This is a genomic window from Streptacidiphilus sp. PAMC 29251, assembly GCF_054208735.2.
Map to the genome: position 1 here is coordinate 4,085,352 of NZ_CM135725.2, position 55,804 is coordinate 4,141,155.

At 72.0% G+C, this 55,804-nt stretch carries 52 protein-coding genes and 4 pseudogenes (2 of these 56 only partly in view); 30 read left to right on the forward strand and 26 right to left on the reverse strand.

Features of this window, described 5'->3' with window-relative positions; genetic code table 11:
- Together ACXKR8_RS19100 and ACXKR8_RS19105 are read left to right on the forward strand one after the other, a co-directional pair.
- On the forward strand, positions 1-878 hold the 3' portion of the coding sequence (locus ACXKR8_RS19100) for an LCP family protein (RefSeq protein WP_458274106.1). It extends 664 nt beyond the left edge of the window; only the last 878 of its 1,542 coding nucleotides appear in the window; the start codon falls outside the window, past its left edge; it ends in the stop codon at positions 876-878.
- A gap of 345 nt (positions 879-1,223) precedes the next feature.
- Positions 1,224-2,747: an LCP family protein gene (locus ACXKR8_RS19105; RefSeq protein WP_458274107.1), complete on the forward strand. Its 1,524-nt coding sequence runs from the start codon at positions 1,224-1,226 to the stop codon at positions 2,745-2,747.
- 22 nt (positions 2,748-2,769) lie between these two features.
- On the opposite strand, the gene ACXKR8_RS19110 is transcribed toward ACXKR8_RS19105, so the two are convergent.
- Positions 2,770-3,831: a glycosyltransferase family 2 protein gene (locus ACXKR8_RS19110; RefSeq protein ID WP_458274108.1), complete on the reverse strand. Its 1,062-nt coding sequence runs from the start codon at positions 3,829-3,831 to the stop codon at positions 2,770-2,772.
- A 154-nt stretch (positions 3,832-3,985) separates the two neighbouring features.
- On the opposite strand from ACXKR8_RS19110, the gene ACXKR8_RS19115 reads away from it, so the two are divergent.
- From ACXKR8_RS19115 to ACXKR8_RS19125, 3 genes are all read left to right on the forward strand, one after another.
- Entirely contained in the window at positions 3,986-5,473 is a 1,488-nt protein-coding gene (locus ACXKR8_RS19115) for an LCP family protein (protein ID WP_458274109.1), read from the forward strand.
- Positions 5,474-5,571: 98 nt separating this feature from the next.
- A complete protein-coding gene (locus tag ACXKR8_RS19120) occupies positions 5,572-7,080 on the forward strand; it encodes an LCP family protein (protein WP_458274110.1) in 1,509 nt (502 codons plus the stop codon).
- Between the two features lie 27 nt (positions 7,081-7,107).
- Entirely contained in the window at positions 7,108-8,199 is a 1,092-nt protein-coding gene (locus ACXKR8_RS19125) for an LCP family protein (protein ID WP_458274111.1), read from the forward strand.
- 17 nt (positions 8,200-8,216) lie between these two features.
- Here the strand turns inward: ACXKR8_RS19125 and ACXKR8_RS19130 are convergent, their stop codons facing one another.
- Together ACXKR8_RS19130 and ACXKR8_RS19135 are read right to left on the reverse strand one after the other, a co-directional pair.
- Positions 8,217-8,954 carry a GntR family transcriptional regulator gene (locus ACXKR8_RS19130; protein ID WP_458274112.1) on the reverse strand — a complete coding sequence of 246 codons (738 nt, stop codon included), beginning with the start codon at positions 8,952-8,954 and terminating at the stop codon, positions 8,217-8,219.
- Positions 8,955-9,021: 67 nt separating this feature from the next.
- Complete coding sequence (locus ACXKR8_RS19135) at positions 9,022-9,216, reverse strand: hypothetical protein (protein WP_458274113.1); 195 nt, start codon at positions 9,214-9,216, stop codon at positions 9,022-9,024.
- Position 9,217: 1 nt separating this feature from the next.
- On the opposite strand from ACXKR8_RS19135, the gene ACXKR8_RS19140 reads away from it, so the two are divergent.
- The 9 genes from ACXKR8_RS19140 to ACXKR8_RS19180 all read left to right on the forward strand — a co-directional run bounded on the left by ACXKR8_RS19140 (position 9,218) and on the right by ACXKR8_RS19180 (position 16,909).
- Positions 9,218-10,387, forward strand: coding sequence for an ABC transporter substrate-binding protein (locus tag ACXKR8_RS19140; protein WP_458274114.1), 1,170 nt, complete (start codon positions 9,218-9,220; stop codon positions 10,385-10,387).
- Positions 10,388-10,443: 56 nt separating this feature from the next.
- Positions 10,444-11,298 carry an ABC transporter permease gene (locus ACXKR8_RS19145; RefSeq protein WP_458275021.1) on the forward strand — a complete coding sequence of 285 codons (855 nt, stop codon included), beginning with the start codon at positions 10,444-10,446 and terminating at the stop codon, positions 11,296-11,298.
- Positions 11,286-12,134: an ABC transporter permease gene (locus tag ACXKR8_RS19150; protein WP_458274115.1), complete on the forward strand. Its 849-nt coding sequence runs from the start codon at positions 11,286-11,288 to the stop codon at positions 12,132-12,134. The genes ACXKR8_RS19145 and ACXKR8_RS19150 overlap by 13 nt, the downstream gene beginning before the upstream one ends.
- Positions 12,135-12,144: 10 nt before the next feature.
- Positions 12,145-13,293: an ABC transporter ATP-binding protein gene (locus ACXKR8_RS19155; RefSeq protein WP_458274116.1), complete on the forward strand. Its 1,149-nt coding sequence runs from the start codon at positions 12,145-12,147 to the stop codon at positions 13,291-13,293.
- Positions 13,290-13,994 (forward strand): HAD family hydrolase, encoded by a 705-nt coding sequence (locus tag ACXKR8_RS19160; RefSeq protein WP_458274117.1) that lies wholly within the window; start codon positions 13,290-13,292, stop codon positions 13,992-13,994. Before ACXKR8_RS19155 ends, ACXKR8_RS19160 begins: the two co-directional genes overlap by 4 nt.
- 68 nt (positions 13,995-14,062) lie before the next feature.
- Entirely contained in the window at positions 14,063-14,386 is a 324-nt protein-coding gene (locus tag ACXKR8_RS19165; protein ID WP_458274118.1) for a DMT family transporter, read from the forward strand.
- Between the two features lie 65 nt (positions 14,387-14,451).
- A complete protein-coding gene (locus ACXKR8_RS19170; protein WP_458274119.1) occupies positions 14,452-14,802 on the forward strand; it encodes a group I truncated hemoglobin in 351 nt (116 codons plus the stop codon).
- A 162-nt stretch (positions 14,803-14,964) separates the two neighbouring features.
- A complete protein-coding gene (locus tag ACXKR8_RS19175; RefSeq protein ID WP_458274120.1) occupies positions 14,965-16,425 on the forward strand; it encodes an aromatic amino acid ammonia-lyase in 1,461 nt (486 codons plus the stop codon).
- A gap of 214 nt (positions 16,426-16,639) precedes the next feature.
- Positions 16,640-16,909, forward strand: coding sequence for a hypothetical protein (locus tag ACXKR8_RS19180; protein ID WP_458274121.1), 270 nt, complete (start codon positions 16,640-16,642; stop codon positions 16,907-16,909).
- A gap of 180 nt (positions 16,910-17,089) precedes the next feature.
- Here the strand turns inward: ACXKR8_RS19180 and ACXKR8_RS19185 are convergent, their stop codons facing one another.
- Positions 17,090-18,253: an acyl-CoA dehydrogenase family protein gene (locus ACXKR8_RS19185; RefSeq protein ID WP_458274122.1), complete on the reverse strand. Its 1,164-nt coding sequence runs from the start codon at positions 18,251-18,253 to the stop codon at positions 17,090-17,092.
- A 168-nt stretch (positions 18,254-18,421) separates the two neighbouring features.
- Between ACXKR8_RS19185 and ACXKR8_RS19190 the strand changes: the two genes are divergently transcribed.
- The 4 genes from ACXKR8_RS19190 (at position 18,422) to ACXKR8_RS19205 (ending at position 21,684) form a co-directional block, all read left to right on the forward strand.
- Positions 18,422-19,753 (forward strand): UDP-glucose dehydrogenase family protein, encoded by a 1,332-nt coding sequence (locus tag ACXKR8_RS19190; RefSeq protein WP_458274123.1) that lies wholly within the window; start codon positions 18,422-18,424, stop codon positions 19,751-19,753.
- Between the two features lie 81 nt (positions 19,754-19,834).
- A complete protein-coding gene (locus tag ACXKR8_RS19195) occupies positions 19,835-20,251 on the forward strand; it encodes a CoA-binding protein (RefSeq protein ID WP_458274124.1) in 417 nt (138 codons plus the stop codon).
- Positions 20,252-20,281: 30 nt separating this feature from the next.
- Positions 20,282-21,016: an ATP-binding cassette domain-containing protein gene (locus tag ACXKR8_RS19200; RefSeq protein ID WP_458274125.1), complete on the forward strand. Its 735-nt coding sequence runs from the start codon at positions 20,282-20,284 to the stop codon at positions 21,014-21,016.
- On the forward strand, positions 21,013-21,684 hold the full coding sequence (locus ACXKR8_RS19205) for a hypothetical protein (RefSeq protein ID WP_458274126.1): 672 nt from the start codon (positions 21,013-21,015) through the stop codon (positions 21,682-21,684). Before ACXKR8_RS19200 ends, ACXKR8_RS19205 begins: the two co-directional genes overlap by 4 nt.
- A gap of 16 nt (positions 21,685-21,700) precedes the next feature.
- Here the strand turns inward: ACXKR8_RS19205 and ACXKR8_RS19210 are convergent, their stop codons facing one another.
- Genes ACXKR8_RS19210 through ACXKR8_RS19225 form a run of 4 tightly spaced genes read right to left on the reverse strand, consistent with a single transcriptional unit; the run spans position 21,701 to position 26,343 of the window.
- Positions 21,701-23,350 (reverse strand): amidohydrolase, encoded by a 1,650-nt coding sequence (locus tag ACXKR8_RS19210; protein ID WP_458275022.1) that lies wholly within the window; start codon positions 23,348-23,350, stop codon positions 21,701-21,703.
- 48 nt (positions 23,351-23,398) lie between these two features.
- Positions 23,399-24,631 (reverse strand): dipeptidase, encoded by a 1,233-nt coding sequence (locus ACXKR8_RS19215; protein WP_458274127.1) that lies wholly within the window; start codon positions 24,629-24,631, stop codon positions 23,399-23,401.
- Positions 24,628-25,155: a 5-(carboxyamino)imidazole ribonucleotide mutase gene (gene purE, locus ACXKR8_RS19220; protein WP_458274128.1), complete on the reverse strand. Its 528-nt coding sequence runs from the start codon at positions 25,153-25,155 to the stop codon at positions 24,628-24,630. Before purE ends, ACXKR8_RS19215 begins: the two co-directional genes overlap by 4 nt.
- 48 nt (positions 25,156-25,203) lie before the next feature.
- Positions 25,204-26,343, reverse strand: a complete 1,140-nt coding sequence (locus tag ACXKR8_RS19225) for a 5-(carboxyamino)imidazole ribonucleotide synthase (protein WP_458274129.1) — start codon at positions 26,341-26,343, stop codon at positions 25,204-25,206.
- Between the two features lie 238 nt (positions 26,344-26,581).
- On the opposite strand from ACXKR8_RS19225, the gene ACXKR8_RS19230 reads away from it, so the two are divergent.
- Positions 26,582-27,067: a GtrA family protein gene (locus tag ACXKR8_RS19230; RefSeq protein WP_458274130.1), complete on the forward strand. Its 486-nt coding sequence runs from the start codon at positions 26,582-26,584 to the stop codon at positions 27,065-27,067.
- On the opposite strand, the gene ACXKR8_RS19235 is transcribed toward ACXKR8_RS19230, so the two are convergent.
- On the reverse strand, positions 27,041-28,288 hold the full coding sequence (locus ACXKR8_RS19235; protein WP_458274131.1) for an ATP-binding protein: 1,248 nt from the start codon (positions 28,286-28,288) through the stop codon (positions 27,041-27,043). The genes ACXKR8_RS19230 and ACXKR8_RS19235 overlap by 27 nt on opposite strands.
- Before the next feature lie 8 nt (positions 28,289-28,296).
- Positions 28,297-28,971: a response regulator transcription factor gene (locus tag ACXKR8_RS19240; RefSeq protein ID WP_370085175.1), complete on the reverse strand. Its 675-nt coding sequence runs from the start codon at positions 28,969-28,971 to the stop codon at positions 28,297-28,299.
- 125 nt (positions 28,972-29,096) lie between these two features.
- On the opposite strand from ACXKR8_RS19240, the gene ACXKR8_RS19245 reads away from it, so the two are divergent.
- Entirely contained in the window at positions 29,097-30,596 is a 1,500-nt protein-coding gene (locus ACXKR8_RS19245; protein ID WP_458274132.1) for a peptide MFS transporter, read from the forward strand.
- A gap of 29 nt (positions 30,597-30,625) precedes the next feature.
- Here the strand turns inward: ACXKR8_RS19245 and ACXKR8_RS19250 are convergent, their stop codons facing one another.
- The 9 genes from ACXKR8_RS19250 to hutU all read right to left on the reverse strand — a co-directional run bounded on the left by ACXKR8_RS19250 (position 30,626) and on the right by hutU (position 40,643).
- Entirely contained in the window at positions 30,626-31,453 is an 828-nt protein-coding gene (locus tag ACXKR8_RS19250) for a hypothetical protein (protein WP_458274133.1), read from the reverse strand.
- Between the two features lie 3 nt (positions 31,454-31,456).
- The gene (locus ACXKR8_RS19255; RefSeq protein ID WP_458274134.1) at positions 31,457-32,458 is read right to left on the reverse strand and encodes a hypothetical protein; all 1,002 of its coding nucleotides are present in this window, start codon (positions 32,456-32,458) and stop codon (positions 31,457-31,459) included.
- On the reverse strand, positions 32,455-32,592 hold the full coding sequence (locus tag ACXKR8_RS19260) for a hypothetical protein (protein ID WP_462100596.1): 138 nt from the start codon (positions 32,590-32,592) through the stop codon (positions 32,455-32,457). The genes ACXKR8_RS19255 and ACXKR8_RS19260 overlap by 4 nt, the downstream gene beginning before the upstream one ends.
- Positions 32,556-33,485 (reverse strand): WxL protein peptidoglycan domain-containing protein, encoded by a 930-nt coding sequence (locus tag ACXKR8_RS19265; RefSeq protein WP_462100597.1) that lies wholly within the window; start codon positions 33,483-33,485, stop codon positions 32,556-32,558. The genes ACXKR8_RS19260 and ACXKR8_RS19265 overlap by 37 nt, the downstream gene beginning before the upstream one ends.
- A gap of 126 nt (positions 33,486-33,611) precedes the next feature.
- On the reverse strand, positions 33,612-34,961 hold the full coding sequence (locus ACXKR8_RS19270) for a WxL domain-containing protein (protein ID WP_458274136.1): 1,350 nt from the start codon (positions 34,959-34,961) through the stop codon (positions 33,612-33,614).
- A gap of 249 nt (positions 34,962-35,210) precedes the next feature.
- Entirely contained in the window at positions 35,211-36,389 is a 1,179-nt protein-coding gene (gene hutI / locus ACXKR8_RS19275) for an imidazolonepropionase (protein WP_458274137.1), read from the reverse strand.
- Positions 36,386-37,735, reverse strand: coding sequence for a formimidoylglutamate deiminase (locus tag ACXKR8_RS19280; protein ID WP_458274138.1), 1,350 nt, complete (start codon positions 37,733-37,735; stop codon positions 36,386-36,388). Before ACXKR8_RS19280 ends, hutI begins: the two co-directional genes overlap by 4 nt.
- Positions 37,726-38,967 carry an allantoate amidohydrolase gene (locus ACXKR8_RS19285; protein WP_458274139.1) on the reverse strand — a complete coding sequence of 414 codons (1,242 nt, stop codon included), beginning with the start codon at positions 38,965-38,967 and terminating at the stop codon, positions 37,726-37,728. The genes ACXKR8_RS19280 and ACXKR8_RS19285 overlap by 10 nt, the downstream gene beginning before the upstream one ends.
- Before the next feature lie 5 nt (positions 38,968-38,972).
- On the reverse strand, positions 38,973-40,643 hold the full coding sequence (hutU, locus tag ACXKR8_RS19290) for a urocanate hydratase (RefSeq protein ID WP_458274140.1): 1,671 nt from the start codon (positions 40,641-40,643) through the stop codon (positions 38,973-38,975).
- 159 nt (positions 40,644-40,802) lie between these two features.
- Between hutU and ACXKR8_RS19295 the strand changes: the two genes are divergently transcribed.
- On the forward strand, positions 40,803-41,216 hold the full coding sequence (locus ACXKR8_RS19295; RefSeq protein ID WP_458274141.1) for a DUF6325 family protein: 414 nt from the start codon (positions 40,803-40,805) through the stop codon (positions 41,214-41,216).
- A 25-nt stretch (positions 41,217-41,241) separates the two neighbouring features.
- Entirely contained in the window at positions 41,242-41,574 is a 333-nt protein-coding gene (locus tag ACXKR8_RS19300; protein ID WP_462100598.1) for an SHOCT domain-containing protein, read from the forward strand.
- Between the two features lie 78 nt (positions 41,575-41,652).
- On the opposite strand, the gene ACXKR8_RS19305 is transcribed toward ACXKR8_RS19300, so the two are convergent.
- Together ACXKR8_RS19305 and ACXKR8_RS19310 are read right to left on the reverse strand one after the other, a co-directional pair.
- Entirely contained in the window at positions 41,653-42,228 is a 576-nt protein-coding gene (locus tag ACXKR8_RS19305; protein ID WP_458274143.1) for a hypothetical protein, read from the reverse strand.
- A gap of 89 nt (positions 42,229-42,317) precedes the next feature.
- Complete coding sequence (locus ACXKR8_RS19310) at positions 42,318-43,214, reverse strand: MurR/RpiR family transcriptional regulator (RefSeq protein WP_458274144.1); 897 nt, start codon at positions 43,212-43,214, stop codon at positions 42,318-42,320.
- Between the two features lie 210 nt (positions 43,215-43,424).
- Here ACXKR8_RS19310 and ACXKR8_RS19315 point away from each other — a divergent pair, with 210 nt between their 5' ends.
- On the forward strand, positions 43,425-43,820 hold the full coding sequence (locus ACXKR8_RS19315; RefSeq protein WP_458274145.1) for a hypothetical protein: 396 nt from the start codon (positions 43,425-43,427) through the stop codon (positions 43,818-43,820).
- A 55-nt stretch (positions 43,821-43,875) separates the two neighbouring features.
- On the opposite strand, the gene hutH is transcribed toward ACXKR8_RS19315, so the two are convergent.
- Positions 43,876-45,462: a histidine ammonia-lyase gene (gene hutH, locus ACXKR8_RS19320; protein ID WP_458275023.1), complete on the reverse strand. Its 1,587-nt coding sequence runs from the start codon at positions 45,460-45,462 to the stop codon at positions 43,876-43,878.
- Positions 45,463-45,532: 70 nt separating this feature from the next.
- Between hutH and fdhD the strand changes: the two genes are divergently transcribed.
- The gene (gene fdhD / locus ACXKR8_RS19325; RefSeq protein WP_458274146.1) at positions 45,533-46,360 is read left to right on the forward strand and encodes a formate dehydrogenase accessory sulfurtransferase FdhD; all 828 of its coding nucleotides are present in this window, start codon (positions 45,533-45,535) and stop codon (positions 46,358-46,360) included.
- 18 nt (positions 46,361-46,378) lie between these two features.
- Here fdhD and ACXKR8_RS19330 read toward each other — a convergent pair whose 3' ends face one another.
- From ACXKR8_RS19330 to ACXKR8_RS19340, 3 genes and pseudogenes are all read right to left on the reverse strand, one after another.
- Positions 46,379-48,115, reverse strand: coding sequence for a GGDEF domain-containing protein (locus ACXKR8_RS19330; RefSeq protein ID WP_458275024.1), 1,737 nt, complete (start codon positions 48,113-48,115; stop codon positions 46,379-46,381).
- Positions 48,116-48,234: 119 nt separating this feature from the next.
- Positions 48,235-49,423 (reverse strand): annotated as a pseudogene (locus ACXKR8_RS19335) (adenylate/guanylate cyclase domain-containing protein).
- Positions 49,424-49,537: 114 nt separating this feature from the next.
- Complete coding sequence (locus tag ACXKR8_RS19340) at positions 49,538-50,383, reverse strand: biotin--[acetyl-CoA-carboxylase] ligase (RefSeq protein ID WP_458274147.1); 846 nt, start codon at positions 50,381-50,383, stop codon at positions 49,538-49,540.
- 136 nt (positions 50,384-50,519) lie between these two features.
- Between ACXKR8_RS19340 and ACXKR8_RS19345 the strand changes: the two are divergent.
- The 5 genes and pseudogenes from ACXKR8_RS19345 (at position 50,520) to ACXKR8_RS19365 (ending at position 53,951) form a co-directional block, all read left to right on the forward strand.
- Positions 50,520-52,113 (forward strand): annotated as a pseudogene (locus ACXKR8_RS19345) (acyl-CoA carboxylase subunit beta).
- A gap of 8 nt (positions 52,114-52,121) precedes the next feature.
- Entirely contained in the window at positions 52,122-52,328 is a 207-nt protein-coding gene (locus tag ACXKR8_RS19350; protein ID WP_458274149.1) for an acyl-CoA carboxylase epsilon subunit, read from the forward strand.
- 79 nt (positions 52,329-52,407) lie between these two features.
- Entirely contained in the window at positions 52,408-52,533 is a 126-nt protein-coding gene (mmpB, locus tag ACXKR8_RS19355; protein WP_458274150.1) for a morphogenic membrane protein MmpB, read from the forward strand.
- Positions 52,534-52,552: 19 nt separating this feature from the next.
- Positions 52,553-53,145, forward strand: a pseudogene (locus ACXKR8_RS19360) (nucleoside triphosphate pyrophosphatase).
- 65 nt (positions 53,146-53,210) lie between these two features.
- Positions 53,211-53,951: a hypothetical protein gene (locus ACXKR8_RS19365; RefSeq protein ID WP_462100599.1), complete on the forward strand. Its 741-nt coding sequence runs from the start codon at positions 53,211-53,213 to the stop codon at positions 53,949-53,951.
- On the opposite strand, the gene ACXKR8_RS19370 is transcribed toward ACXKR8_RS19365, so the two are convergent.
- Positions 53,896-54,315: a hypothetical protein gene (locus tag ACXKR8_RS19370; RefSeq protein ID WP_458274153.1), complete on the reverse strand. Its 420-nt coding sequence runs from the start codon at positions 54,313-54,315 to the stop codon at positions 53,896-53,898. The genes ACXKR8_RS19365 and ACXKR8_RS19370 overlap by 56 nt on opposite strands.
- 186 nt (positions 54,316-54,501) lie before the next feature.
- Here ACXKR8_RS19370 and ACXKR8_RS19375 point away from each other — a divergent pair.
- Positions 54,502-55,804 (forward strand): annotated as a pseudogene (locus ACXKR8_RS19375) (acetyl/propionyl/methylcrotonyl-CoA carboxylase subunit alpha) (it continues 442 nt past the right edge of the window).

Below are 55,804 nucleotides of genomic sequence, written 5' to 3' on the forward strand. Positions count from 1 at the left end.
CCCATCTGCGGCTGAGCAAGGGCCACCATGTGATCAAGGGCGTCCAGGCGCTGGAGTGGCTGCGCACCAGGCACGGCTTCGGCGACGGCAGCGACCTCTACCGCACCCAGACCCAGCACATGTACCTGACCGCGATGCTGCGCCGGCTCCGCTCGGCCGGGACGCTGGCCGACCCCGGCAAGATCCTCTCCCTGGCGGACGCCGCGACCAGGGCGCTGACCGTGGACGACGGCCTGGACAGCGTGGGCAAGCTGGCCGGCCTCGCGGACCAGCTGAAGGACCTCCAGCCGGACCGGCTGACCACGGTGACCATGCCGTACGCGGCGGATCCGCAGAACCCCAAGGCCTGGGTGATCCCGCTGCCGGGGGACGCCCAGCAGTTGTTCTCGATGGTCCGCGGCGACATCTCGCTGGACGCGCACGGCCGACCGCTCACCGCCGCCGCGGCCGTGCCGAGCGCGCGGCCCGCGCCGGTCGCCACCGTGGCGCCGGCCAAGGTGAAGCTGACCGTCCAGAACGGCAGCGGCATCCCAGGACGGGCCGCGTCGCTCACCTACGCGCTGCGCACGCTGGGCTTCACCCGTACCGGGAACGGCCTGAACGCGCCGGCCCACCAGAGCGACACCACGCTCTCCTACCCCGCGTCGGCGCGGGCCGCCGCCCAGGCGGTGGCCGCCGTGCTGCACCTGCCGAAGGCGGCGCTGCGGCCGTCCAGGAGTGTGACTCTTCCGACCCTCGTGGTGGGAACCGACTGGCCGAGCGGGAGCGTCTACCCCACCGTGGTCACCCCGGCGGCGGGGGCAGTTCCTACGTCCGCGAAGCAACAGAACGGCAATGAGAGCGCCTGCGCCAAGGTGAATCCGGTCTACGGCTGGTAGCCACGGAAAGCACAATCCCGTGCGCGCACCGTGACGAAAAGCGCCGGAACTGTCCTTTTTTTAACAGTTCGCGCGCCATCGGTATGCCGATTCCCAAGCCATTCACCACAAGAACGCCAGATGAACCCCGAATCTCGGAAAGATATAGTCCGCTCATGCTGCCGCCGGGGAGACGGCAGCCACTGAGCTGATCTTGGGGTGTTTGTCCATATGACGTATGAGACCGGGAGCCCTGCCCCGACCCGGGGGCGCGCCGCCGCACGCAAAGCGGGCAAATCCAGTCGGCGCAAAAAGGGCTCGCACGGCAAACGAATACTCAAGTACACGTCCATCACGATGGGCGTGGTGCTCGTGGCCGTCGCTGGCGGCGGTTATCTCTACATCAAGAACCTCGACGACAATATCCGCGGCGGTGACCTGCACTCGGGCATCGACCCCAAGGCGAACGTGGCGAAGCCCACGCCCAATGCGCAGGGCCAGACCCCGCTCAACATCCTGATCATCGGCTCGGACGGCCGCGACTCCGCCGCCGACTGCGCCCTGGGCGGCGCCTGCAGCACCGCCGGCGGCCTGGCCCGCGCGGACGTGGAGATGCTGGTCCACCTCTCGGCCGACCGCAGCAACGCCTCCATCACCAGCATCCCCCGGGACACCGTGGTCGACCTGGCCGACTGCAAGGGCTCGCCCAAGGGTCGGCACACGCTCATCAACGCCAGCCTCAACTACGGCGGGCCCGGCTGCGTCGTGGACACCTGGCAGAAGCTCACCGGCATCAGCATCGACCACTACATCATGGTGGACTTCAAGGGCGTCGTGGACATGGCCGACGCCATCGGCGGCGTCCAGGTCTGCGCCAAGCAGAACGTGGTCGACTACAAGGTCTACACCGACGCGCAGGGCGTGCGGCACGAGGAGGGCTCCGGCCTGGTCTTCCCGGCGGGCACCCGCAAGATCACCGGCGTGCAGGCGCTGGAGTGGCTGCGCACCCGCCACGCCTGGGAGGACGGCACCGACATCGGCCGCACCCACGCCCAGCACCTCTACCTCAACTCGATGATCCGTCAGATGAAGAGCCTGGGCACGCTCACCAACATCCCCGAGATGAACAAGCTCGCCACCACCGCGACCAAGGCCCTGCAGGTCGACCTCCCGCTGAAGCACTCCGGCATCACCGGGATGCTGAGCCTGGCCAGCCAGTTCAACGCGGTCAAGCCCGAGCGGGTCACCACGGTCACCATCCCCTGGCACTACGGCCCCACCGTGAACGGCGCCCAGCCGATCCTGCTGACCCAGCCCGCCGCCGACAAGATCTTCGCGCAGATCCGCAACGACGTCCCCTTCGACAAGAACACCACCGCGACCACGGCGACGCCGACGCCCAGCCCGGTGGCGACGGTCAGCGCCACCCCGGAGCAGAAGGCCGCCGTCGCCATCTCGGTGCAGAACGCCACGGTGGACGGCCGCGGGCAGCAGATCACGGACTTCCTCAAGTCCCAGGGCTTCACCAAGGCGCAGCGGGACACCAGCTACGTCGCGGCCGGCCCCACCAAGCTGACGTACCCCACCGCCGACAAGGCGCAGGCCGAGGCCGTCCAGGCCGCACTCGGGCTCAGGGCGTCCGCGCTGAGCCCCTCGGCCTCGGCCAGCCACCTGGTCCTGGTGGTCGGCACCGACTGGACCAAGGGCACCGACTTCGACAGCACCGCGCCCAAGCCGAAGGCCGGGCTGCCGACCGGGACCGACTTCCAGAACGGGGCGGACACCACCACGTGCATGCAGGTCTACACGGCCGCGCACTACGCCAACGGCAAGCCCATCTACACCTGGACCGGCAGCACCCCGCCCAAGGTTCCCCAGGCCAAGGAGTGACCGGCCCCGACCCTTTCCAGGCTCAGCGCGGGGAGCGGGCCCGGTCGCCGACGGAGCCGACGGCCGGGGCCGTGCTGGCGATCACCCGGCGGGCCAGCGACCTGGGGCTGGTGAGGAATCCCCAGCCCCAGGCCATGTGCATGGTGGCCAGGGCCACCGGGAGCTGCAGCCGGGCCCGGAGCGGGAGGCCCCGGCCCTCGCGCAGCGAGCCGAGCAGGATCAGCGCCGCGTAGCCGCCGGGGGCGACGAACAGCACCGGGTGCACCAGCACGCCGCCGACCAGGCCCAGGCCGACTCCCAGCAGGGCGGCCGGCGGGGCCAGGTAGCGGAGGTTCACCGAGCCGCGGTGGTAGCGGGTGACCACCCGGCGCCAGCGCCCGTAGTCGTGGTACTGCCGGGCCAGGGTGCGGACGCTGGGGCGCGGACGGTAGGTCACCCGCAGCTCGGGGGTGAACCAGACCAGCCCGCCGTCCTGGCGGATCCGGTAGTTCAGCTCCCAGTCCTGGGCCCGGATGAACTCCTCGTTGTAGCCGCCCTGCTGCTCCAGCACCTCGCGCCGGAACACGCCCAGGTAGACGGTGTCCGCGGCGGCCGCGGTGCCGCCGGTGTGGAAGGCGGCGTTGCCGACCCCGATCTTGGCGGTCATCGCGGCGGCGACGGCCCGCTCCCAGTCGGTCTCGCCCTCGGCGTGCATGATGCCGCCGACGTTGGCGGCGTCCTTCTGGTCCAGCAGCCGGACCGCGGTGGCGATGTAACCGGGCGTCAGCAGGCCGTGGCCGTCGACCCGGACCACCACCGGGTGCCGCGAGCCGCGGATCGCCGCGTTCAGCCCGGCCGGGGTGCGGCCGGTCGGATTGGGCACGGTACGCACCTCGCGGGCGGTCCCGGCGGTCTCCGCCACCAGCGCGGCGGCGATCAGATCGGTGTCGTCCGCGGACGGGCCGAGGGCGATCACCACCTCGATGTCGCCCGGGTACTCCTGTTCGAGGATCCGCAGCACTGCTTCACGCAGGTGCCTGGACTCGTTCAGCACCGGCATGATCACCGAGACGGCGGGGGCGGCGGAGGCGGAGGTCGCGTTCATATGCCCGCAACCGTACCGCCGGGGCCTGTGCCGCGCTGAATCGAGGCCCTGAAGCCAAGACCAGGGAGGCCGAGAGGGGCCCGAAGGAGGGACAAACGCGACACCCCGCAGCGGCTCCGCCGACGCCGAGCCGCCCGGACCTACCATCCACAGGATGCCTGCCGACCGCCGTGACCGGCCCACCGCCCCGACCAGCCGCCACCGCCGACGCCGGGGCCTCTGGCTCGCCGGAACGCTCTCGGTCGCGGTGCTGGCCACCAGCGGGGTGGGCCGCGCCGTGGTCAGCGGGGTCGGCGACTCGATCGGCCGGGTGGACGTGTTCGGCGGGCTGAACCACCGCCCGGCCGACGACGCCGCGCTGAACTTCCTGCTGGTCGGCACCGACGAGCGGGAGGGCGTGCCGCCGCAGGTCCTGCAGTCGCTGCACGCCGGCGGCGAGTCCTGCCACTGCACCGACACCATCATGCTGGTGCACCTCTCCGCCCAGGGGGACCGGGCCAGCGTGGTCAGCATCCCCAGGGACAGCTATGTCGACATCCCGGCCCATCTGAACCCGGCCACCGGCAAGCAGGTCCCGGCCGGGAAGGGAAAGATCAACGCGGCCTACGGGATGGGCGGGCCGCCGCTGACGGTGGCGACCGTCGAACAGGCGACCGGCCTGCACATCGACCACTACCTGCAGCTGAACTTCCTCAGCTTCGTCAGCACCGTGGACGCCCTGGGCGGCGTCCCGGTCTGCAGCACCAAGCCGCTGCGCGACCCCAAGTCCGGGCTCGACCTGCCGGCCGGGACCACCAGGCTGGACGGCGCGGAGGCGCTGAAGTACGTCCGGGCCCGCTATGTCGACCCCACCGCCGACCTGGGCCGGATGCAGCGGCAGCAGAAGTTCGTGGCGCAGATCATCCAGCAGGCGACCAGCAGCGGAACCCTGCTCAACCCGGTCCGGCTGCAGAGCGTCGCCTCGGCCGTGCTGAAGTCGGTGAAGGCGGACGAGGGGCTCAGCGGCAAGGACCTGCTGGCGCTGGCCTCCCGGCTGAAGGACCTGCGGCCCTCCTCGGCCTCCTTCGCCACGGTGCCGCTGTCCGACCTCAACCATGTGGTGCCCGGCTGGGGCTCCACCGTGCTCTGGGACCAGCCCCGGGCGGCCGCACTGTTCAACGCGCTGCGCCAGGACCAGCCGCTGACCGCCCCGGCCGGCGCCGGAGCGTCCGCCGGCGCCCCGGCGGCCGGCCCGGTGAGCGTGCCGCCGGGGCATGTCCGGGTGCAGGTGCTGAACGGGGCCGGGGTGGCCGGCCTGGGCACCAGGGCCGACGCCCAGCTGCGCGCGGCCGGCTTCGGCACCACCGGCGCCGCCCAGAACGCGCCCGGCGCGGACACCGCGGCCCGCACCGTCATCCGCTACGACCCGCGCTGGGACGAGTCGGTCCGGACCCTGGCGGCGGCGCTGCCGGGGGCGCAACTGGTCCCGGTCACCGGCCTGGGCGGCACCATGCAGGTGGTGCTCGGCAAGGACTTCACCGCGGTGAAGCCGCTGGTCGTGGCATCGGCGGCACCCTCGACCCCGGCCCACCCGACCGCCTCGGCGGCCCCGTCGCCCGCACCGATCGCCGCCTCGCGGGGTGACTCGGTGATCTGCCACTGACACGGAGCGTTCACCGGCGTGCATCAAAACTGCTACAGGTGTCCAGAATGACCGCTTGAGGCCCCTGCCGGCCGCTGCGGCAGGGCATCCTCAGTCACATGACGACGCGCGATGGTTGGGACGAGGGGTCGGCCGGCAACGGCCGGGACATCAGCGGCTGGGAGACTCGTACGACCAGGCCGGGCGAGCCGGACGGCCGGGGACAGGGCTCGGGATCGGGCTACGGCTCGGGCTCCGGGCAGGGCGGGGCGTACGGCGGGCTGCCGCAGATGCCGTCCACCCCCGGCTACCGCAGCTCCGCGTACAACCAGGCCAATCAGGCGAGCCAGGGCCAGGGCAACCAGGCCGAGCCGCCGCTGCCGCCCGGGCTGAACCCGCGCGGCCCCGGCTCGACCCGGCGCCCGGCCCCGCAGCAGGGCTCCCAGCAGGGCCGGCCGCTGCCGCAGCAGGCGGCCGGGCAGTCGTACGGGCGGCCTGACGGGCTGAACCCGACCGTCAAGGAGAACCCCGGCGCCCCCGGCGGCCTGCCGCCCGAGCTGGACCCGCGCGGCCCCGGCCCCCGCGGACCGCGCCGCGGCGGAAACGGGACGGGTGGCACCGGCGGAACCGGCGGCGGGTCCCGCTGGTCCCGGCGGCGCAAGATCAGGTTCACCCTGTTCGCGCTGGTGCTGACGCTGCTGGTGGTCAGCGTCGGCAGCTATGTCTGGGCCGACTCCAAGCTGAACCACGTCAATGTGCTGACCGACTACGCCGGCCGGCCGCCGGCCGGCAAGGGCACCAACTGGCTGATCATCGGCTCGGACAGCCGCCAGGGCCTCTCCAAGGCGCAGCAGCAGGCGCTGCACACCGGCTACGCCGCGGGCTCGCGCACCGACTCGATGATGATCCTGCACATCGGCAGCAACGGGAACACGCTGATGAGCATCCCGCGCGACTCCTATGTCACCATCCCGGCCTGGACCGACAGCAAGGGCGTCCAGCACAAGGAGTCCAAGAACAAGATCAACGCCGCCTATGCCTTCGGCGACGGCCCGCTGCTGGTGAAGACCCTCGAGTTCAACACCGGTCTGCGCATCGACCACTACGCCGAGATCGGCTTCTCCGGCTTCGTGAACGTGGTGGACGACCTCGGCGGGATCCACCTCTGCCTGGACAAGGCGATCGTGGACAAGGCCTCCGGCGCCAACCTCAAGGCCGGCTGCCAGGACCTGAACGGCACCCAGTCGCTCGCCTTCGTCCGCGAGCGGCACCAGGAGGCCAGCCAGGACATCGCCCGGATGAAGCACCAGCAGCAGTTCCTGGCGGCGCTGTCGCACAAGGCCACCTCGGCGGGGACGCTGCTCGACCCGTTCGTGCTCTACCCCACCCTGGACAGCGGGCTGTCGCTGCTCACCGTGGACAACAACGTCGGGCTGACCGACCTCGGCTCGATGTTCTTCGCCATGAAGGGCGTCCAGGGCGGCAAGGGCAAGACCATCACCGTGCCGATCGCCGACGCCAACTACTCGACCCCGGCCGGCGACGCGGTGAAGTGGAACATGAGCGAGGCCACCCAGGTCTTCAACGCCTTCAAGAACGACACGGCGGTGCCCAGCTTCACCAGCTGACAGGACGTCAGCTGGCAGGCTGGGGGCATGACCCCCGAGGAGCCGCTGCCGCCCGAGCTGTCCCCGCGCCTGCCGCCGGGACGGGCCGGGCGGCAGGGGCGGCAGGCCGGGGCGCCGGGGGCGCCGAGGCCTCGGAAGCGGCGCTGGTGGAAGCTCCTGCTGCTGCTGACCGCCCTGCTGCTGGTGCTGCTGGCCGCGGTGGTCGCCGGGACCTGGTTCTGGGCGGACGGCCGACTGGTCAAGGTCGCCGCGATCACCGACTACAGCGGCCGGCCGGCCGACGGGCCCGGCACCAACTGGCTGATCGTCGGCTCGGACAGCCGGTCCGGGCTGACCGCCCAGCAGGAGCGGGACCTCCATGTCGGCTCCGACAGCGGGCTGAACACCGACACCATCATGGTGCTGCACCAGGGCTCGAACGGCCCGGTGCTGATGAGCATCCCGCGCGACTCCTACGTCTCCATCCCCGGCCACGGCAAGGACAAGATCAACGCGGCCTTCGCCCTCGGCGGCGCGCCGCTGCTGGTGCGGACGGTGGAGCAGGACACCGGCATCCACCTGGACCACTACACCGAGGTCGGCTTCACCGGGGTGGTGAACATCGTCGACGCGCTCGGCGGGGTGCCGATCTGCCTGGCCGAGCCGGTGCAGGACGCCAAGTCGGGCGCGGACCTCAAGGCCGGCTGCCAGACCCTGAACGGCACCGAGTCACTGCAGCTGCTGCGCACCCGCTACTCGCTGCCGGACTCCGACCTGAGCCGGATCCAGAACCAGCAGCAGTTCCTGCAGTCGATGGCGAAGCAGGTGGTGCAGCCCGGCACCTGGCTGAACCCGTTCACGCTCTACCCCTTCCTCAACGCCTGCTTCCAGTCGCTGACCGTGGACCGGGACACCGGCCTGTGGACGCTGGGGCAGTTCGGCCGGCAGATGCACGGGGTCAGCGGATCGAAGGGAAAGACGGTGACGGTGCCGCTGGCGACGCAGGACTACACCACCCCGAGCGGGGCTTCGGCGGTGCTGTGGTCGGAGAGCGGCTCGGCCGCCCTGTTCGCGGAGATCCAGAACGACCGCCCGGTGACCGCCGCGGTCAACCCGTCCGGCACCACCGGCAGCGGCTGACACTTTTTGACGCTCCGTCACTCCACATGCCGCGCCAGCGGGTTGGAGCCGATGGAGTTGGCCACCGCGAAGCTGACCGAGCCCGAGCGGTAGCGGTCGTCGGACCACTCGATCGGCCGTCCGGCGTGGGTGGTGGTGGTGCGCCGGATCCGCAGCAGCGGGCCGCCGCGGCGGATGCCGAGCAGCTCGGCGTCCTGGGTGCCCGCCGCCACGGCGTCGATGGTGTGCTCGCCGTAGGCGAAGATGATCCCGATGTCGTCGTAGAGGGCCTGGACCACGGACTCGCACTCCGGCGACAGCCGCTCGACCGCCTCGGCCACCCACGGCGGATAGACATTGCGCTCCACCAGCACCTGTTCCCCGTCCAGGCCGCGCACCCGGAGCACCTGCAGCACCTGGGCGCCTGGCTCGATCAGCAGCCGCTCGGCGTCCTCGGCGGTGGCCGGGCGGCGGAACTGCTCGACCACCAGGCCGCTGGCGGTGCGGCCCATGGCGCCGGCCCACTGGGCGAAGCTGCGCAGCTCGGCGAAGCTCTGGCTGCGCCGGTTGCCGAGGACCACCCGGCGGGCGCCCTGCCGGGAGCCGATCCGGCCCTCGGAGGTGAGCGCGGCCACGGCCTGACGGACCGTCCCCCGGGAGACCTCGTACCGGGCGGCGAGATCGCTCTCGGTGGGAAGCGTGCCGCCGACCGGGTACTCGCCGCGGTCTATCGCCCGGCGCAGCGCGTCGGCGATCTCCTCATGGCGTGCGGACACAGCGTGAACCTCCATGTCGGGCGGGATGGGCTGTGCACAGCACAACCCGGGGTGCTGCCACAGCAGCTCACATCACGATCAGCTGCGTGATCGTACCGTTACCTGGTGCGGGTGTGAAATCCCAGCCCAGCAAGCAGAATACCGACAGGTAAAAGAGCGCGACCGGACGTGCGCCGTTCACCCTCCCTTCACCATGCTCGGGCGTACTGTCACCAGCTTGTCCAAACAAGTCCCCTCCCAAAGACGCCTCGTCAGGAGACACCGTGACTCCCTCCCTTGCCCGGTCCGCCGCCGTCACCGGTTGTTTGGTGGCCGCCGCACTCACGCTGAGCGCCTGTGGTTCCTCCAGCTCCACCAAGCCCGCTGCCGGGGCGTCGGGGGCGGGCAGTGCCAAGAGCGCCGCCACCGCGACCTCCGCCGCCGACTTCGGCGGCATGGACGCGCTGGTCGCGGCGGCGAAGAAGGAGGGCACGCTGAACGCGATCACCCTCCCCCGCGACTGGGCCAACTACGGCGCGATCATCGACGGCTTCACCAAGAAGTACGGCATCAAGGTCAACGACGAGAACCCCGAGGGCTCCAGCCAGGACGAGATCAACGCGGTCACCACCCGCAAGGGCCAGAGCCGCGCCCCCGACGTGCTGGACCTCGGCGGCGCCTTCGCGCTCAGCGGCGCCCAGCAGGGCCTGTTCGCCCCGTACAAGGTCGCCGCCTTCTCCTCGATCCCGGCCGGCCAGGCCGCCACCGACGGCGCCTGGGCCTTCGACTACGGCGGCTACATCTCCATCGGCTGCAACGAGAGCAAGGTCAAGGACTGCCCGAAGACCTTCGCCGACCTGCTCAAGCCGGAGTACAAGGGCATGGTGGCGCTCAACGGCGACCCGACCCAGGCCGGCGCGGCCTTCGCCGGCGTCTACGCGGCGGCCCTCGCCAACGGCGGCAGCTTCGACAACATCCAGCCCGGCCTGGACTTCTTCACCAAGCTCAAGAAGGCCGGCAACTTCAACCCGGTGCAGGCCAAGCAGAGCACGGTCGAGTCGGGCGAGACCCCGATCACCATCGACTGGGACTACCTCAACGCCGGCTACGCCGCCGAGTTCAAGTCCAAGGGCATCAACTGGCAGGTCAACGTCCCGACCGACGGCGTCTACGCCAACTACTACAACCAGGCCATCAACAAGGGGGCGCCGCACCCGGCCGCCGCCCGGCTGTGGGAGGAGTACCTCTACAGCGCCGAGGGCCAGAACCTCTTCCTCGGCGGCTTCGCCCGCCCGGTCGAGATGGACGCGCTGAAGACCGCGGGCACCCTGGACACCGCCGCCGCCGCCAAGCTGCCGGCCGTCACCGGGACCCCGACCTTCCCGACCCAGGACCAGATCACCAAGGCCAAGGCGCTGCTGGCCTCCGGCTGGACCAAGGCCATCGCCGGGTGAGTACCGCCGACCTGGTTGCCCCCAGCGCGACCGAGGACGACCGTCCCCGCCGCCGCCTGCGCAGTTCGCTGCGCCGGGCGGCGGCCGGGCGCCTCGCCGTCGCCCCGCTGCTCCTCTTCGTCGCCGTGGGATTCGGCGTGCCGGCCGTCGCGATGGCCTACGGCGCGTTCACCACCAACACCCCCGGCACCCCCAGCACCTACACCTCGGGCAATCTCACTGCCTCGCTCCAGGGCGGCTATCTGACCGCCCTGCTCGGCAGCGTCAAGCTGTCCGCGGTGTCCGCGCTGATCGCCACCGTGGTCGGCCTGCTGCTCGCCCAGGCCGTCGCCACCTCCCGGTTCCAGGCGCTGCGGCACGCCGTGCTCAGCGCCTCCGGGGTGCTCGCCAACTTCGGCGGCGTGCCGCTGGCGTTCGCGTTCATCGCCACCCTGGGCAACGCCGGGGTGCTGACCACCCGGCTGCATCTGAAGGGAGCGGGCTGGAGCCTCTACACCTTCTGGGGCCTCAACCTGGTCTATCTGTACTTCCTGATCCCGCTGATGGTGCTCAGCGTGCTCCCCTCGCTGGACGGGCTGCGCCGGCAGTGGCGCGAGGCGGCCCAGAACAACGGCGCGACGCTGTGGAAGTACTGGCGCTACGTCGGGCTGCCGGTGCTGGCGCCCTCGCTGCTGGGCGGTTTCGTGCTGCTCTTCGGCACCGCCTTCGCCGCGTACGCCACCGCGGCGGCGATGGTCGGCGCGTCCGTCCCGCTGATCACCCTGCAGATCGCCAACGCCCTCAACGGCAATGTCTCCGCCGACGCCGGCAACGTCGCGCTGGCGATGAGCCTGGACATGGTGGTCATCGCGGCCCTGGTGATGGCCCTGTACCTGCCCCTGCAACGCCGGAGCGCCCGATGGCTGGTCTGAGCACGAACCTGAGGAACCGCCCGCGCTTCGGCCGGGCGGCCGTGCTGCTGTTCTGCGGCGTCTACTTCGTCGTGCCGATCCTGGCCTCGTTCCTCTTCACCGTGGACGACCCGGTGCACGGGTTCACCCTGCACGCGTACCGGGAGATCTTCAGCGTCACCGGCCTCTGGCCGGCCCTGCAGCTCTCGCTGGAGCTGGCCGCGGCCACCATCGTCGTGGTCTACCTGCTGCTGATCCCGGCCGTGGTGGCGGTCCGGCTGGGCAGCCCGCGGCTGCGCACCGTGGTCGAACTGACCTGCACCCTGCCGCTGGTGGTCCCGGCCATCGCCTTCACGGCCGGCATCACCAGCGTGCTCAGCTGGGGCAGCAACCACCTGACCCAGGGCAGCACCATGTTCCAGCTGCTGGTCGACATCCAGAACCCGGACTTCCCGGTGATCCTGCTGCTCGCCTATGTGGTGATGGCGCTCCCGCTGGCCTACCGCACCCTGGACGCCGGGATGCGGGCGCTGGACGTCCGCACCCTGCTCGAAGCGGCCCAGAACAACGGCGCGAGCCGGGCCCGCGCCATCGTCACGGTGATCCTGCCCAACCTCCGCGGCGCGCTGCTGAACACCGCGTTCCTCACTTTGGCGCTGGTGCTGGGCGAGTTCACGGTCTCCTCGATCCTCGGCTTCGTGCCGTTCTCGGTCTGGATCGTCAACGGCAACGCGTCCGGCCAGGGCGATGTCACCGTGGCCGTCTCCATCGTCAGCCTGCTGCTCACCTGGCTGCTGCTGCTCCTCCTGTCCGCGGGCGGCAGCCGCCGCGGCGCCTCGACCCCCACTACCCCCTAGGGAGCCCCCGATGACCGAAACGGCCCCCGGCGCCGCCACCACGTCCGCTGCCTCTGCCGCTGCTGCCGGCTCTGCCGGTCCCGCCACGGCCGCGTCGGTGCTGGCGGCCGACAGCAGTGCCACCGTCGAGTTCCGCGGGCTGCGCCGCAGCTACGGCGCGACCACCGCGCTGGACGGCCTGGACCTCACCGTGCAGCCCGGCGAACTGCTCGCCCTGCTCGGCCCGTCCGGCTGCGGCAAGACCACGGCGCTGCGCATGGTCGCCGGCTTCGAGCGCCCCGACTCGGGCGCGGTGCTGGTCGACGGCGCCGACATCACCGGCATCCCGGCGCACCGCCGCGACGCCGGCATGGTGTTCCAGTCCTACAGCCTGTTCCCGCACCTCAACGCCCGGGACAACGTCGCCTTCGGGCTGCGGATGCGGAAGACCCCGACGGCGGAGCGGCGCCGGCGCGCGGACGAACTGCTGGAGCTGGTCGGCCTGCCCCAGTACGGCGACCGCTACCCGCACCAGCTGTCCGGCGGCCAGCAGCAGCGGATCGCGCTGGCCCGGGCGCTGGCCCTGCGCCCGCGGGTGCTGCTGCTGGACGAGCCGCTGTCGGCGCTGGACGCCAAGGTGCGGCTGAACCTCCGGGAGGAGATCGGCCGACTGCAGAAGGAGCTGGGCATCACCACCCTCTTCGTGACCCACGACCAGGAGGAGGCGCTGTCGATGGCCGACCGCGTCGCGGTGATGCACGCGGGGCGGCTGGAGCAGTGCGCCACCCCGGCCGAGTTGTACGCCCGCCCGTCCACCGCCTTCGTCGCCGAGTTCGTCGGCACCATGAACCGGATCCCCGGACGGATCGGCGACGACACCGGAACGGTCGAGGTACTGGGCCGCAGACTGCCCGTGGACGGGGCCAGGACCGGCCCGAACCAGGACGTCGAGGTGCTGGTCAGGCCGGAGAACGTGCAGCTCACCGCACAGGGCGGGGGTGGCGCGGTGGTGGTCGGCAGCACCTTCCTCGGCTCGGTCACCCGGCTCGCCGTGCAGCTGACGGACGGTCGGGAGATCAAGGTCGACCTGTCCACCCACGACGCCGCCGCGCTCCCCGCGGGCACCGGTGTGACCGTGGACCTGTCCGAGCGCCCGGTACTGGTGGCCAGCCGCCCGTGACCCTTCCGAACCAGCTCACCCGACTCCAGGCCGTCCTCTTCGACATGGACGGCACCCTGGTCGACACCGAGGGCCTGTGGCAGCAGGCGGTCGCGGCCGAGGCCGCGCTGCTCGGCCTGCCGCTCGGCCCGGACGACCAGCCGTACATCCTCGGCCGCGCGGTCCAGGACACCGCCGTCCACCTGCACGGGCGGCTGCTCGCGGCGCCGGTGGAGGGTGCGACCCCGGCGCTGTCCCGGCTCGCCGACGCGCTGGAGCGGCGCTTCGCCGGCCTGGTGCAGGCCCGGGTGGAACCGCTGCCCGGCGCGCTGGCGCTGCTGGACGAGCTCACCGCCGGGGGCGTCACCATCGCCCTGGTCTCCGCCTCGCCCCGGCACGTCGTGGACATCGTGCTGGCCACCCTCGGCAGCCGGCGCTTCGCGGTGTCCTTCGCCGCCGGGGAGACCCCGCGGACCAAGCCCGCGCCCGATCCCTACCTCGCCGCGGCCGAGGCCCTGGGTGTGGACCCGGCCTGCTGCGTCGCCGTGGAGGACACCCCGACCGGGGTCGCCTCCGCCGAGGCGGCCGGCTGCGCCGTGCTCGCCGTCCCCTCCGCCGCCCCGGTCGCGGCGGCGCACGGACGGACGGTGGTCGGCAGCCTGCTGGACGTGGACCTCGCGCTCCTGCGTAGCCTGGTCCAGCCCGGGGAAGTCCGGGCCTGACCTCTGGTTTGTCCTTGGGCCTGACCCCTGGCCCGACCGCACCACCCGACCCGAAGGCACGTCCGCACATGCCCTACCTGTTCCTCGCCGTCGCCATCGCCAGCGAGATCTGCGCCACCGTCTCGCTCAAGTACTCCGAGGGCTTCACCCGGCTGCTGCCCAGCCTGGTGGTGGTCGCCGGGTACGGGCTCTCCTTCGTCTTCCTGGCGCAGGCGCTGAAGCACATCCCGGTGAGCACGGCGTACGCGATCTGGTCCGGCGTGGGCACGGCGGTGATCGCCGCGATCGGCTTCAGCTTCCTCGGCGAGAGCGTCAACGCCTGGAAGCTGGCCGGGATCGCGATGATCATCGGCGGGGTGGTCGCCCTCAACCTCGGCGGCGCCTCCCACTGAACATTCACAAGCGGTCAACTGTCATCTCTATTCGCACACTTGAGTGATAGCCATACTCACTTGCCATGACGATCTATGACGCCATCGGCGGGGCACCCGCGGTCACCGCAGCCGTGGACGACTTCTATCAGCGGGTCCTCGCCGACCCCGAGCTCGCCGGGTTCTTCACCGAGACCAGCATCCCCCAGCTCAAGGCCCACCAGCGGGCCTTCATCAGCACCGCGCTCGGCGGCCCGGACGGCTACAGCGGCCGTTCGATGGCCGAGGCCCACGCCGGGCGGGGCATCAGCGAGAAGAACTTCGACCAGGTGGTCGGCCATCTGGCCGCGACCCTGGCCTCGCTCGGCGTCCCGGAGGAGACCATCGGCGAGATCGCCGCGGCGCTTGTCCCGCTTCGTCCGGAGATCGTTGCCTGACCCACTGCCGACCTGTCCACGGAGGGGTGCCGCCGGCCCGGAGCCGGCGGCACCCCTCCTTTCACCACGCGCTTTCACAGTGGGTTACCTTCATGCTGCCGGAGGGCAGTGATTGGCCCCCGGGACGAAGCACTCCTCGCCCCCGGAAGGCGGTCCGCACCCGTGACTCCGCGCACCCTGACCCTGGACGGCGCCTCGCTCACCCCCGGGGACGTCGCCGCCCTCGCCCGCCGCAGCGCCAGCCCCGAGGTCGATCCGGCCGCCCGGGACCGGATGCTGAAGGCCCGGGTCGTCGCCGAGGAGGTGGTCACCCGCCAGCGCGTGTACGGCCTCACCACCGGCGTCGGAGCCAACCGCACCACCGAGGTCACCGACCGGGCCGCCGACGACCACGGCATCCGGCTGCTGCGCAGCCACAGCGGCGGGATCGGCCCGCTGGTCCCGGTCGAGCAGACCAGGGCGATGCTCGCGGTACGGCTGAACCAGCTGCTCAGGGCCGGTTCCGCGATCAGCGCCACGGTCGCCGACCGGATCGCCGAGGCGCTCCGCAGCGGGCACGTCCCCACCGTCCACGGCTACGGCTCGATCGGCACCGGCGACCTGTCCGCGCTGGCCGAACTGGGCCTCGCCCTGGCCGGGGAACAGCCCTGGCGCGAGGGCACCGGCGAGGGCCCCGCCCCGGAACCGCTGCCGCTGGACCGCTGGGACGCACTGCCGCTGATGTCGAGCAGCGCGCTGACGATAGGTCAGGCGGCGCTAGCGCAGCATGAGTTGAGCACACTGATGGACACCGTCCCACTGATCGCGGCGCTGTCGCTGACCGTGGTCCAGGGCTCCACCGAGCCCTACGGTTCGGTGGTGCACGCGCTGCGCCCGCACTCCGGGGCGACCCGGGTCGCGGCCCGGATGCGGGAGCTGCTCGACCCGGTGCCCTGGGAGCCGGTCCTAGTCCAGGACCCGTTCGGCTTCCGCTGCCTGCCGCAGGTGCACGGCGCGGCGCTGGACGCGGCGGACGCGCTGGAGCAGGTCCTGGCGATCGAGCTCAACTGCTCCGCCGAGAACCCGCTGCTGTCGCTGGAGCCCGCCGAGTACCACCACCACGGCGGCTTCCACCAGGCCTCGTTGGCGCTGGCCATGGACCAGCTGCGCCTGGCCCTGCTCGGCACCGCGCAGCTGTCCACGGCGCGGGTCGGGGTGCTGGTCTCCCCGGTGTTCACCGGACTGCCGCCGTTCCTGGCCCAGGACGAGGAGGGCAGCAGCGGCATCATGATCACCGAGTACGCGGCCCAGTCCGCGCTGGCCGAGCTGCGGGCCCTGGCGCAGCCGGTCACCCTCGGCCACGCGGTGCTGTCCCGGGGGGTGGAGGAGCACGCGAGCTTCGCCGCGACCGGGGCCAGGCACCTGCTGGAGAGCGTGGGCATCCTGCGGCTGGTGCTCGGCTGCGAGCTGGTCGCCGCGGTGCGGGCGCTGCGGATGCACGGCGTGATCCTCGACCCGTCGAGCCCGCTGGGGCGCTTCCAGCAGGAGGCCGGCGCGGTCCTCAGCCCCGGCAACGCCGACCGCGACCTCACGCCGGACGTGGAGGCGGCGGCGGAACTGCTGGCGCTGGCGCGGGAGGCCTGAGGCCTGAGGCCTGAGGCCGCGGTCGGCCGGCCGGCTCCGGCGGGGGCGTGCGGCTGAGGGGGCGCGAGCCGGGGGGCGTACCACCCGTTTCGCTTCGCCCGCCCCATTCGTGCCCGCCGGGAGAGTTGACGCAGCCGCATATGCGGGCGGGATGATGGAGCCGGGTCGTCACAGCGCGTGCGCGTCCCGTCACCGATGGATTCCCAGGGATGTCGTGCGTACCGTGCTGGTGGTCACCGTGGTGTGGGTCGCGGTCGCCTTCCTCCTGGGACCGCTCATCGGCCGCGTCCTGAAGTACGGCCACATCCGCCCCACCACCGGCCCACCCCCGCTGCCCCCGGACCCGGAGGCCGTCCCGGACCCGGAGCCCGCCCCCGACCCGGAGCCCGCCCCGGACCCGGAGCCCGCCCCCGACCCGGACGGTCCGCCGGACCCGGCTGCTCCCCCGAGCCAGGATCCGGACCAGCCCGAGCCGGAGCCGTAGCCTCAGGTCACCCCTCCTGCGCGTCCCGCAGGATGCGCTCGATGTCCCAGGCGTGGTGGTGCCCGTCGTGGGCGTTGTTGCGTACGACATCCTCAGCACGCTGGACTCCGCAGGCCGGAAGACGTCCGGGAAAGCCAAGAGGCACCCCGTGGGGTGCCTCTTGGCTTTGGGCAATGGAACCTATGGCAGGTTGCGGGCCATGACGATCCGCTGGACCTGGTTGGTGCCCTCGTAGATCTGGGTGATCTTGGCGTCGCGCATCATCCGCTCCAGCGGGTAGTCACGGGTGTAGCCGTAACCGCCCAGGAGCTGCACGGCGTCGGTGGTGATCTCCATCGCGGCGTCGGAGGCGAAGCACTTGGCCGCGGCGCCGAAGAAGGTCAGGTCACTGTCCCCCCGCTGGGAGCGGGCGGCGGCGGCGTAGGTGAGCTGGCGGGCGGCCTCCAGCTTCATCGCCATGTCGGCGAGCATGAACTGGATCCCCTGGAACTCCGCGATCGCCTTGCCGAACTGCTTGCGCTCCTTCACATACCCCGCCGCATAGTCCAACGCCCCCTGCGCGATCCCCAGCGCCTGCGCCGCGATGGTGATCCGGGTGTGGTCCAGGGTCTGCATCGCGGTCGCGAAACCGGTCCCCTCCGCCCCGATGATCCGGTCAGCCGGGATCCGGACGTTGTCCAGGTAGACCTCACGGGTCGGCGAGCCCTTGATGCCCAGCTTGCGCTCCGGCGCACCGAAGGACACCCCCTCGTCGCCCTTCTCGACCACGAACGCCGAGATGCCCTTGCTGCGCTTGTCCGGGTCGGTGACCGCCATCACCGTGTAGAACTCGGACACCCCCGCGTTGGTGATCCAGCGCTTGACGCCGTTCAGCACCCAGAAGTCGCCCTCGCGCACCGCGCGGGTCTTCATCCCGGCCGCGTCCGAGCCGGCGTCCGGCTCGGACAGGCAGTAGGAGAACATGCCCTCCCCGGCTGCCAGCGGGGTCAGGTACTTCTGCTTCAGCGCCTCGTCGCCGGACAGGATCACCGGCAGCGAGCCGAGCTTGTTGACGGCCGGGATCAGCGAGGAGGACGCGCAGACCCGGGCCACCTCCTCGATCACGATCACCGTCGCCAGCGCGTCCGCACCGGCCCCGCCGTAATCCTCGGGCACGTGCACCGCGTGCAGGTCACTGCTGGTCAGCGCATCCAGCGCCTCCTGCGGGAAGCGGGCCTGCTCGTCCACCTCGGCAGCGAACGGCGCGATCTTGGCCTCGGCCAGCGAACGCACCGCGTCACGGAGCATCTCGTGCTCCTCGGAGATCCGGAACAGGTCGAAGTCTGCCGCGCCTTTGGACGCCATGCGTCTCACCCCAAGTTATCTACCGTTAAGTAACATCTGGCCCTGTGCTGATTCTAGGCCTTGCACCCGGATGGGTCGGTCGTGACGTGCGCAACAGCCTGCTCCGCCACTGGGTAGGATCTCCAGGCCCGACCCCTTCACACCCGCCCGGCGGAAGGACCAAGAGCCGTGAAGATCACCGTCATCGGCACCGGCTACCTGGGTACCACCCATGCCGCCTGCATGGCAGAGCTCGGCTTCGAGGTGCTCGGCCTCGACATCCTCCCGGAACGGGTCGCCACCCTCGCGTCCGGCCGGGTCCCGATGTACGAGCCCGGCCTGGAGGACCTGCTGCGCAAGCACGTGGCCGGGGTCGAGGGCTCCACCGGGCGGCTGCGCTTCACCACCTCCTGGGAGGAGGTCGGCGCGTTCGGCGACGTCCACTTCATCTGTACCAACACCCCGCAGCGGCGCGGCGAGTTCGCCTGTGACATGTCCTACGTCGAGTCGGCGTTCGACCTGCTCGCCCCGCACCTGCAGCGGCCCACCCTGGTGGTCGGCAAGTCCACCGTCCCGGTCGGCAGCGCCGAGCGACTGGCCGAGCGGCTGGCCGCGGCCGCGCCGGTCGGGGCCGCCGCCGAGGTCGCCTGGAACCCGGAGTTCCTGCGCGAGGGCTACGCCGTCGACGACACCCTGCACCCGGACCGGCTGGTGGTCGGCGTCCGCAGCGCCGAGGCCGAGGCGACCCTGCGCGCCGTGTACGCGCCGCTGATCGACCGGGGCACCCCCTTCGTGGTCACCGACTTCCCGACCGCCGAGCTGGTGAAGACCGCGGCGAACTCCTTCCTGGCCACCAAGATCTCCTTCATCAACGCCATGGCCGAGGTCTGCGAGGCCTCCGGCGCGGACGTGGTGCAGCTGTCGGCCGCGCTGGCCTTCGACGAGCGGATCGGCGGCAAGTTCCTCAACGCCGGGCTCGGCTTCGGCGGCGGCTGCCTGCCCAAGGACATCCGGGCCTTCATGGCCCGCGCCGGGGAGTTGGGCGCCGACCAGGCGCTGACCTTCCTCCGCGAGGTCGACAGCATCAATATGCGGCGCCGCAGCCGGATGGTGGAGCTGGCCCGCGAGCAGTGCGGCGGCGGATTCCTCGGCCGCCGGGTCGCCGTCCTCGGCGCGGCCTTCAAGCCCAACTCGGACGACGTCAGGGACTCGCCGGCGCTGAACGTGGCCGGGCAGATCCAGCTCCAGGGCGCCCAGGTCACCGTCTACGACCCCAAGGCCATGGACAACGCGCGCAAGCTGTTCCCCTCGCTGTCCTTCGCAGACTCGGTGCTGGACGCCGTCACCGACGCCCATGTGGTGCTGCACCTGACGGAGTGGCAGGAGTTCCGGGAGATGGACCCCGAGGTCCTCGGCAAGGTCGTGGCCGAGCGCAGCATCCTGGACGGCCGCAATGTCCTCGACCGGCAGCGGTGGCTCGACGCGGGGTGGACCTACCGGGCCCTGGGACGCCCCAGCTGACGCTCCGCAGGGGAGACGCCCACCGAGGGAATGCCGGCCGGTGCCCGTCGGGTTGTCGCTGGTGACTGAGGGAGCGTGCAGATGAGCGACTACGGCGACGACGCCACCGTCCGCGAGATCCTGACCGGGACCGGCCCGACCTGGGCGGTGGTGGGGCTGTCCAACAACTCCGCCCGCGCCGCCTACGGCGTGGCCCAGGTGCTGCAGCGCTTCGGCAAGCGGGTGGTGCCGGTGCACCCCAAGGCCGAGACCGTGCACGGCGAGCAGGGCTACGCCAGCCTCGCCGACATCCCCTTCCCGGTCGACGTGGTGGACGTGTTCGTCCGCAGCGAGCTGGCCGGGGAGGTCGCCGACCAGGCGGTCGCGGCGGGCGCCAAGGCGGTGTGGTTCCAGCTGGGCGTGATCGACGAGGCCGCCTACGACCGCACCCGCGCGGCCGGGCTCGCCATGGTGATGGACCACTGCCCGGCGATCGAGATCCCCCGTTTGCCCCGCTGAGGCGGGAGGCCCACTTCTATCCTGGGCCGCATGCGACTCGACGGCATCGCCATGCGCTACGGCCTCCACGACCCCTGGGTGCTGCGCGGAGTCAGCCTGGACGTCCCGGCCGGGCGGCTGATCCGCGCTCAGGGCGGCAACGGTGGTGGGAAGTCCACGCTGCTGCGGCTGGTCGCCGGAGTCTGCGCGCCCACCCGGGGCAGCGTGCGGGACCGGCCCGCACACCGAGCGTACGTGCCGGAGCGCTTTCCCGCCGCGCTCCCCTTCACCGCGCACGACTACCTGTGCCACCTGGGCCGGATCCACGGGCTGCGCGGCGCGGAGTCCGCCCGCCGGGCCGGGCAGCTGCTCGAACGCTTTGGCGCGGCGGCCTTCGCCCGGACCCCGCTGGCCGAGCTGTCCAAGGGCACCTGCCAGAAGGTCGCGGTGGCCCAGGCCCTGCTCGGCGAGCCTGAGCTGCTGGTCCTGGACGAGGCCTGGACCGGCCTGGACCAGGACGCCAGGGCCGAGCTGGACGCCGCCGTCGACGAGCGGCTTGAGCAGGGCTGCACCGTGCTGTTCGTGGACCACGACCCGACCAGGCTGGCGACCAGACCGGCGCTGCGCTGGCAGGTCGGCGACGGCGGGGTGGCGGTCACCGACGCGGCGGCGCCGAGCACCACCGTGCGGATCACCCTCAGCACCGACAGCGAGGAACTGCTGCGGGAGCTCAGGGACGACCCCCGGGCCCGGATCGAGAACGTCCGGGCGGAGGCCGCCCGATGAGCGATCTGATCCGCTATCAGCTGGCCCTGCTGCTGCGCTCGCAGCGCTGGCTGCCGCCGGTGCTGCTGTTCGGGGTGCTGATCGTCGCCGGGCAGTTCGGCGGCCAGCAGTACGGCGACTCGCTCGGCTGGTGCGCCGGGATGCTGGTCCCCAGCGTCGGCTGGCTCACCCGTACCGTCCTCACCGGCGAGCCGGGCCCGGCCAGGGCCTGCGTGGCCGCGGCCAGCGGCCCCCGCCGGGCGCATCTGGCCGCCCTCTGCGCGGCGCTGATCTGCGGCGCGGTGCTGGCCGTGGTCGCCGGGGTGTTCGAGTGGGCGCTCAGCAGCCCGCCGCCGGGCGTGGTCCACCCCCCGCTCGCCACGATCGCCCGCGACGGCAGCACCGCCGTCCTGATCGGCCTGCTCGCGGGCACCGCGCTGGGCGCGCTCTGCTCGCCGCCGCTGCTGAACCGGCCCGCCACGGCGGTGCTCAGTCTGGTCACGGCGTCGCTGGTGCTGCTGGTCGCCCCGGGCTCCCCGGTCAACGCCGCCATCAGGGACGCCTTCACCTCCGACTCCGCCGACGCCGCGACCAGCTTCCCGGCGCTGCCGCTGCTGGGCGCGGTGGCCCTGCTGGCGCTGGGCTGGACGATCGCGGTCCGGGCGGCGGAACGCGGCCTCCCGGACTGAGCCCAAAGCGGAGCCGTCACTCCCCCGGCGCCGCCCAGACCCGCTCGCCGCCCACATACGTCCGGGCGACGCCGGTCGCGCCGATCTCCTCGGCCGGTCCCGCGAAGGGGTCGCGGTCGAGGACGGCCAGGTCGGCGAGGGCGCCGACGCGGATGGTGCCGGTCTCGTCGTGGTGGTTCACATGGGCCGATCCCGCCGTGTACGCGGCCAGCGCGGTGGCCAGGTCGAGCCGCTGCTCCGGCAGGAACACCGGCACCTCGTCCTCCTCGCCGTAGCCGCGCCGGTTGACCGCGACATGGATGCCCTGGAGCGGGTCGGGGCTGCTGACCGGCCAGTCGCTGCCGGCGGCGAGGGTCGCCCCGGCCCGGCGCAGGTCGGCGAAGGGGTACTGCCAAGAGGCGCCGTCGCCGCCCAGGAACGGGATGGTCAGCTCGTCCATCTGCGGCTCGTGCGCGGCCCACAGCGGCTGCAGGTTGGCGATCGCGCCCAGCGCGCGGAAGCGCGGGACGTCCTGCGGGTGCACCACCTGGAGGTGGGCCAGGTGGTGCCGGGTGTCGCGCCGGCCGTTGGCGCCGCGGGCGGCCTCGATCGCGTCCAGCGCCTCGCGCACCGCGCGGTCGCCGAGGGCGTGGAAGTGGACCTGGAAGTCCAGCGCGTCCAGGGCGGTGACATAGCCGAGCAGGGCCTGCGGGTCGACGAAGCTGAGGCCGCTGTTGACGGTGGCGCAGCCGCAGCTGTCCAGGTAGGGGGTGGTCATCGCGGCGGTGAAGTTCTCGGCGATGCCGTCCTGCATGATCTTCACCGAGTCGGCCCGGAACCGCCCGGCCCGCAGCCGGGCCCGGCGTTCGACCAGCTCGGGGATCTGCTCGGCGCCGCGCGAGCGGTCCCACCACAGCGCGCCGTTAACCCGGGCGGTGAGCGTGCCGTCGGTCGCGGCGGCCAGGTAGGTGTCGGACGGGTCGGCCCGGCCGTTGAACTCGCCGAGGATGGCGTCCTGCCAGCCGGTGATGCCGAGCGAGTGCAGTAGCCGCTGCGCCCGGAGCAGCCCGGCCAGCCGCTCCTCCGCCGTGGTGGGCGGGACCAGGCGGGCGACCAGGTTGGTCGCGCCCTCCTGCAGGGTGCCGCCGGGGGTGCCGTCGGCCTCGCGTTCGATCCGGCCGTCGGCGGGGTCGGGGCTGTCGGCGGTCAGCCCGGCCAGTTCCAGCGCGCGGGTGTTGGCCCAGGCGCCGTGGTGGTCCCGGTTGACCAGGTAGACCGGGCGGTCCGGGACCAGCGCGTCCAGCAGCTGCCGGGTGGGGTTGCCGCCGGGGAAGCTCTCCATGGACCAGCCGCCACCGGTGATCCACTCCCGCTCGGGGTGGGCCTCGGCGTAGGCGCGGATCCGGCGCTGGTACTCCGCCAGGTCGGTGGTGCCGGTGAGGTCGCACTCGCCCAGCTCGATGCCGCCGAAGACGGCGTGGATGTGCGCGTCCTGGAAGCCGGGGACGAGCAGCCGCCCGGCGAGGTCGACCACCTCGGTCTTCGGCCCGATCAGCTCGCGCACCTCGTCGTGACCGACGGCGGTGATCCGGTCACCGCCGACGGCCACAGTGGTGGCCGTGCTGGCGGCCCCGTCCGCGGTGAAGACCGGGCCGCCGGTCAGGACGAGGTCGGCATACGGGGATATCAAGGGAGCTCCATCACGGCGGTTCCGTTACAGCAGGTTGGTCACAGCTCAGCCGTCGAGCTGTTCGATGGTGGCGATGGACGGCCGCCGGTCCCGCAGATCGCGGGCCACCCGCTCCGCGTCGCGCAGCACCCGTACCGCGTTTCCCCAGGTCAGCTTGCCGAGGTCGGCCTCGGACCAGCCGCGTCCGAGCAGTTCGGCGATCAGGTTGGGGTAGCCGGAGACGTCCTCGAGGCCGTCCGGCGTGAACGCCGTCCCGTCGAAGTCGCCGCCGATGCCGATGTGGTCCACCCCGGCGACCTCGCGCATGTGGTCGAGGTGGTCGGCCACGGTCGAGGCACTGGCGCGCGGGCGGGGGTTGGCCGCCTCGAAGGCCCGCTGGACCAGCATCGCGTCCGGGGTGGTGTCCAGCGCGTGCAGGCCGTGCGCCTCCATGTTGGCGTCGGCCGCCTTGGTCCAGGCGATGGCCTCGGGGAGGATGAACTTGGGGACGAAGGTGGCCATCGCGACGCCGCCGTTGCCGGGCAGCTGCGCCAGCACGTCGTCCGGGATGTTGCGCGGGTGGTCGCAGACGGCGCGCGCGGAGGAGTGCGAGAAGATCACCGGCGCGCGGGTGACCCTGAGCGCGTCCCGCATGGTGTCGGCGGAGACGTGCGAGAGGTCGACCAGCATGCCCAGCCGGTTCATCTCCCGGACCACCTCCTCGCCGAAGCGGGTGAGACCGTTGGCGACGGGCTTGTCGGTGGCGGAGTCCGCCCACGGCAGGTTGTCGTTGTGAGTGAGCGTCATATAGCGGACGCCCAGGGTGTAGAGGGCCCGCAGGGTGGCCAGGGAGCCGGCGATGGAGTGGCCGCCCTCGGCCCCGATCAGCGAGGCGATCCGCCCGTGCGCGCGGGACGCCTCCATGTCGTCCGCGCTGAGGGCGAGCCGCAGCCGGTCCGGGTAGCGCGCGACCAGGGCGTGGACCACGTCGATCTGCTCCAGGGTGGCGCTGACGGCGCGGTCCCCGGCGTAGTCGGAGCGGACGTACACCGACCAGAACTGCGCGCCGACCCCGCCGGCCTTCAGCCGGTCCAGGTCGGTGTGCAGATGGCTGCTCTGGTCGGCGGCGATGTCGCGCCGGTCCAGGTCGTAGCCGACCTGCTCGCGCAGCGCCCAGGGCAGGTCGTTGTGGCCGTCCACCACCGGGTGTGCGGCGAGCAGCGCGCGGGCCGCGGCGAGCAGGGCCTCGGAGCGGGTCCCGGCGTCGGCCCCGTTGTCGGGCTCAGTCACCCCGGTCATCCGCCGAAGCCGAAGCTGCTGCCGCCGCCGACCTTGGCCCGCAGCTTCTTGCCCTTGTCCGCGGCCTGGTTGTTCAGCTCCAGCTGGAAGTCCCGCATCTTCTCGGCCAGCTCGGGGTCGAACGCGGCCAGCAGCCGCACCGCGAGCAGCCCGGCGTTGCGGGCGCCGCCGATGGAGACGGTGGCGACCGGCACCCCGGCCGGCATCTGCACGATCGACATCAGCGAGTCCATGCCGTCCAGGTACTTCAGCGGCACCGGGACGCCGATGACCGGCAGCGTGGTGACCGAGGCGAGCATCCCGGGCAGGTGCGCGGCGCCGCCCGCGCCGGCGATCAGCGACTTGAGGCCGCGCCCGGCGGCCTCCTCACCGTAGGTGATCATCTCGCGGGGCATCCGGTGCGCGGACAGGACGTCGACCTCGTAGGCGATCTCGAACTCGTCGAGAGCCTTCGCCGCGCCCTCCATCACCGGCCAGTCGGAGTCCGATCCCATGACGATGCCGACCAATGGCTGCTCAGGCATTCCAGCTCCCTGCTGACTACTCGTTACTCGGATGACTCGGTGCTCGGACTACTCGGTGATGTCGCCACGCAGGTACGCGGCGGCGTGCCGGGCGCGCTCCCGGACGTCGTCCAGGTCGTCGCCGAAGACGGTGACATGGCCCACCTTACGACCGGGCTTCACGTCCTTGCCGTACATGTGGATCCGCAGCCCCGGGTCGCGCGCCATGCAGTGCAGATAGGCGTGGTACATGTCCGGGTAGTCGCCGCCGAGGACGTTCACCATCACGGTCCACCGGGCGCGCGGACGCGGGTCGCCGAGCGGCAGGTCGAGCACCGCCCTGATGTGGTTCTCGAACTGCGAGGTGACCGCGCCGTCGATGGACCAGTGGCCGGAGTTGTGCGGGCGCATGGCCAGCTCGTTCACCAGGATCCGGCCGTCCCTGGTCTGGAACAGCTCGACCGCGAGGTGGCCGGTGATGTCCAGCTCGCCGGCGATCCGCAGCGCCAGCGCCTGGGCCTCGGCCGCGAGGTCGGGGCTGAGGTCCGGGGCCGGGGCGGTGACCTCGTGGCAGATGCCGTCCTTCTGCCAGGACTCGACCACCGGGTAGGCCACGGCCTGCCCGTGCGGGGAGCGCACCACGTCGGCCGCGAGCTCGCGGACGAAGTCCACCTTCTCCTCGGCCAGCACCGGGACGCCCGCCCGGAACGGCTCGGCCGCCTCGGCCTCGTCCCGGACCACCCACACGCCCTTGCCGTCGTAGCCGCCGCGGGTGGTCTTCAGCACCACCGGGTAGCCCGCGCCCTCGGCCGCGAAGGCGGAGACGTCGGCGGGGTCGGCGACCAGCCGGTGCCGGGGGCAGGGCACCCCGAGCTGGTCCAGCCGGGCCCGCATCAGACCCTTGTCCTGGGCGAACACCAGCGCGTCCGGACCGGGCCGGACGGCCACGCTTTCCGCCTGCAGCGTCCGCAGGTGCTCAGTCGGGACGTGCTCGTGGTCGAAGGTGATCACGTCGCAGCCGGCCGCGAAGCGCCGCAGGGTGTCCAGATCCCGGTAGTCGCCCAGGACGACGTCATTCACCACCAGGGACGCGGAGTCCTGCGGGGTGTCCGCGAGGAGTCTGAACCTCACACCGAGCGGGATCGCCGCCTGGTGAGCCATGCGGGCCAGCTGCCCGCCACCGATCATGCCGACCACCGGAAAAGTCACATGCTCGATGGTATAGGTGCTGGCCCGCCCGCATTACCGCAGGCCAGAGCGCAAGGCGCGAAGGCGCGCGGGGCATCGTCTATCCTGGGCGGGCGGATACCGGGTAGGGAAGCCAGAGCCCTGGTGAGAACGTGAGAGTCGGATGAGATGCGCGTGCCGTGACCGCCAGGGTCAGCTGTGCGCGAACTAGCATGAATGGCGCTCCCCAGGAGCCACTGAAGAGACGGACTCCCGAGAGATGACAACGACCATCAGCGCCGAAACCGCCACCACGCCGCCCTCCGTACTGCGCCGCCTCGTCAATGAACTGGCGAAGTTCGGTGTCGTCGGCATAGTCGGCGTGGTCGTGCAGCTGGTGGTGCTGGTGCCGCTGCTGGATGTCATGCAGACGGTCCGGGCCAATATCGTCGCCACGCTGATCGCCATAGCGTGCAACTACGTCGGCTACCGCTACTGGGTCTACCGCGACGCCGACAAGAAGACGCGTTCGCGCGAGATCATGCTGTTCCTGGTGTTCAGCGCGGTCGGTCTGGTGATCCAGAACGGCGTGCTCTACGCACTGACCTACGGCTTCGACATGAAGAGCAAGCCGGCCAGCCTGGCCTTCACCATCGTCGGCATCGGCGTCGCCACGCTCTTCCGCTTCTGGTCCTACCGGACCTGGGTGTTCAAGGCCGTCCCGGCCGCGGACCCGGCCCTAGCCGCCCTGACGACTGAGGAATAGAGCAAAGACCGGCGGCTTCTGCGAGAGCAGTTCCAGGCGGCCGCCGTCCGCCTCGGCCAGGTCGCGGGCCACCGCCAGGCCGATGCCAGTCGAGTTGTGGCCGCTGACGGCGCGCTCGAAGACCCGGGCGCCCAGCTCGCTGGACACCCCCGCGCCCTCGTCCTGCACCTCCAGCACCACCGAGCTGTCCCTGACCCTGGTACGGATGGTCACCGCGCCGTCCCCGTGCATCAGTGAGTTCTCGATCAGCGCCGCCAGCACCTGGGCCACCGCGCCCGAGGTGCCCAGTGCGCGCAACCCCGGCGGGCCCTCCAGGTGCAGGGTGCGCCCGGCCCGGGTGAGCACGGCGCGCCACTCCTCCGCCTGCTGCTTGATCACCTCGTCCAGCTCGAACGCCGTCGCGGCCGAGGTGTTCCGCTGGTCCCGGCTGTTGGTGAGCAGTCGCTGCACCACGTCGGTCAGCCGCTCGACCTGCACCAGGGCGATCGCGGCCTCCTCCTTCACGGTCACCAGGTCGTCGGTCTCGGCGATCTCCTCCAGCCGCATCGACAGCGCGGTCAGCGGGGTGCGCAGCTGATGCGAGGCGTCGGCGGCGAGCCGGCGCTCGGCGGTGAGCATCCGGCCGATCCGGTCGGCGCTGGCGTCCAGCACCTCGGCGATCCGGTCCAGCTCGACCACCCCGTAGCGGCGCTGCCGGGGCCGGGGGTCGCCGGAGCCGAGCCGCTCGGCGGTCTCGGCCAGCTCGGTGAGCGGACGGGCCAGCCGCCGCGCCTGCCAGACCGCGAGCATGGCCGCGGCCAGGATGCTGAGCAGCGCGACCAGGACCAGCAGCAGCAGCATGTTCCGGACCTCCCGGTTCAGCGACGCCCGCGACTCCTGCACGGTGACCTGCTCGCCGTGCGCGCCGGTCTCGACCGCACTGATCAGGTCGGCGCCGGTCGGGCGCGCGCCGAGGGTGATCGTGGGCTGCCCGGGAACGGTGACCACAGCGTAGCGCTGAGCGTTCTGGCTGGTCAGCCCGGACAGTGCCTCCGCCTCGATCTGCTCGCCGGCGACCAGCCGGTTCTCCACCACGCCGAGCAGGTGCAGCGCCTCGGAGGTGACCTGGTCCTGGGCGTTGCTCTCGATGCTGCTCTTCTCGACCAGGGCGAGCGGGACGCAGAACAGCGCCACCACCACCAGCACCACGGCCAGGGTGGAGTTGATCAACCTGCGCCTCACCGCTCCGGTCAGCCCTTCTCGAAGCGGAAGCCGACACCGCGGACCGTGGTGATGTAGCGCGGGCTGGCGGCGTCGTCGCCGAGTTTCTTGCGCAGCCAGGAGATGTGCATGTCGAGGGTCTTGGTGGAGGTCCACCAGGTGGTGTCCCAGACCTGGCGCATGATCTGCTCGCGGGTGACGACCCGTCCGGCGTCCCGGACCAGGACCCGGAGCAGCTCGAACTCCTTGGCGGAGAGCTGCAGTTCCTCGTCGCCGATCCAGGCCCGGTGCGACTCCACGTCGATCTTGACGCCGTGCGCCCCGGTGGTGAGGTCCACCGTGCCGCGCCGCAGCAGGGCCCGGACCCGGGCCAGCAGCTCGGCCAGCCGGAACGGCTTGGTGACGTAGTCGTCGGCGCCCGCGTCCAGGCCGACCACGGTGTCGACCTCGTCGGCGCGGGCGGTCAGCACCAGCACCGGGAAGCCGTGGCCGTCGGCGCGGAGCCGTCGGCAGACCTCAAGACCGTCCATGCCGGGGAGCCCGAGGTCGAGCACCAGGAGGTCGATGTTGCCGCCCTCAAGACCGGCCTCCAGGGCGGAGGGGCCGTCCTCGCGCACCACCACCTCGTAGCCCTCGCGGCGCAGCGCGCGGGCCAGCGGTTCCGAGATGGCTACATCGTCCTCGGCGAGCAGTACACGGGTCATGTGTCTGATCGTAGACCGCGCGGGCAGCAGTTCCACCGAACAGCCCAGGTAAGGGTGTGCCGTCCCTGCGACTGACGGGGTGTCACCTAACGTCGGCACGGTAGGCCCGGAGGAGAGGCGGACGGATGTCGCAGGACGTTGTACCCGAGACCGGCGGTGGTCCGGCCGAGGACGACAAGGGGTTCTTCGGGCATCCGCGGGGGCTGGCGACCCTGTTCGGGACGGAGATGTGGGAGCGCTTCAGCTTCTACGGGATGCGCGGGCTTCTTACCCTCTTCCTGGTCGTGCCCAAGGACCAGGGCGGCCCCGGCCTCGACCAGGCGACCGCGCTGGCCGTCTACAGCGTCTACAACTCGCTGATCTACATGCTGTCGATGCCCGGCGGCTGGCTCGCCGACCGGCTCTGGGGCGCCCGCCGGGCAGTCCTGGTCGGCGGGGTGGTGATCACCCTGGGCCACTTCGTGCTGGCGATCCCGGAGACCGGCACCTTCTACGGCGGGCTGCTGCTGATCGCGATCGGCACCGGGCTGCTCAAGCCCAATGTCTCCAGCATCGTCGGCGCCCTCTACGCCAAGCACGACGTGCGCAGGGACGGCGGCTTCACCCTCTTCTACATGGCGATCAACATCGGCTCCTTCTTCGCGCCGCTGGTGATCGGCACGGTCGGGCAGAAGGTCAACTGGCACCTGGGTTTCTCGCTGGCCGGCGTCGGCATGTGCTTCGGGCTGGCCCAGTACCTGCTGGGCAGCAAGCACCTGGGCGAGGCCGGCAGCCGCCCGGCCCGGCCGGCCCCGGAGGCGGAGCGCCGCAAGGTGCTCCGGCTGGCCGCCGCCTGGGCCGCGGTCGCGGTGCTCGGCTTCGCCCTGGACGGGGTGTTCGGCCACCTCACCGTCCACAGCGTGGTGAACGTGCTGGCGGTGCTGGGGGTGGCGCTGCCGCTCTACTACTTCGTCCGGATGCGGGCCGACAAGGACATGACCGCGCTGGACCGGACCAGGATCGGCGCGTACGTCTGGTTCTTCATCGCCGCCGCGGTGTTCTGGATGATCTACGACCAGACCGGCTCCACGCTGAACCTGTTCGCCCAGAACCAGACGAATCTGAGCGTCTTCGGCTGGTCCTTCCCATCCAGTTGGTTCCAGTCGGTGAACCCGCTGCTGATCATCGCGCTGGCCCCGGTGTTCGCCTGGATCTGGGAGTCCCTGGCCAAGCGCGGCAAGGACCCCAGCACGCCCAACAAGTTCGCCACCGGGCTGCTGCTGGTCGGCCTCTCCTTCGGGGTGATGGCGCTGGCCAGCCTGGCCGCGAACGGCGGGAAGCTGGTGTCCCCGCTGTGGCTGTGCTCGGTCTACCTGATCCAGACCGTCGGCGAGCTGTGCCTGTCCCCGGTCGGGCTTTCGGTGACCACCAAGCTGGCGCCGCCCAAGTTCGTCAGCCAGATGCTGGGGCTGTGGTTCCTCGCGGTGGCGACCGGCGACGCGGTGGCGGGGTGGACCACCCAGCTGACCAAGGTGATGAGCCAGAACGCCTACTTCTACACCCAGGGGGCGCTGGCGGTGTTGTGCGCGATCGCCTTCTACCTGGCGGCTGGGCGGATCCGGGCGCTGATGGGCGATGTGAACTGACGCCCGGATCCTGCACCTGCGGCCTCGCGTCAGCGCGGGCCCGGGCGGCGCAGCCGGCGCCAGGGGGTGAGCACGAACACCGCCGCCCCGATCAGCAGCACCGTCCCGCCGGCCAGCCCGAGCGACTGCACGGTCGAGTTGTCGCCACCGGTGGCGGCGAGGTCGCCGCCGGTGTCTCCGGTACCAGTGGTTCCGGTAGTGCCGGTAGTGCCGGTAGTGCCAGTGGTGCCGGTGGTGCCCGTAGTCCCAGTGGTGCCGGTAGTCCCGGTAGTGCCCCCGGTCGTGCCGGTGGTACCCGTGCTGCCACTGCCCTGGGTCACGGTCAGGGTCAGGCTCGCGGCCGGGGTGCCCGTCGGCTTGCAGGTGGTGGTGGTCGGCAGCAGGTAGTTGACTTTGATGTTGTACGGGCCCGGGGCGAAGGTCACCGTGCCGACCTTGGTCAGCGTCACCCGCGCCGTCATGTTCGACAGCTTCATCGGTGAGTTCCGCGGGGTGGGCGGGTTCACCTGCGTCCCGGTCGCCGCGAGCTTGCCGGTCTGCGCCCCGCCCATGGCGATCGTCCCGGTCGGCAGCACCACATTCTTCGGCAGGTCGACCAGATTGGGGTTGTCGGAGGCCGCGCTCACGGTCACCCAGGTGATGGTGATCGTCTCACCGGTCTTGGGCGAGGAGTTGGAGCTGGTGAGACTGACGGTGGTGGTGCCCTTGATGTCCGGGAGTTTGGCCACCGCGGGCGGATGGCAGATCGTCGCGTAGCTGACGTTCGCCGCCCCGGCCTGCTGGGCGCCGAGCACGACGGTCGCTCCGGACACGGCCAGGACCAGTCCCCAGGTGAAGCTCTTTCGGTGCAGGTGCACGGTTCAGGTTCCTTTGCTGGAGGTCGGTTGGACGGGTAGCAGGACGGTGCCGGGTGCGAACCAGGGCAGATCGAGGGTGGGCGGCAGGATCTCGGCGGGCACCGCGCGCGGGCGCCGCAGGTCGATCAGGTAGAGGCCGGTCCGGAACAGCCCCACCGGGACCAGCAGATACAGCAGCACCCAGAACGGCAGCACGCCCCAGGGCCGCACCAGGTCCAGCTGACGGGTCGCCAACTGCCGTCCGGCATAGGTCATCTCCACCGAGTAGTGGCCGTGCGCGGCGAACGGGAGGTCGACCGGGACGTCGATCTCCTGCCGCACCCCGGGGGCGACCGTCCCGCTCCACTGGTAGTCCTGCCAGACCGGCGCGAACACCGAGTGCCAGACGCCCAGTCGGAAGACCGGGTTGGTCACCGCGGTGCTGCCGAGGTTGGCGACCAGCACCCGCAGCACCCGGTGCGCGGGTGCGCCGAACCAGTTCAACAACCCGTCGCCGCCGTCGAGTGCGGCGGTGAGCGCGAGCAGTTTGCCGGGGGTCGGCACGATCGGCACATCGGCGACGCCGAGCACCGGGAACGGCGTGTCCACGGTGAGGTCGGCGCCGGTCACCGAGGTGGTGCGGATGACGCAGGGGCAGGGCTTCGGCGGGGCGACGACCGGCAGCTGTACCGTGAAGCTGCCGTTGGGGGCGGTGGTGACGGCCCGTTCGGTGGAGTTGGCGCAGCTGTCGGTGCCGCTGACCGCGTTCTGCCCGCAGAGCAGCACGGTGAGCAGGGCCCCTGCGGGCCAGCCGTTGCCGGTGACCGTGGTCTTCGCCCCCGGCGCGGCGGTGCCCGGGGCGGCCGCCACGGTGCCGTGCCCGTCCGCCCGGGCCGGTGCGGAGGCCAGCGGCAGCGCCGTACCCAGCGCCAGGGCCAGCAGCAACACCGTGAGCAGCCGACGCAGCGTCAGCGGCACCGAGGGTGTCAACGACGGCAGCGGCGCCGACGGTGTCAGCAGCCTCATGCCGCCGCCCCGACCCGCTCACGTCTGCCGCCGCCGCTGCCCGGCTGCGGCCGCCGGCGCCGGGCCCGCAGCTTCCGGGCCAGCAGCAGCGCGACGATCAGCAGCAGCACCAGCCCGACCAGGAACCAGGGCACGGCCAGGAACCCGGCCCCGCGCTCGCCGAGGCGTCCGTGCCGCTCACCGACACGGTGAGGCTGACGTGGTCGAACTGCGGCGGATGCGGCCAGGGCGCGGACAGCTGCACCTCCTGTCCCGGCAGCAGGTCCACCCCGAGATCGGTGCTCTCGGTTCGGAGCACCGTTCCGCCGATCCAGCCGGTGGCCTTGAGCGCGAGCTTGGGGTGGATGGTGACATTGCCCTGGTTGAGCAGGGTGTAGTGGATGGTCGCCCGGGACCCGCCCAGGCCCGGTACCAGCGGCGCGCTGCGGTCGATCCGCACGTCCTTGATGCTGACGGCGGGCACGGCGGGCCCGGTGACCCGCAGGTAGATCCGGGCGCCGACGGCCCGCTTGATGCCGACCGCGACATTGCCGTTGGTGCTGGTCCCCTCGACGGCGGTGTCCAGCGCGACCACGGCCCCGGGGTGGTCGCCCGGCTCGGCCCCGACCGGGACCTTGATGGTGAACGGGACGTCGGTGCGGGTGTGCGGGGCCACAGTGAGGGTGCTGCTGCCGAGGTGGGTCCAGGCTCCGACGCCGGTCTGCTTCTGGTCGGCGGCGCGGAGCGCGAAGCCGCCGTCGCGCGGGGTGTTGTAGGCGTCGGCGCCGTAGAGCTGGAAGGTCATCGGCTTGTCGGAGAGGTTGGCGACGGAGACCTTGTCGTGCACGGTCGCGCCGGGCGCGGCCTCCAGGTAGAAGTACTGCCGGTCCGGGGTCACCGTCCTGCTGTTCGGCGCCGAGGGCAGCGGGAACACCGACCAGGTGCCGTTGTCGGCGGCGGTGGACGGGCCGGCCCCGAGCGCGAGCGCGCCCACGGCGAGCAGCGCGGCCAGCAGCACCCGCAGGAATGTCAGCGCTCGGCGGTACATCGGCGGTCCTCCAACGACGCAGGGGTGGTGGGCGGCAGCGCACCCAGGGCGGCAACCCGCCCGGGGTGGCGGCCCGTGGTGGGCGGCAGCCGCGGGGCCGCCGCCCACCACAGGTCCGGCCTGGGCTCAGGCCAGGGTCAGCGTGAGCGTGGAGCTGTAGTCGCCCGGCGCGGTGAACGCCGGGATGGCCAGCGAGAGGCCGGCCGTCGCGCTGAACTGGCCACCGGCCAGGGTCGCGGCGGGAGCGCTCGCCAGGGTGGCGCCGGCCGTGCCGACGGTGCCCGCCGAGCCGGGGACACAGGTGCTGGGGCTGCCGGCGGTGGTGCTGCAGGCAGGGGTCCAGCTGAGGCTGGCGGCCGGAATGGTGCTGGCGCCGGGACCGGTGAAGTTGGTGTTGCTGGCGGTCAGCGACCAGCCGCTGGCTCCGCCGCGGTAGTCCTTGACGGTGACGGCGTTGAGCGAACCGGTGGAGTTGCCCCCGGTGCCGAAGTCCACCGCGCTCAGGCTGACGGTGTCACCGGCCTGGGTCATGGTCAGGTCGCCGCCCTTGACCGAGCTGTTCAGGGTCTGCGCCGACCCGCCCGGGGGAACCACGGCGGTCACGCTGAAGGGGACCGGCGGGGCTGCCTTGGCAGGGTCGTAGGCCGTCCCCTCGAAGGCGATGATCCCGGTCGTCGCCGCGGCGGTGACGGTGAGCTGGGCGGTGAACGCGCCGTTGCCGTCGGTGGTGGCGACGGCGGAGTCACCCGTCGCGGTCTGCCCGCTGAAGCCGGCCACGACCACGCCCGTGCTCGGGGTGAAGCCGGTGCCCTTCACGGTGACCACGGTGCCGGCCGGTCCCGAGCCGGGATTGTCGGTGATGGCACGGGGGTTGGGCACCGTCGCCGGGCCCGCGGTGATGGTGTTGGACACCCCGGCGGGCGGGGTGTCGATGGTGCAGGGGGTGTCGAGGGTGATGATGTAGTTGGAGTTGATGTTGTAGTTGCCGGGGCTGAGGGTGATCGCCCCGGAACCGGTGACCACGAAGGTGCCGGTCATGGTGAACGCGGGGAACGGCGAGTTGCCGGGGACCGGGACATTGGTCCTGGTGCCGGTCACCGCGACCGAACCGGTCTGCCCGCCGCCGAGGAGCACCGTGCCGCTGGGCAGGATGCTGTTCGCCGGGAGGTCGGACGCGGTCGGGTTGCCCGAGGCGGGCTGGATCACGTCATAGGTGACGGTGACCGTGTCACCGGCCTTGGGCGTCGGGTTGTCGACGGTGATCTCGGCCTTGGTGGTGCCGTGGATGGCCGCGACCACGCCGGGTGTGCAGGTGGTGGCGAAGGACACCGTGGTGCCCACGCTGGCCGCCTGCGCCTGCGCGGCGAGCCCGAGCGGCGCCGCCGCGACCAGCAGCGCGACGACGGCGGCGCGGATCGCGCGGCGGCGTCGGGGTGCTGGTCTGACGGGAGGTGCTGAACCTGAGGAGTGCGACACGATCCTGGTGCCCCTTTCGGTGGACGTACGGCCACCGCCACGCCCGCTGCGTGACAGCCGTCTCGAACACCGCGGGGCCGACCTCCCCGGCCGAGGTCCACCAGGACTATTCTGTGATCGGCGCCACGGTGCCGTGCGGGCCGACCGCCCTTGTTCTCCTAGCCGTGGACGGGGCGGTCGGTCTTGTGCTGCCGCTTATTGACGACCCGTCAGATTTAGAAGTCAAGGCAAAGGGGCGGACGCTCTGCGTCAGACCGCGCGGACCCCGGCCGCCCACACGGCCGCCACCAGCGGGACTCCCGGCCGGTAGGCGAGGTGGACGTGGGACGGAGCGTCCAGCAGAACCAGGTCCGCCCGCGCCCCGATCGTGACCCGGCCGACGTCGGTACGCCGCAGCGCCGCCGCGCCGCCGGCCGTCGCGGCCCAGAGCGCCTCGTCCGGAGTCATCCCCATCTCCCGCACCGCGACCGCGATGCAGAACGGGACCGAACTGGTGAAACTGGAACCGGGGTTGCAGTCGGTGGAGAGGGCCACCGTCGCCCCCGCGTCCAGCAGTCGGCGCGCGTCCGGGTAGCGGGCGCGGGTGGAGAACTCCGCGCCGGGCAGCAGCGTCGCCACGGTGGTGGCCGAGGCCGCGGCCAGGGCGTCGACGTCGGCGTCGGTCAGATGGGTGCAGTGGTCCGCCGAGGCCGCGCCCAGCTCCACCGCCAGCTGCACGCCGGGGCCCTCGGTCAACTGGTTGGCGTGGATCCGGGGAATCAGACCCTTGGCCGCGCCGGCCAGCAGGATCGCCCGGGCCTGCTCCCCGTCGAAGGCGCCGCGTTCGCAGAAGACGTCCACCCAGCGGGCGTGCGGGGCGCAGGCGTCGAGCATCGGTCCGGTCACCAGGTCGACATAGCCGGCCGGGTCCTCGGTGAACTCGGGGGCCACCACGTGGGCGCCGAGATAGGTGACCTCGTCGGTGTGCCGGCCGGCGATCCGCAGGGCGCGGGCCTCGTCCTCGACGGTGAGGCCGTAGCCGGACTTGCACTCGATCACCGTGGTGCCCTGCCGCAGCGCCTCCCGGACGTAGCGGGCCACATTCGCGTCCAGCTCGGCGTCGGTCGCGGCGCGGGTCGCCGCGACGGTGGTCCGGATGCCGCCCGCGGTGTAGGCCTGGCCCGACATCCGGGCGTTGAACTCCGCGGTGCGGTCCCCGGCGAAGACCAGATGGGAGTGCGAGTCGACAAAACCGGGGACGACGGCCCGTCCGGCCGCGTCCACCACCTGGTCGGTCCCGGTGGGTGCGGCGGCGGCCGGGCCGACCCAGGCGATCCGGTTCCCCTCGACCACCACGGCGGCGTCGGCGAGCAGGCCCAGCGGGCCGGTGCCGAGCTCGGGGTCGTTGCTGACCAGGCTGCCGATACCGGTGATCAGGGTGCTGCTCATGGGCGGGTGTTCCTCACGACGGAGATGGCTCGGGCGAGCGCCGGGCCCACCTCGGGGACGGTCTGGTGCACCCCGTCGCGGACCACCACCCGGCCGCCGACCACCACGTCCCGTACGTCGGCCGAGGTCGCCGCGAAGACCGCAGTCTCGGCGCCGAGGCGGGGTTCGGGGCCGGCCGTGCGGGGGGTGTCCAGGGCGATGGTGCAGAAGTCGGCGAGCGCGCCCGGCGCCAGCCGGCCCGCCTCGGGCCAGCCCAGCGAAGCGTGGCCGTCCTCGGTGGCGGCGCGCAGCAGCGCGGCGGCGGTCCAGTGGCCGCGCTGGTGGGTGGCCAGCCGCTCGTTCAGCTCCAGCGCCCTGGCCTCCTCGAACGGGTCGATGATCGCGTGGCTGTCGCTGCCCAGCGAGATCGGGCTGCCGGCCGTGGCCAGCCGCCGGGCCGGGCCGATGCCGTCGGCGAGGTCGCGTTCGGTGGTCGGGCACATGCAGATCACCGTGGCCGAGCCGCTGAGCAGTTTGATGTCCGGGTCGGTCAGATGGGTGGCGTGCACGGCGGAGGTACGCGGCCCCAACGCGCCGTGCTCTGCCAGCAGTTGAGTGGGCGTCACACCGTGCGCGAGCTGGCAGGCGTCGTTCTCGGCGGTCTGCTCGGACAGGTGGACGTGCAGCGGGGCCTGCCGTTCGGCGGCCCAGTCGGCGACGGTGGCGAGCTGGTCGGCGGGCACCGCCCGGACCGAGTGGATCGCCGCGCCCAGCCGGGCGTGCGGGCGGGGTCGCAGCGCGCCGACCCGCTCCGCCCAGGCCTCCGCGTCACCGTCGCTGAAGCGCCGCTGGTGCCGGTTCGGGGCCTCGCCGAAGCCGGAGGAGAGGTAGCAGGCGTCCAGCAGGGTGATCCGGATCCCGGCCCGGGACGCGGCCTCGACCAGGGCCTCCCCCATCGCATTGGGGTCCGCGTAGGGCACGCCGCCGGGCCCGTGGTGCAGGTAGTGGAACTCGCCGACGGCGGTGATCCCGGCCAGCGCCATCTCCGCGTACACCGCGGTGGCCAGGGCGAGATAGCTGTCCGGGTCGAGCGCCTCGGCGGTGCGGTACATCATGTCGCGCCAGGTCCAGAAGGTCCCGCTGCCGACCTGGACGGTGCCGCGCAGCGCCCGGTGGAAGGCGTGCGAGTGGGCGTTGGCCATCCCGGGCAGGGCCAGCCCGGTCAGCACCGTCGCCCCGGCCGGGGCCGGGCCGCTGTCCGGGGTGACCGAGCCGATCCGGCCGTCCTCGGTCACGGTGATCAGGACCTCGGCCTCCACCACCGGGTCCAGCCAGGCATACGGGGCCCAGTAGCGGGTTACCGGCATGTGAGGTCCTCCAGGACGTCGGCGAGCGCCGCGGTACCCGCCAGGCAGTCGGCCTCGCCCGCGAACTCGCTCGGGGAGTGCGAGACACCGGTCGGGTTGCGGACGAACAGCATCGCGGTGGGAATGACCGAGGACAGGATGCCCGCGTCATGGCCCGCACCGGTCGGCAGCACCGGGGTGCCGGCGCCGAACACGGCCGCGAGCCGGTCCCGGAGCAGCACGTCGAAGTCGACGACCGGGGTGTAGGACTCGCGGACGATCTCGGCCCTGACCCCGTCCCGCTCGGCCCGCTCGGTGGCCGCGAGCGTGATCTCCTCGACCAGCGCCGTCAGCGTGGCCTCGTCGGCCGCCCGCGAGTCCAGCCAGCCGCGCACCAGCGAGGCGATGGCATTGGTGCCGTTGGGCTCCACACTGACCTTGCCGAAGGTGGCCAGGGCGCCGTGCAGCCTGGCCTTCTTCCGGGCCGCGAGCACGGTGTTGGCGTAGGTCAGCATCGGGTCGCGGCGGTCCTCGAGCCGGGTGGTGCCGGCGTGGTTGGCCTCGCCGTGGAAGTCGAAGCGCCAGCGGCCGTGCGGCCAGATCGCCGAGGCCACGCCGACGGAATGGGGCGTCTCGGCGAGGAACCGGCCCTGCTCCACATGCAGTTCCACATAGGCGGCGACCCGGGAGAGCCGTTCGCTGTCCTTGCCCAGGCCGGACGGATCCTGTCCGGCCGCCTCCATCGCGTCCGGCAGCCGGGTGCCGGCGGCGTCCCGCAGCTCGAACGCCTGATCCTTCGTCAGAACCCCGGCGGTGAGCCGGGATCCCACGCAGGCGACGCCGAAGCGGGCGCCCTCCTCGTCCACGAAGTTGGTGATCGCCAGCGGGCGGACCGGCCGGAAGCCGCGCTCGCGCAGGGCGTCCAGCGCGGCGAAGGACGAGACCACGCCCAGCGGGCCGTCGAAGGCGCCGCCGTCCGGGACCGAGTCCAGGTGCGAGCCGGTGACGATGGCCCCGTCCGCCTGCGGATCGCCGTACCAGGCCCACTGGTTGCCATTGCGGTCCAGCTCGTAGGTCAGGCCGCGATCTGCGGCCTGCTGTTCGAACCACGCCCGGCACTCCGCGTCGGCGGTCGTCCAGGCGTGCCGCCGGTACCCGCCGGACGCGTCGAAGCGTCCGACCGGGAGCAGCTCGGACCACATCCGGCGGTGGGCGTCGGCAGCGGACCCGAGCTGCTCCTCGATCGCACTCATGGTGGTTACTCGCCCTCGCGCATCGGGATACGAACGCCGCGCTCGTCGGCGGTGGTCTCGGCGATGTCATAGCCGGCGTCCACGTGCCGGATCACACCCATGCCGGGGTCGTTGGTGAGCACCCGGCGGATCTTCTCACCGGCGAGCTTGGTGCCGTCGGCGACGGTGACCTGACCAGCGTGGATCGAACGGCCGATGCCGACGCCGCCGCCGTGGTGGATGGAGACCCAGGACGCGCCCGAGGCGACGTTGACCATGGCGTTGAGCAGCGGCCAGTCCGCGATCGCGTCCGAGCCGTCCAGCATGGCCTCGGTCTCGCGGTACGGGGAGGCGACCGAGCCGCAGTCGAGGTGGTCCCGGCCGATCACCAGCGGTGCGGAGACGGTGCCGTCGGCGACCATCTCATTGAAGCGCTCGCCGGCCTTGTCGCGCTCGCCGTAGCCGAGCCAGCAGATCCGGGCAGGCAGGCCCTGGAACTGGACCCGCTCGCCGGCCATCTTCATCCAGCGGTGCAGCGACTCGTTCTCCGGGAAGAGGTCCAGCACGGCCTTGTCGGTGGCTGCGATGTCCTTGGGGTCGCCGGACAGCGCCGCCCAGCGGAACGGGCCCTTGCCCTCGCAGAACAGCGGGCGGATATAGGCGGGAACGAAGCCGGGGAAGTCGAACGCCCGGGTGTAGCCCGCCAGTTGGGCCTCACCGCGGATCGAGTTGCCGTAGTCGAAGACCTCGGCGCCCTTGTCCTGGAAGCCGACCATGGCCTCGACGTGCTTGGCCATCGCCTCGCGGGCACGCAGGGTGAAGTCGGCCGGCTTCTCGGCGGCGTAGCTCGCCATGTCATGGAAGTCCATGCCGATGGGGAGGTAGGCCAGCGGGTCGTGGGCACTGGTCTGGTCGGTGACGATGTCGATCGGCGCGTCCATCGCCAGCAGCTGCGGGACCAGCTCGGCGGCGTTGCCGAGCAGTCCGATGCTGAGCGGCTTGCGCTGGTCACGAGCCTCGACGGCGAGCTCCAGGGCGTGCTTGAGGCTGGTCGCCTCGACGTCCAGGTACTTGTGCTCGATCCGGCGGGTGATCCGGGACTGGTCGCAGTCGATGACGATGGCCACGCCGTCGTTCATGGTGACCGCGAGCGGCTGGGCGCCGCCCATGCCGCCGAGTCCGGCGGTGAGGGTGATCGTCCCGGCCAGCGTCCCGTTGAACTTCTTCGCGGCGACGGCGGCGAAGGTCTCGTAGGTGCCCTGGAGGATGCCCTGGGTGCCGATGTAGATCCAGGATCCGGCGGTCATCTGCCCGTACATGGTGAGGCCGAGGTGCTCCAGGCGGCGGAACTCCTCCCAGTTGGCCCAGTCGCCGACCAGGTTGGAGTTGGCCAGCAGCACCCGCGGGGCCCACTCATGGGTCTGCATCACGCCGACCGGACGCCCCGACTGGACCAGCATGGTCTCGTCCTGCTTCAGCGTCTGCAGGGTGCGCACCATGGCGTCGAAGGAGCGCCAGTCGCGGGCGGCCTTGCCGGTGCCGCCGTAGACGACGAGCTTGTCGGGGTGCTCGGCCACCTCCGGGTCGAGGTTGTTCATGAGCATCCGCAGGGCGGCCTCCTGCTGCCACCCCTGGGTGCTGAGGGTGTTGCCGCGGGCCGCGCGTACGGGTCGCGGGCCGCTCTGGTGCTGCGTCATGACTCTCCCGGCCGGTTCGATGGATAGGTCCATTCAGATGCTTCTCTTCTGAAGATATCCAATCACGCGAGGCGGCACCAGGGTCAAAGAGTCCGCTATGTCCATTTCATTGCTATATAGACCATATGCTGACAAGCACCGAACCGAGAGGAGAGCCTCATGGGCCCTGTGGAATTCCTGGTGCTCGCCTTTCCGGCTGAGCAGATCGGCGCCGACGTCATCGCCCCCCTCGCCGCGCTGCGCAGGTCCGGCGGCGTCCGGGTACTCGACACCCTGGTCGTCACCAAGGCCGCGGACGGCACCGTCAGCGCCGCCGAACTCGCCGACCTCGACCAGCTCAAGGGGGCGCCGACGGATGCCGACTCGATCAATCTGATGGGCGAGGAGGACGCGGCCGAGGCCGCCGAGCTGCTGGAGCCCGGCAGCAGCGCGCTGCTGATCCTGGTCGAGCACGTCTGGGCCACCGAGGCCGCCGAGGCGTTCCGCAGCGCGGGCGGCCGGGTCGCCGCGTCGGTGCGGATCCCGCCGGAGCACATCACCGAAGCGCGCCAGGCGCTCGCCAACGCTAGTTAGGGATGTAGCCGTCATGTTCCGACCGATGCGACCCGTCATCGTCCGCCGCCCGATGGGCGCCCCCCTGCTGCGCGGCGCGATCCTCGGCGGCGCGGCCTACGGCCTGGGCCGGAATGCCGCGCGCAACGCCCAGCAGGACGCCGACCAGGACCAGGCGATCGCCGACCTGGAGGCCGCCCGGCAGGCGCCGCAGCCCCCGGCTCCGAATGCCTACTACCACCCGCCCGCGGCTCCGGCCGCCGCCGCAGGGGGCACTGACCTGACCGCCAAGCTGGCTCAGCTCGGCACGATGGTGCAGCAGGGGCTGCTGACGCCGGAGGAGTTCACTGCGGCGAAGGCCAAGCTGCTCGCGAGCTGACGCCCCTCCCCCGAGAACGACCGTGCACCCCGGAGTCTGCGCCGGGGTGCACGGTTCTCATCTGCGGATCTGCTGCGGTCAGGCCCGGCGCACGCTTCCCGCGCCGCGGACCACCGGGCGGCGGACCTGGCCGGCCGCGGGCCCGGTCGCGGCGAAGGCGCCGATCCGGCTGCGGCGGCCGAGCAGCCGGCTGTCCTCGGTGCGGGCCCAGACCAGGGTCTCGTGCTTGTGCTCCCAGCGGGCCTGCAGCCGGGTCGCCAGGAACAGTCCGAGGCCGTAGCCGAACACCGCCATCCCGGCGGCGGGGCCGCCGGCCACCCCGAGCGCGGAGGTCGCCGACATGCCGACCAGCAGCCAGATCGAGTGGCCCCGGGCCAGCCGGTGCCTGGTCTCCGCCGGGGGTTCCAGGGTGACCGCGAACGCGGCCTTCTCCAGCGTCCGGGCCCGCCCGGCGTACCAGCGGTAGCGCTGGAGCAGCCCGATCAGGACGAACAGGACGCCTGCCGCCGCGCCGATCTCCACCCCGCGCTGCCGGCCGGTCAGGCTGGGGATGATCAGCCCCGCCACCGCACCGACCAGGCCGATCCACAGCAGCGTGCGCGCCACCGCCCCACGGATGACCACCACACGTGCCAGCGCATATGTACCGCGCATCGGAACCCTCCCACCCTGCCGAACCGTCACGATTGGGCGGGACGATAGCGCGAAAGAGTGAGGATTGCCTGAAAGCCCGCACGACCGGCTCAGCCGACGAAGAGGCCCCGCGCCGACGCCGCCTGCTCGAAGTCCTCCAGTCGGGACACCGCCCCCGGCAGCTCGTCGCACATCGCCTGGAGCAGCACCCGGCCCAGCATCATCGGCGCGCAGGCGGTGTCGAAGATCAGGCTGGAGCCCACCGCGGCCGGGAGCATCAGGTCGGTCAGCCCCGCGACCGGGGCGAACGCGCTGTCCGCCACGGTGACCACGGTCAGTCCGGCCCGCTTGGCGGCGGTCAGCGCGTCCAGCAGCTCGCGCGGGTGCCGGGGCAGGGCGAAGCAGATCAGCGTGGTCGCGCCCGCCTGCGCCGCCTGCTCGATCCGGTCCAGCAGCATGCTGCCGCCCTCGTTCAGCAGCCGGACGTCCGGGTGCACCTTCGCCGCGAAGTAGGCGAAGCCGTGCGCCTGCGCCGCCCCCGCCCGCAGCCCCAGGACCAGCAGCGGACGCGAGGCCGCCAGCAGCCTGGCCGCCCGCAGCACCGGTTCCGGGTCGGCCAGCACCGAGGCCAGGTGCTGCAGGTTGGCGATCTCGGTGAGCACCGCCTGCTGCTGCTCGTTGCGGACCACGTCCTGCTGGGTCTCGCGGCGGGCGTCGACCGTCTCCGGGTCGCCCAGGCCGAGTTCACGCAGCTGCCGGCGCAGGGCCGGGTAGCCGTCGAAGCCGAGGGCGACCGCGAAGCGGGTGACCGAGGGCTGGCTGACCCCCGCCAGCTCGGCGACCTCCACGCTCGACAGGAACGGCGCCTCGGCGGCGTTGCGCACCAGGCTGTGCGCGATACGCCGCTGGGTGGGCGTCAGCCGGTGCCCGTCGAACAGCCGGAGCAGCCTGCCGGAGGGGCCCGGCGCGATCGCATCCGTCTCGGTGAGTGGCGGTGTGGTGGGCATCGCACTCCCCTCCTCGGCTCTTCCGAGCCCTACTGGGACCCTCATGAGGCTCCACTGAACAGTGGACCTGACATTCACTCTGCGTTGACTCTGCATGACTCCATGCAGAGTCGGCAAGTGCCGTCTTGACAGCCGGACGGCCCTGACCTTTCCCTGACTTGACCCTGAGAAGGGGTCTCAGCAGGCCTCCGGCTCCCTAGTCTCGTAGCCATGCAGACTGGCGAGAGCGAGACCAAGAAGGACCTTCGGGCCGCGGTCCTCACCGCACAGGAACTCGGCCCCGACTACGAGAACGAGATTCTGGACGGCTTTCTGCAGCGTCTGGACCAGCGGATCGACGCCCAGATCGCGGTACGGGTGCGCCGCGAGCTGGGGGTGAACCCGGTCGAGCAGCGGCAACAGCAGCAGCGGGGCGGACGGTCGGCGAACGCCTTCCAGTACCTGTCGCTGGTGCTGGCGGTGCCGCTGTCGGCGATCGGCGCCAGCCTGGGGCATCTGCCGGGGCTGGTCATCGCCTGGGGCGGGATCGTCGGCCTCAACTTCGTCCAGCTGCGCAGCCAGCGGCAGGAGCAGCGGTCGGAGCGGCGTGGTGACGACTGGGACTGACCAGTCGTCACCACGCCACTGACGCCCGCTGACGCCGCCTCAGGCTGACGCAGGCTCAGGCCAGCCGGCCGGTCACCGCTTCGACCGCCGCGACCAGGCCGCCGCCGGCCACGAAGGCCTCGGCCGCGTCCAGGTCCGGAGACAGGAAGCGGTCGGTGCCCGGGCCGCCGACGCCCGCCGCGCGAGCCGCGGCGACCGCGGCGGCGGTGGCCGGGGCCAGCGGTCCGGTGCCGCCACCGGCGCCCTGCTGGTTGGCGCGGATCTCCAGGGCGCGGGCCGAGGCGGTCAGCTCCACGGCCAGGATCCGGGCCAGGTTGTCCACCGACTGACGCAGCTTGCGCGCGGCGGACCAGCCCATCGAGACGTGGTCCTCCTGCATCGCCGAGGACGGGATCGAGTCCACCGAGGCCGGGACGGCGAGCCGCTTGTTCTCGCTGACCAGCGCCGCCTGGGTGTACTGGGCGATCATCAGGCCCGAGTCCAGGCCCGGGTCGTCGGCGAGGAACGGCGGCAGGCCGTGCGAGCGGTTCTTGTCGAGCAGCCGGTCGGTGCGGCGCTCGGCGATGGAGCCCAGGTCGGCGGCGGCGATGGCGAGGAAGTCCAGCACATAGGCCACCGGGGCGCCGTGGAAGTTGCCGTTGGACTCGACCCGGCCGTCCGGCAGCACCACCGGGTTGTCCACGGCGGCGGCCAGCTCGCGCTCGGCGACCAGGGCGGCGTGGGTCAGCGTGTCCCGGCCGGCGCCGGCCACCTGCGGGGCGCAGCGGACCGAGTAGGCGTCCTGGACCCGCGGGGCATCGTCCTGGTGGTGGCCGGTGAGGCCGGAACCGCCCAGCACCCGGAGCATGTTGGCGGCGCTGGCGGCCTGGCCCGGGTGCGGCCGGATCGCCTGCAGCTCGGGCAGCAGCACCTTCTCGGTGCCGAGCAGCGCCTCCAGCGACATCGCCGCGGTGATGTCGGCGGTGGTGAACAGCCGGGCCAGGTCGGCGATGGCCATCAGCAGCATGCCGAGCATGCCGTCGGTGCCGTTGATGAGGGCCAGGCCCTCCTTCTCGGCCAGCTCGACCGGGGTGATCCCGGCCTCGCCGAGCAGTTCGCCGGCCGGGCGGATCTCGCCGTCCGGACCGTAGGCCAGGCCCTCGCCCATCAGGGTGAGCGCACAGTGCGACAGCGGGGCGAGGTCGCCGGAGCAGCCGAGCGAGCCGTACTCGCGGACCACCGGGGTGATCTCGGCGTTGAGGATCGCGGCCATGGTCTCGGCCACCAGCGGGCGGACCCCGGTGCGTCCGGAGGCGAGGGTCTTCAGCCGCAGGAACATCAGCGCGCGGGTGACCTCGCGCTCGACCTGCGGGCCCATCCCGGCGGCGTGCGAGCGGACCAGCGAGCGCTGCAGCTGGGCCCGGAGCGGCCGGTCGATGTGGCGGACGGCGAGGGCGCCGAAGCCGGTGGAGACCCCGTAGACGGGCCGGGGCTCGGCGGCCAGCGCGTCGATACGGGCCCGGGAGCCCGCCATCTCGGCGAGCGCGTCGCCGGAGATCTCGATCCGGGCGTTGCCCCGGGCGACGGCGATGACATCCGCCGGAGAGACATCCGCCTTGCCGACGACAACCTTGTCGACCGGCTGGTTCACCACGTTGTGCATATCCATATGCATTATCACAGCAGGTGAATGGCAATATGACAACCAGGCCAGGCCAGATACCGTGGGCTGCATGGGACGAACGACGACACGCCGCCGTGTGGTGCGGCTCCAGGACCAGAAGAGCACCGTCCGGCCGGACTCGCTCGCGGCCGAGGAGCCGCTGGAGATCCGGATCGGCGGCGAGGCGCTGACCGTCACCATGCGCACCCCCGGCCATGACTTCGACCTGGTGGCCGGCTTCCTGGTGAGCGAGGGCCTGGCGGCAGGACCGGACGACCTCCGAGCCCTGCGCTACTGCGCCGGGACGGACGCGGACGGGCAGAACACCTACAACGTGATCGACGCCGCGCTCGCCGGCCCGGCCGCGGTCCCGGTCTCGCTGCACCGCAATCTACTGACCTCCAGCGCCTGCGGCATCTGCGGGCGGGAGACCATCGAGTCCATCCGCAGCCGGGTCCCGCACGACCTCACCGCCGACGGCCTGCGGATATCCGCCGACACCCTCTACGGCCTGCCGGACGCCCTGCGGGCCCAGCAGAAGGTCTTCGACTCCACCGGCGGGCTGCACGCCGCCGGGCTGTTCACCGCCGACGGCGAACTGCTCTGCCTGCGCGAGGACGTGGGCCGGCACAACGCCGTGGACAAGGTGGTCGGCTGGGCGCTGCGGGAGGGCCGACTGCCGCTGCACGGCCATCTGCTGATGGTCAGCGGCCGGGCCTCGTTCGAACTGACCCAGAAGGCGGCGATGGCCGGGATCCCGCTGCTGGCCGCGGTCTCGGCCCCGTCCTCGCTCGCCGTGGACCTCGCCACCGACCTGGGGCTGACCCTGGTCGGCTTCCTCCGCGACCGCAGCGCCAACGTCTACAGCGCGGCCGAGCGGATCACTGTGGCCGACTGAGCCCCAACCTCGGTGCGCTCAGGCCGGCGGGGAGGCCGGGCCGGACAGGGCGACTGCGACCAGGGCCCGCAGGGCGGGGCCGAGGGCGGCGAAGGGCAGCGTCGAGTCGTCGGCGAAGAGTTCGATCAGCCAGCCGCCGGCCGGGTTGTGGCCGCCGGCGGCGAGGACCGAGCGGTAGCCGCCGACCAGCAGCACCGCCTCCTCGGCCGGGTCGTTGCCGGGGACGCCCACCCGCATGCTGAAGGCGCCACCGCGCACCGCCTGCGCGGTGAGCGGGTAGGAGCGCAGGTCGAAGACCGCGTCGGGGGCCTCGTTGATGGCCCGCTGGACCTGGGCCCTGATGCTGCCGGGGCCGCGGGTCATCCGGCGGACGCCGTAGTGGGCGGTGCGCATCTGCGCGGTGCCGGGCGGGACGTAGGAGATCCACCAGGCGACGGCGTCCAGCAGCCGGGCCGCGGTCTCGGCGACCACCTCCAGTCGGCCGAGGCTGTCGCCGGGGTGGACCCGGCGGGCCGGCTGCTCATCATCGAGAGCACCGATCACAGCCGAGAGCAGCAGTCCGGGATCCGCGCTGTAACGGGCCCCGCGGAACCGCCGCCGCTCGTTCTTCCGCCCCCCGCCCTCGACGATCCGGCCCTCGGCCGCGACCTCCGCCAGCCGCACGGTCGGGTCCGGCGCCTGCCCCCGCCCGGCCACCACCGGATGCGCGGCCTGGCCCGCCTTGGCCCGGTACTGCGCCGCGTCCGCCAGCCGGAACAGCCGGTCCGCCGTGGTCACCGGGCCGATCGGATCCCCGGTCGAGGCCACCCCGCAGGCGACGCCCTCGCCCTGATCCAGCGTCAGCGCCTGGGCGCAGAGCTCCTCGGCGACCCGGACCACCTCGTCCGCCGACACCCCCTCGGCGACCAGGCAGAACTCGTCGCCGCCGAGCCGTCCGACGACACTGCCGGGCAGCATCGCCCCGCACATCGACAGCTGGTCGGCGAACTGCGCCAGCAGCCGGTCGCCCACCTCGTGGCCCTTCTCGTCATTGACCCGCTTCAGCCCGTTGACGTCGCAGACCACCAGCGACACCACCGTCCCGTCCACCCGGTGCGCCTCCAGCGCGGTGTCCAGCTTGGCGTCGATCGCCCGCCGGTTGGCCAGCCCGGTCAGCGCGTCGGTGAAGGCCAGCCGGCGCACCTCCTCCAGCTCCTCGCTCTGCGCCAGCCCGGCCGAGATCTGCGCGGCGAGCACCGTGGCGAAGCCGGCGTCCTCGTCGCTGAACACCGGCGCACCGGCCTTGCGGGCCAGGTAGAGCTCACCCCAGGCGCGGCCGCGCAGCAGGATCGGCGCGACCAGGCAGCAGCCCCGGCCGCGGCGGCGCAGCGAGGCCGCGCGCTCCCGGCAGGCGGGGCCGTCGGGGTTGTCGTCCACGCTCTGGGCCCAGGCCCGGGGCAGGCCGTCCACGGTCCAGGGCTCGCCCTCGCCCAGGCCCTTCTGGGCCAGGAACCGGGCGATCTCCGGGTATTCGGCCAGGGCGTAGGACTCGTCCTCGGGCAGTTCCTCCTCGCCGGCCGCGAGCAGGCCGTTGTTGACCAGCACCCGGAGCCGGCCGGTGTCCCGCTCCCAGACCGAGACCGCCCCCATGTCGGCATCCAGTGCCTCCCGCGCCCGCTGGGCCGCGACCTGCACCGCCTCGATCCGGGTCTGTGCGGCGGACATCGCCTGGGCGAGTCCGACCACCGCCCGCAACCGCGCGTCCGCGCCGCCCATGCCGCTCACCCCTGGCCGCCTTCCTGCGGCCCACCCGCGTGACCGTCAGTCATCAGCGTAGGTACATTTCCGACATACCGCCGGAAGCCCAGCCCGCCGGAAGCCCGGCCCCCGGAAGCTCAGCCGCCGGTGTATCCGGACCTGCGGCTCAGCAGCCAGGGCTCGACCAGCCCGAGCCCACGCACCGGCCGCCGCCACATCGGCTGCAGCCCGAACCGGTACGACGCCTCCGGCACGTCCACCACCGGCGGGCGGGCCGCCGGGGCGATCCCCACCGAGGCCACCGCGGACAGCGCGTCGGCCGCGCCGGGCGACAGCCCCAGCGGCCCGCCGGCGCCGGACGGCGCGACCGCGCCCTCCCGCTCCAGCGCCGCCGCCATCTCGCCGTCCACCAGCACCGCGTCCTTGGGGGCGATCGAGGTCAGCCGGCTGGCCAGGTTCACGGTGGTGCCGAAGACATCGCCCATCCGGGTGGTGACCGTGCCGAAGGCCATGCCGACCCGCAGCGCGGGCATCGCGTCGTCCTTGCCCAGGGTCTCCACCAGGGCCAGCCCGATCTCGGCGGCCGTGCCCGCGTCCTCGGAGACATAGAGGATCTCGTCGCCGAGGGTCTTCACCAGCCGGCCGCCGCGCCCGGCCACGATGTCGGCGCAGGTGATCTCGAAGTTCTCGACCAGCTCGCCCAGCTCCTCGTCCTCAAGGCGGCGGGAGAGCCGGGTGAAGCCGACCAGGTCGGCGAAGCCGACGGCGAGCCGCCCGCTCTGCATGTCCTCGTCCTCGGCGGCCTGCACCACCCGCCCGGTCACCGCCGCCAACTGACGCCGCCAGACATAGACCAGAAACTGTTCGAGCTCCGGCAGCAGCAGCTCCACCAGCGGGTACGCCACCTCGGAGCGGGTCAGTCCGGGCTCGTCGGTCGAGGTCAGGTGCTCCAGGAAGGTGTCGATCTGCCACTCGGCAAGCCGCGCCGTGGTCTGCCCGGTGGACCGGGCCACCTGGATCGCCATCGGCTCGCTCAGCAGTCCGGCCTCGACCAGGCCGGCCAGCCGCCGCAGGGCGATCACGTCCGCGTCGGTCAGCGCCCGGGACTGGCCGATGTCGGCGAAAGCCCATGGCCCGCCAGAACCGCGAGGCCAGCTCCATCGACACGCCCGCCGCGCGGGCCGCCTGGAACGGCGTGTACTGCCGCTCCGAGTCCAGGATCAGCTGCTCCAGCTGCATCGGGACGGAGATCTCGGACTCGGCCTCCACCGGCTCGTCGCCGTCGGCCCCATCGTCGGGCCGGCCGTCCCCGGCCGGTCCGGTCATCCGGTCCTCGTCGCCCACCTGTCCACCCTCGCGCTCACCCTCTGTGGCCTTGCTCACACCACCGCCCGCACGAATCCTCGCACGGATTCCCGCCATCCGGGGCATCACTCCAGGTTAGAGCCCCGGCTCGGACCGTCCACGGACATGGACCACGTCCCCGGCGCCGACCGCCGTGGTCGCCCCCGCGCCGTCCGCGACGACCAGCCGGCCGTCCGCGTCCACGCCCACCGCCTCGCCCAGCAGCTCGCGGTCGCCGGGCAGTTCCACCCGGACCTGGCGGCCCAGGGTGGCGCACTGCGCCTCGTAGGCCGCCCGCAGCCCGCTGAGCTCCGGGTCCCCGCCGCCGGCCACCCACTCCTGGTACAGCTCGGCGAAGGTCCGCAGCAGGGCCCGCAGCAGGGTCTCCCGGTCGGTCACCGCGCTGCCCGCCAGCAGCAGCGATCCGGCGGTCGGCACCGGCAGCTCCTCGGCCCGCAGGCTGACGTTCAGCCCGATTCCGACCACCACCGCGTCCCCGGCTGCCTCCGCCAGGATCCCGCCCAGCTTCCGCTCCTCGGCCCCGACGGTCACCAGCAGGTCGTTGGGCCACTTCAGCCGCACCTCGGTCTCCGCCGCCCGGCTCAGCGCGGACGCCGCGGAGACCCCGACCAGCAGCGGCAGCCAGCCCCAGCGCTCCTTGGGCACCTCGGGCCGCAGCAGCAGCGACAGGAAGATCCCGGACCGGGCCGGCGCGGTCCAGGTCCGCTGCAGCCGTCCCCGCCCGGCCGTCTGCTGCTCGGCGACCAGCACCGCCCCGGCCGCCGCGCCCCCGGCGGCGGCCGCCATCAGGTCGCTGTTGGTGGAGCCGGTCTCGGTCACCACCCGCACCGAAGTCCACAGCCCCCCGGGACGCACCAGCGCCCGCTCCAACGCCGTCCCGCGCAGCGGCGGCCGGTCCAGATCGCTCCAAGGAGAAGTCATGCGCCCAAGCCTATGACCCCGGTCACTCCCCGTATCCGCCACGTGCCCGTCATGACTACGCTACTGAACGGAAACCTCACCCGTTGGTACTGGCAGAGCTGCCGGTACTACCCCCTCCTGACGGGAGTCGCGCCGGATGTCCCATGCCGAAATCGCCAATGAGGGCGCGGCCCACACCACTGCCGGCAAGATCGCGGAGCTGAAGCGGCGGCTCGACGAGGCCACGCACTCGGGCTCCGCCCGCGCCATCGAGAAGCAGCACGCCAAGGGCAAGCTGACCGCCCGCGAACGGGTGGCGCTGCTGCTCGACGAGGACTCCTTCGTGGAGTTCGACGAGTTCGCCCGGCACCGCTCCACCAACTTCGGCCAGGAGAAGACCCGCCCCTACGGCGACGGCGTGGTGACCGGCTACGGCACCGTCGACGGCCGCCAGGTCGCGGTCTTCGCCCAGGACTTCACCGTCTTCGGCGGCTCCCTCGGCGAGGTCTTCGGCGAGAAGATCGTCAAGGTCATGGACTTCGCGCTGAAGACCGGCTGCCCGATGATCGGCATCAACGACTCCGGCGGCGCCCGCATCCAAGAAGGAGTGGCGTCCCTCGGCCTCTACGGCGAGATCTTCCGCCGCAACGTGCTGGCCTCCGGCGTGATCCCGCAGATCTCGCTGATCATGGGCCCCTGCGCCGGCGGCGCGGTGTACTCCCCGGCGATCACCGACTTCGTGGTGATGGCCGACCAGACCTCGCACATGTTCATCACCGGGCCCGACGTGATCAAGACCGTCACCGGCGAGGACGTCGGCATGGAGGAGCTGGGCGGCGCCCGCACCCACAACTCCAAGTCCGGCGTGGCGCACCACCTGGCCTCGGACGAGAAGGAAGCCGTCGACTACGTCAAGGCGCTGCTCTCCTACCTCCCGTCCAACAACCTCGAGGAGCCGCCCGCCTTCCCCGAGGAGGCCGACCTCGCCACCAGCGAGCTGGACCTGGAACTGGACGTGATCGTCCCCGACTCGGCCAACCAGCCCTACGACATGATCAAGGTCATCGGCCACATCCTCGACGAGGGCGAGTTCCTGGAGACCCAGTCGCTGTTCGCGCCGAACATGGTCACCGGCTTCGGCCGGGTCGAGGGCCACGCCGTCGGCGTCGTCGCCAACCAGCCGATGCAGTTCGCCGGCTGCCTGGACATCGACGCCTCGGAGAAGGCCGCCCGCTTCGTCCGCACCTGCGACGCCTTCAACATCCCGGTGCTGACCTTCGTCGACGTCCCCGGCTTCCTGCCCGGCACCGGCCAGGAGTGGGACGGCATCATCCGCCGCGGCGCCAAGCTGATCTACGCCTACGCCGAGGCCACCGTCCCGCTGATCACCGTGATCACCCGCAAGGCCTTCGGCGGGGCCTACGACGTGATGGGCTCCAAGCACCTCGGCGCGGACCTCAACCTGGCCTGGCCCACCGCCCAGATCGCGGTGATGGGTGCCCAGGGCGCCGTCAAACATCCTGCACCGGGCCGACCTCGCCGCCGCCCCCGACAAGGACGCCCGCCGGGCCGAACTGATCCAGGCCTACGAGGACACCCTGCTGAACCCCTACGTGGCGGCCGAACGCGGCTACATCGACGCAGTCGTCATGCCCTCCGAAACCCGCCAGCACATCGTCAGGGGCCTCCGCGCCCTGCGCAACAAGCGCGAGGTGCTGCCGCCCAAGAAGCACGGCAACATCCCCCTGTAAGGAGAGCCATGCCCCCCATCAAGGTCCTCCACGGCCGACCCAGCCCCGAGGAGCTCGCCGCCGTCCTGGCGGTGGTCTCGGCCCGGGCGGCCGCCAACGCCGCCCGGACCACCGAGGACACCCGCACCACCGAGTGGACGTCCAGGGCCCGCACCCTGCGGCGCCCGCTGCGCCCCGGCCCCAACGCCTGGCGCAGTTCCGCCTGGGCGCACTGACCCGGCGAGCCCCGTCCCGCACACATCTGAGTACCCGTACTCAGGCGCGGGGCGGGGCTCCCGTTGCACCCTGGAAAGCATGCTGTGGTCCGATCCCGTCGACGAGACCGCGCAGGAGAAGCGCCGACTGAACGCGCTCCTGCGCCGGGTAGGGCTGCTCATCGCCCTCTTCGCCATCCTGATCCTGATCCTGGCCACCACCTGATCCCCCTACCCTGGTCACCATGACCGTGCCGCTGATCCTCGCCTCCGCCTCCCCCGCCCGCCTCGGCCTGCTGCGGCAGGCCGGACTCGACCCGAAGGTGGTCGTCAGCGGCGTGGACGAGGAGGCCGTCACCGCCCCCACCCCGGCCGACTGGCCCTGGTCCTGGCCGAGGCCAAGGCCCGGGCGGTGGCCGCGACGCTGACCACCCCCGCCCTGGTCATCGGCTGCGACTCGGTGCTCGACCTGGACGGGGAGGCGCTGGGCAAGCCCGCCGACGCCGCCGAGGCCCTGGCCCGCTGGCAGGCGATGCGCGGCCGCGACGGCGTGCTGGAGACCGGCCACTGCGTGATCGACACCCGCACCGGGGCCGAGGCCTCCGCCACCGCCTCCACCACCGTCCGCTTCGGCTCCCCCACCGACCAGGAGATCGCCGCCTACGTCGCCAGCGGCGAACCGCTGAAGGTCGCCGGGGCGTTCACCCTGGACGGCCGCTCCGCCCCCTTCGTCGACGGCATCGACGGCAGCCACGGCAATGTCATCGGCCTGTCCCTGCCGCTGCTGCGCACCCTGCTGCTGCGGTTGGACGTCAGGATCACCGACCTCTGGACCTGACGCACTGTCGGACCCAGCCACTACCCTGATGCCCTACACACCTCAGGGGGAGCAGATGGGGAACGGTGTGCTCGACGTCATCCTCGGCGTGGTCTCCAGCGGGCTCAGCGCCGCTGCCGCCTGGGCCCTGCAGGCTGCCCTGCGCCGCCGCAAGCTGCAACCGCAAGCAGCAGTTCTTCGGCCTCTACGCCGGCACCGAGTGCCTGCTGGTGGTGAACCGCCACACCAGCTCGGTCAGCGAGAAGAGCGTCTCCCGGCACGACGTCTACGCCCTGATGGAGCTGGCCGCGCTGGTCCAGGAGTGCGGCGCCAGGGCGGACATCGTCCCGCACAACGAGATACGCCAGGGCCTCGGCGACAAGGCGGAGTTCTGCATCGGCGGGCCGGCCAGCAACTCCCGCACGGCCGCGCACCTGGCCTGGCGCTTCCCCGGGGTGCGGATCGACGGCGACACCACCCAGCGCGCGCTCCCCTCCGAGTTCCAGATCGAGGTGGGCCCGAACGCCTACACCTGGACCGCCGAGGCCAGCTACGTCCTGCTGGCCCGCATCTCCGCGGGCGAAGGCGGCCGGCCGGCGTTCCTGGTGTCCGGTCAGACCGCGACCTCCAACCAGGCCGCGGCGCACTACCTGATCTCGCACCACCGCCAGCTGATGCAGAGCCACGGGCTGAGCGGCACCTTCTGCCTGATCCTCAAGGTGGTCCAGCCGGGGTCCTACGGACCCGACATCGTCGAACTCGTCGGCGACGTCACGGCGCAGGCCTCGGCGCCGCGTCCCACACCGGTGCCGATCCCAGCTGAATGAGCAGCACCAGGAAGCCGAGCGTGACCGTCAACACGACAAAGGCGAGTACTCCCGACAAAGCGAGCGTCACCGCCGCGAGCACCGCGTGCAGCACAGCACAGACAATCAGCAGAATCCTTGTCGGCCGCCCCATGGCACGCTTCCGCGCAGCCATGATCCCCAGCACCACCCCGACCACGGCCAGGAAGCCCGCCAGCGCGCCCAGGCCGACCCATACCCCCAGCGCCATGCGCCCGGGCGCCAGCCCGCCCAACGACATGTTCTGCCGCTTCACGCCGATGCCCAACACCACAGCCAGGACACTGGTCACCAGCGCTTCGAGCAGCAGCAGCAGAACCGCCCCAATGGTCGCCCAGATCCTCATATCGGCACCTTACTGACGAGTAGGCTGTGGCGGAAGAGTTGTGCCGCACAACCCATCATCGAGGCCCCGGCGTACCGTGGAGCAGAAAGAATCACCCTCCGTGTGGGCAAGCTCACCACCGGATCCAGTACACCAACTGGCCCTCGTACTCCATAAACTCATCCACGGTTCAAGAAGGGAGCCATTGTGCGCAAGGTGCTCATCGCCAACCGCGGAGAAATCGCAGTCCGCGTCGCCCGGGCCTGTCGGGACGCGGGTATTGCCAGCGTCGCCGTGTACGCCGAGCCGGACCGGGACGCGCTGCATGTCCGCGCGGCCGACGAGGCCTTCGCCCTCGGTGGCGACACCCCGGCCGGCAGCTACCTCGACATCACCAAGGTGCTCAAGGCCGCCGCCGACTCCGGCGCGGACGCGATCCACCCCGGCTACGGCTTTCTGTCCGAGAACGCCGAATTCGCCCAGGCCGTCCTGGACGCCGGCCTGACCTGGATCGGCCCCCCGCCCCAGGCCATCCGCGACCTCGGCGACAAGGTCGCCGCCCGCCACATCGCCCAACGCGCCGGCGCCCCCCTGGTCGCCGGCACCCCCGACCCCGTCACCGGCCCCGACGAAGTCCTCGCCTTCGCCCAGCAGCACGGCCTCCCGGTCGCCATCAAAGCAGCCTTCGGCGGCGGCGGCCGCGGCCTGAAAGTCGCCCGCACCCTCGACGAGATCCCCGAACTCTACGACTCCGCCGTCCGCGAGGCCGTCGCCGCCTTCGGCCGCGGCGAATGCTTCGTCGAGCGCTACCTCGACCAGCCCCGCCACGTCGAGACCCAGTGCCTGGCCGACACCCACGGCAACGTCGTCGTCGTCAGCACCCGCGACTGCTCCCTGCAACGCCGCCACCAGAAACTGGTCGAAGAGGCCCCCGCACCGTTCCTGACCGACGACCAGAACCACCAGCTCTACACCGCCTCCAAAGCCATCCTCAAGGAAGCCGGCTACGTCGGCGCAGGCACCTGCGAGTTCCTGGTCGCCAACGACGGCACCATCAGCTTCCTGGAGGTCAACACCCGCCTGCAGGTCGAACACCCGGTCACCGAAGAAGTCACCGGCATCGACCTGGTCCGCGAACAGTTCCGCATCGCCGACGGCGAAGGACTCGGCTACACCGACCCCCCGCCCGCGGCCACTCCTTCGAGTTCCGCATCAACGGCGAGGACCCCGGACGCGGCTTCCTGCCCGCCCCCGGCACCGTCACCCGCTTCGCACCCCCCACCGGCCCCGGCGTCCGCCTCGACAGCGGCGTGGAAACCGGATCCGTCATCGGCCCGGCCTGGGACTCCCTGCTGGCCAAGCTCATCGTCACCGGCGCCACCCGCACCCAGGCCCTGCAACGCGCCGCCCGCGCCCTGGCCGAATTCCAGGTCGAAGGCATGGCCACCGCCATCCCCTTCCACCGCGCCGTCGTCGCCGACCCCGCCTTCACCAGCGAACCCTTCACCAT

Excerpts from the sequence above, each read along its gene's own strand:
- ACXKR8_RS19110 (WP_458274108.1), bottom strand. The coding sequence starts at position 3,831 with ATGAACGCGACCTCCGCCTCCGCCGCCCCCGCCGTCTCGGTGATCATG.
- ACXKR8_RS19115 (WP_458274109.1), top strand. The coding sequence starts at position 3,986 with ATGCCTGCCGACCGCCGTGACCGGCCCACCGCCCCGACCAGCCGCCAC.
- ACXKR8_RS19120 (WP_458274110.1), top strand. The coding sequence starts at position 5,572 with ATGACGACGCGCGATGGTTGGGACGAGGGGTCGGCCGGCAACGGCCGG.
- ACXKR8_RS19125 (WP_458274111.1), top strand. The coding sequence starts at position 7,108 with ATGACCCCCGAGGAGCCGCTGCCGCCCGAGCTGTCCCCGCGCCTGCCG.
- ACXKR8_RS19150 (WP_458274115.1), top strand. The coding sequence starts at position 11,286 with ATGGCTGGTCTGAGCACGAACCTGAGGAACCGCCCGCGCTTCGGCCGG.
- ACXKR8_RS19155 (WP_458274116.1), top strand. The coding sequence starts at position 12,145 with ATGACCGAAACGGCCCCCGGCGCCGCCACCACGTCCGCTGCCTCTGCC.
- ACXKR8_RS19165 (WP_458274118.1), top strand. The coding sequence starts at position 14,063 with ATGCCCTACCTGTTCCTCGCCGTCGCCATCGCCAGCGAGATCTGCGCC.
- ACXKR8_RS19170 (WP_458274119.1), top strand. The coding sequence starts at position 14,452 with ATGACGATCTATGACGCCATCGGCGGGGCACCCGCGGTCACCGCAGCC.
- ACXKR8_RS19185 (WP_458274122.1), bottom strand. The coding sequence starts at position 18,253 with ATGGCGTCCAAAGGCGCGGCAGACTTCGACCTGTTCCGGATCTCCGAG.
- ACXKR8_RS19195 (WP_458274124.1), top strand. The coding sequence starts at position 19,835 with ATGAGCGACTACGGCGACGACGCCACCGTCCGCGAGATCCTGACCGGG.
- ACXKR8_RS19200 (WP_458274125.1), top strand. The coding sequence starts at position 20,282 with ATGCGACTCGACGGCATCGCCATGCGCTACGGCCTCCACGACCCCTGG.
- ACXKR8_RS19205 (WP_458274126.1), top strand. The coding sequence starts at position 21,013 with ATGAGCGATCTGATCCGCTATCAGCTGGCCCTGCTGCTGCGCTCGCAG.
- ACXKR8_RS19215 (WP_458274127.1), bottom strand. The coding sequence starts at position 24,631 with ATGACCGGGGTGACTGAGCCCGACAACGGGGCCGACGCCGGGACCCGC.
- purE (WP_458274128.1), bottom strand. The coding sequence starts at position 25,155 with ATGCCTGAGCAGCCATTGGTCGGCATCGTCATGGGATCGGACTCCGAC.
- ACXKR8_RS19230 (WP_458274130.1), top strand. The coding sequence starts at position 26,582 with ATGACAACGACCATCAGCGCCGAAACCGCCACCACGCCGCCCTCCGTA.
- ACXKR8_RS19240 (WP_370085175.1), bottom strand. The coding sequence starts at position 28,971 with ATGACCCGTGTACTGCTCGCCGAGGACGATGTAGCCATCTCGGAACCG.
- ACXKR8_RS19245 (WP_458274132.1), top strand. The coding sequence starts at position 29,097 with ATGTCGCAGGACGTTGTACCCGAGACCGGCGGTGGTCCGGCCGAGGAC.
- ACXKR8_RS19255 (WP_458274134.1), bottom strand. The coding sequence starts at position 32,458 with ATGAGGCTGCTGACACCGTCGGCGCCGCTGCCGTCGTTGACACCCTCG.
- ACXKR8_RS19265 (WP_462100597.1), bottom strand. The coding sequence starts at position 33,485 with ATGTACCGCCGAGCGCTGACATTCCTGCGGGTGCTGCTGGCCGCGCTG.
- hutI (WP_458274137.1), bottom strand. The coding sequence starts at position 36,389 with ATGAGCAGCACCCTGATCACCGGTATCGGCAGCCTGGTCAGCAACGAC.
- ACXKR8_RS19280 (WP_458274138.1), bottom strand. The coding sequence starts at position 37,735 with ATGCCGGTAACCCGCTACTGGGCCCCGTATGCCTGGCTGGACCCGGTG.
- ACXKR8_RS19285 (WP_458274139.1), bottom strand. The coding sequence starts at position 38,967 with ATGAGTGCGATCGAGGAGCAGCTCGGGTCCGCTGCCGACGCCCACCGC.
- hutU (WP_458274140.1), bottom strand. The coding sequence starts at position 40,643 with ATGACGCAGCACCAGAGCGGCCCGCGACCCGTACGCGCGGCCCGCGGC.
- ACXKR8_RS19295 (WP_458274141.1), top strand. The coding sequence starts at position 40,803 with ATGGGCCCTGTGGAATTCCTGGTGCTCGCCTTTCCGGCTGAGCAGATC.
- ACXKR8_RS19300 (WP_462100598.1), top strand. The coding sequence starts at position 41,242 with ATGCGACCCGTCATCGTCCGCCGCCCGATGGGCGCCCCCCTGCTGCGC.
- ACXKR8_RS19305 (WP_458274143.1), bottom strand. The coding sequence starts at position 42,228 with ATGCGCGGTACATATGCGCTGGCACGTGTGGTGGTCATCCGTGGGGCG.
- ACXKR8_RS19310 (WP_458274144.1), bottom strand. The coding sequence starts at position 43,214 with ATGCCCACCACACCGCCACTCACCGAGACGGATGCGATCGCGCCGGGC.
- ACXKR8_RS19315 (WP_458274145.1), top strand. The coding sequence starts at position 43,425 with ATGCAGACTGGCGAGAGCGAGACCAAGAAGGACCTTCGGGCCGCGGTC.
- hutH (WP_458275023.1), bottom strand. The coding sequence starts at position 45,462 with ATGCACAACGTGGTGAACCAGCCGGTCGACAAGGTTGTCGTCGGCAAG.
- fdhD (WP_458274146.1), top strand. The coding sequence starts at position 45,533 with ATGGGACGAACGACGACACGCCGCCGTGTGGTGCGGCTCCAGGACCAG.
- ACXKR8_RS19330 (WP_458275024.1), bottom strand. The coding sequence starts at position 48,115 with ATGGGCGGCGCGGACGCGCGGTTGCGGGCGGTGGTCGGACTCGCCCAG.
- ACXKR8_RS19340 (WP_458274147.1), bottom strand. The coding sequence starts at position 50,383 with ATGACTTCTCCTTGGAGCGATCTGGACCGGCCGCCGCTGCGCGGGACG.
- ACXKR8_RS19350 (WP_458274149.1), top strand. The coding sequence starts at position 52,122 with ATGCCCCCCATCAAGGTCCTCCACGGCCGACCCAGCCCCGAGGAGCTC.
- mmpB (WP_458274150.1), top strand. The coding sequence starts at position 52,408 with ATGCTGTGGTCCGATCCCGTCGACGAGACCGCGCAGGAGAAGCGCCGA.
- ACXKR8_RS19370 (WP_458274153.1), bottom strand. The coding sequence starts at position 54,315 with ATGAGGATCTGGGCGACCATTGGGGCGGTTCTGCTGCTGCTGCTCGAA.